The organism is Xanthomonas sp. BRIP62409, assembly GCF_003992965.1.
GTDB classification, from domain to species: domain Bacteria; phylum Pseudomonadota; class Gammaproteobacteria; order Xanthomonadales; family Xanthomonadaceae; genus Xanthomonas; species Xanthomonas euroxanthea.
Map to the genome: position 1 here is coordinate 1 of NZ_QEZJ01000032.1, position 57,671 is coordinate 57,671.

Below are 57,671 nucleotides of genomic sequence, written 5' to 3' on the forward strand. Positions count from 1 at the left end.
CCCTTCACCCCAGCCCATACCGCTTCAACACCCGCCGCAAGCCGCGCGCATCGCGCACCGTGTCCGCATGCAGGCCGGCGGCACGCGCGCCGCGCACGTTGACGAACAGGTCGTCGATAAACAACGTGCGTGACGCGGCCGCATCGAGCCGGGCGAGCGCGCGCTGATACACCGGCAGCTCCGGCTTGCGGCCGCCGAGGGCGCCGCTGCACAGCACGCGGTCCTGCAATAGCGGAAACAGCGCTGGCACGATCCGCTCGATCGCTTCCGCCATCAACGGCCCGTTGTTGGTGAGCACCGCCACCGCGGTCGTTGCCGACACCGCCAGTACCTGCGCCACTACCGCCGGCTCGGCGCGGCATGCCGCCACGCGCGCATCGATCCAGGTGGCGCGATCGATCACGCAGCCAAGCCCCTCGCCGAGCTGCGCCAGATAGGCCGACGTGTCGATCACGCCGGCATCGTAGGCGCGCTCCAGGCCCTGCTCGAACAAGACCTGTTGCACACGTTGCGGCGTGCATCCCGCCGCACTGGCAAGCGCAGCCAGACGACGCGGCCGCGAATAGCTGGCCAGCACGCCGTCGAAATCGAGCAGTAACAGGGACGGTGCGGCAGGCGGCATGGGTGGACTCGGGATGCGGCTGCGCAGCGTTGTCGATTCGGCGCGGCATGGCAAGTGCGCAAGACCTGGTATGTCCGGATGCCGGCAGGTGGGTGGGGACAGTCCCTATTCAGATCGTTGAATCCGGCAGCTACCTACCCACCCGCGCCGCCCCTACCCTCCGCGCGGCGCGTGCAGCGGAACTGTGCTGGGTATGGTCGATGCATGCCGCATCCGCGGTGTCAGCCGGTCTTGGGGAGCGGGCCCGGTCACTCAGCACGTCACACCATCCAGGGGGTCGATTGCATGCGCAAGCGCTTGAACACCGATCAACTGGCGGCGTCGGTTGCCGCCATTCTCACCACCGCCACGCGTGGTCGCACGCTGGCTTCGATGACCTTGGTGCTGGCTGGCGCCCACAGCCTGCCGGTCCTGGCACAGGAAGCACGCACGCTGGACGCGGTCAGCGTAGTCGGCACCGGCTCCACGCGCACCACCGCCTCCATCTCCGTCGACGACATCCAGGCACAGGTGCCCGGCGTGGCACCGCAGCAGCTGCTGGCGAGCCTGCCGGGCGTGAATGTCCAGACCACCGATCCGTTCGGGCTGTACGAGTTCGGCGACTCGATGACCATCCGCGGCTTTTCCGCCAACCAGATTGGCGTGACCCTGGACGGCATCCCGATCGAAACCTTCGACACCCGCGAAGGCGGCCCGATCACCCGTTACGTGTCCAGCGAGAACCTGCTCGACGTCACCGTGTCGGCCGGCTCCGGCGATGTCACCCAGCCGTCGTACCACGCATTGGGCGGCGCGATCCGTTACACCAGCCTGCCACCGAAGGGCGGCGACAGCTGGAGCGGCAACCTCACCCAGACCATCGGCTCGGACGATCTGGTGCGCAGCTTCGTGCGCCTGGATACGCCGGATTGGTGGGACGGCGGCCCCAGCGCGTATCTGTCTGCCTCGCGCACGCAGGGCGGGGTGTGGGACATGGAGCCGGCCACGCAGAAGAGCGATCACTTCGAAGCCAAGATCCGCCAGGCCTGGGACGTGGGCAGCCTGACCCTGGGCTGGATCTACAACAACCGCAAGGACTACGACGTGCAGTCGTACAACTCCGACGGGTCGGTGTCGTGGGATCTGCATGAACGCATCACCGGCAATCCGGAAGTGGATGCCGAGCATTACAGCGAATGGCAGAACGGCCGCCGCGATTCGCTGCTCAGCCTGCACGGCGATTTCCTGCTCAACGATGCGATCGGTGTCACCTTCACCGGCTACTACGAAAACAAGCATGGTTATGGCGTCGGCGGCACGCCACCGAGCACGGCCACCGGCCTGTACAACGACGCCATCGCCGGCACGCCGGGTCGCACCGATATCGCCATCAACGACCCGCAGATCGTCGATGCCAACGGCAATGTCATCCGCGTCGGTGCGATGACCCGGCGCGAGGAAATCATGGGCGGCGATCGCTACGGCGTAACCAGTGCAGTGTCATGGGAGACCGAGCACAACAAGCTCGAAGTCGGCGCGTGGTACGAAAACTACGACTTCGATCAGGTGCGCCCGCTGTACAACCTGGACCCGGCCACCGGCGCGCTGCTGAAGGGCTCGCTGCCGATCGTGGTTTATTACGACAATCACTTCTCCACCGAGGTGAAGCAGCTTTACATCAAGGACACGCTGCGCCTGCTCGATGACCGGCTCACCATGGAATTCGGCGCCAAGGGGCTGGATGTCAAACGCGATTACAACGGCATCGCCAATCTCGATGACTTCAATGTCGGCGTGCGCCGCGACGTCACCATCAAGAACAGCGACTGGTTCCAGCCCCAGGTCGGCGCCAGCTTCCAGCTTGCCGAGGGCGTGCAGGTGTTCGCCAACTACGCTGAAAACTTCAGCTCGGCGCCACGGCTGGCGCTGACCTCGGGGGCGTTCAATCCGGATATCGCGCCGGAGGAATCCACCAATATCGATATCGGCATCCGCGCCGAATCCAGCCAGTGGAGCGGCTACATCGCCGCCTACAAGATCGATTACGAGAACCGCATCATCGCGCTGACCGATCCGGACCCGCTGGTGGTTGCGCCCACCGTCTACGCCAACGTCGGCGACGTGCAGACCTACGGGGCGGAAGTGTCCGGCATGTGGAAGCCGGCACCGGGCTGGCGATTGGGGGCATCGCTGACCTGGAACAAGTCCGAGTTCCAGGACAACTATTTCGGCCCGGTCAGCGGCAGCCTGGTGCAGGTGGAAGGCAACGACGTGCCGGACTCGCCCAAGGTGATGTTCAGCCTCAACGGCGGTTGGGAAGGCGAGCATTTCTTCGCCAACCTCGACACCAAATACACCGGCAAGCGCTACGGCGACACGCTCAATACCGACCAGGTCGATGCCACCTTCATCGTCAACGGCAGCGTCGGCTATCAGGGCGAGGATGCCGGGTTTCTGGCCGGTGGGCGGCTGCAGTTGTCGGTCTACAACCTGTTCGACAAGGACGATGCGATCGGCGCGGTGTTCCCGAACGAGAGTTCCGGTTCGTACCAGTTGATCGCACCGCGCCAGCTGTTCGCCAGCCTGGCCTACAAATTCTGAGGCAGTGATGCGGCCGGCAGCGTTGCCGGCCGCGCCATCGGTGGTGTCCGTCGGACTCGATCCATGACATGCAAGGACTATGCGTTGATGCAAGGCAATCACTCTGGGGCGATGACACGGCGGCAACTGCTGGCGCGCATCGGCATGACCGCTGGCGGTGCGATGATGTATCAGGCGATGAGCAGCCTGGGCATGGCGGCCGAATCCGATTTCAAGGGACCGTTGCAGCTGGATGGCGACCCGAAAGGCGCCTCGGTGCTGATCCTGGGGGCGGGGCTGGCCGGCATGGCGGCGGCCTTCGAACTGCGCAAGGCGGGGTACCGCGTGCAGTTGCTGGAATACAACGACCGCCCCGGCGGGCGTAACTGGACGCTGCGCGGCGGCGACCGCTACACCGAACTCGGCGGGGCGATGCAACATTGCCAGTTCGACGACGGGCTGTACCTCAACCCCGGGCCGTGGCGCATCCCGCATCACCACAAGGCGGTGCTGGGTTACTGCAAACAATTCGGTGTGGCCCTGGAGGCGTTCAACCAGGTCAACTACAACGCGCTGTTGCACAGCCAGCATGCCTTCGGCGGCAAACCGCAGCGCTTTCGCGCCATCGATGCCGATTACAAGGGGCACGTGTCCGAGTTGCTGGCCAAGTGCACCCAGCAGCAGGCGCTGGACACCACCGTGAGCCGCGAAGACCAGGAAGTGCTGCTGGAATCCCTGCGCACCTGGGGCGCGCTCGACCAGAAGTTCGGCTACGTCAAGGGCAAGGACAGCAGCGAGCGGCGCGGTTTTGCGCGTTATCCCGGCGGCGGCCTGTCGGGCAAGCCCGAGTTCTCCGATCCCTTCAGCGTGCAGGACGTGTTGCACTCGCGTCTGTGGACCACGCTGGCGGCCGGCAACAACTACGAAATGCAGACCACCATGTTCCAGCCGGTGGGCGGCATGGACCAGATCGGCAAGGCATTCGCGTCCCGGCTCGGCGATGCCATCACCTACAACGCCAAGGTCACCAGGATCGATCAGGATGGCAACGGTGTGCGCGTGTCCTGGCAGGACGCCGCGCACGGCGGCGAAGAACGCATCGCGAGCGCCGATTGGTGCATCTGCACGATTCCGTTGTCGGTGCTCAGCCGCATTCCGGTCACCGCCAGTGACGCGATGACCACCGCGATCGGCCAGGTGCCGTATGCGGCATCGGTGAAAGTGGGCCTGCAATTCAAGCGCCGCTTCTGGGAAGAGGACGAAGCCATCTACGGCGGCATCAGCTACACCGATCTGCCGATCACCTTGATCAGCTATCCCAGCACCAACTATCACAGCCCCGGCAAGGGCGTGCTGCTCGGTGCGTATGTGTGGGGACTGGATGCTTACCAGTTCACCTCGATGTCCCCGGAGCAGCGCGTGCGCAAGACGGTCGAATACGGCACGCAGCTGCATCCGCAGTATCCGCGCGAGTTCGAGAACGGCATTTCGGTCGGCTGGCACCGCGTGCCGTTCACGCACGGCTGCTTCGGCATGTGGAGCGAGCAGGCGCGTGCCGAACACTACACGCCGCTGTGCCAGATCGACGGGCGCCTGGCGCTGGCCGGTGAACACGTCTCCTATATCCCGGCCTGGCAGGAAGGCGCGATTTTGTCCGCGCACGACGTCGTGGGCCGTCTGCATCGCAAAGTGCTGGCCGGAGGAGGTCGCGCATGAGCCTGTTATCACGGTTGGCCGCGGCCAGCTTTGTCGTTGCGATGGCTGCGTTGCTGGTGCCGCCAGGCACATACGACGCGCGGGCGCAGAGCTCCGATGCCACCCAGCTGTTTCCGCAGCAGGGCTTTGCCAAGGCATCCGGCCAGGACGTCTACCAGGCGATCTGCCAGGGCTGCCACATGCCGGGCGGGCGCGGTGCGCAGGGCGCGGGCGAATATCCCGCGCTTGCCGGCAACCCGAAGCTGGCCGCCGGCCCCTACGTCACCATGATGGTGCTCGACGGCCATGCGGGCATGCCCGGCTTCGGCGCCATGCTCAACGACCGCCAGGTGGCCGAGGTGGTGAGTTATGTGCGCACGCACTTCGGCAACGATCACGCCGAGCGCGTCACCGTCGACGACGTCAAATTGCTGCGCCACTGATTCTCCCTTTCTTTCTCATGCAAGGAGTTGCCATGTTCCGTCCAGTGACCACCGTTCTCACTGCTGCCCTGCTGTGGTCTGCAGGCCTCGCCGCTGCGCATGCGGCCGACGTGGTCCGCCACAAGATACCCAACAGCGATTTCCCCATTGCTGCCGCCGTGGAGATTCCCGCCGGCAAGGCCACCGTCTACGTCAGTGGCAAGGTGCCGGCGGTGGTGGATGCCAGTGCGCCCAAGGACTCGATCGCCGCCTATGGCGACACCAAGGCGCAGACGGTGAGCGTGTTGAACCAGATCAAGCAGCAACTCGCGGCGCTCGGCCTGGGCATGGGCGATGTGGTGAAGATGCAGGTGTTTCTGGTCGGTGATCCGGCCATGGGCGGCAAGATGGATTTCAACGGTTTCATGGACGGTTACCGCCAGTTCTTCGGCACCAAGGAGCAGCCCAATCTGCCGGCGCGCTCGGCCTTCCAGATCGCCGCGCTCGGCAATCCGTTGTATCGGGTGGAAATCGAAGTGGTCGCCGTTCGTCCTTGAATCCGTGCTGTCGTCCTGCTGGAGGTTGTCATGAAAACTGCTCTTTCGCGTCGCATGTTTCTCCGCGACTCCGCGCTGTTTGCCGGCGCCGCCGGTGCGAGTGCGCTGCCGCTGCTGGCCGGTGCCGCCGAACGCTCCGCCGCGATCGCGCCGACAGCGGCCGGTGCGTTGTCGCCGGTGATGATCGGCTCCAACGAGTTTCCCGATGGCCCGTCGGCTGCTGCGGTCAAGGCCATCGCGCAGATCGCGCCGCAAGGTGGACGCTACCTGCGCGATGTGCAGATGGAATTGATGGATACCCTGGCCGCCGAGCTCAAGCTGCCGGTCAACCACCTGATGGCCTATGCCGGCTCCACCGAGCCGCTGGACTACACGATGCTGGCGTTCACCTCGCCCAGCGCCGCGCTCGTCACTGCCGATCCCACCTACGAATCCGGTTGGCGCGCCGCCAGCCGCAATGGCGCAAAACTGATCAAGGTGCCGTTGCGCAAGGACTTCTCGCACGATGTGCAGGCGATGTGCGCCGCCGACGCCAGCCCCGGCGTGATCTACATCTGCAATCCCAACAACCCCACCGGCTCGGTCACCGCGCGCAAGGACCTGGACTATGCACTGGCGCACAAGCCCAAGGGCAGCGTGCTGGTGGTCGACGAGGCCTATATCCACTTTGCGCAGAGCACCAGCAGCGTGGTCGACATGGTTGCCGCGGGCGAAGACGTGGTGGTGCTGCGCACCTTCTCCAAACTCTACGGCATGGCCGGCATCCGCCTGGGCTACGCGGCCGCACGCCCGGACCTGCTGGCCAAGCTGATGTTCTACAGCGTCAACAGCCTGCCGGTGACCGCGGCTGCCGCAGGCCTGGCCAGCCTGCGCGATCCCGCACTGGTGCCGCAGCGGCGCGCACGCACCGCGGCCACACGCAAGGACGTGATGGCGTTTCTCGCCAAGCAGGGCTATGCCTGCACCACCTCCGAGAGCAACTGCTTCATGGTCGACGTGAAGCGGCCGGCCGCCGGCTTCAAGGACGACATGGCCACCCATGGCGTGTTCATCGGACGCAGCTGGCCGGTGTGGCCGACCTGGTCGCGGATCACCGTCGGCACCGATGCGGAGATGGCGCGCTTCAAGCAGGCCTTCGTGCAGGTGATTGCCGGCAAGCGCGGCCCGCTGCCGCTGCCGGAGGCCACGGCCGATGTGCATGATCCGATGGATGCTTTTTTCCGCTACGCATGAGGCGTTACTCTGGCAACATCGGCGCATGCAGATGCGCTGGTGTGACCAGGCGCGCTGCGCGTCGCGCATCCCTTATTGCAGGAGTGTTCCTTTGAAAGTGTTTTCGACAGTTGCCGTGATTGGATTGGTGCTGCTGGCGCCGTCGGCATGGGCGCGCACCTGCGCGGTGACCATCACCGGCAACGACCAGATGAAGTTCGACCAGAGCGCGATCAAGCTGGCACCCGACTGCACGCAGGTGAACCTGACGCTCAAGCACTCCGGCAAGATGGCCGCCACGGTGATGGGCCACAACTGGGTGCTGACCAAGTCCGCCGACTTCCAGGCAGTGGCCAATGCCGGCGTACGCTCCACCATCGCCGACAGTTATCTGCCCAAGTCCGACGCGCGCGTGATCGCACACACCAAGGTCATCGGCGGCGGCGAGAGCACCACGGTGAGCTTTGCCACCAGCAAGTTGAGCAAGGGCGGCGACTACACCTTCTTCTGCTCGTTCCCCGGCCACTGGGCGATGATGAAGGGCACGCTGAGTTTCGGGTGAGGTATCAGCTGCCGCAGGCGCGTGGCCGCGGCAGGAGCGATAGGCGAGGGAGCTGGCACGCGGTCACGCCGCGTGCTCCAAGCAATTGTGAGCGGAGCGGACGGCAGCGCCAGCGACCGTCGTAGACGGTGCGCGGAGAACTGCGCGTAAAGGAAGGCGCGCTGTTGTGGCAGGCTCCATGTGTTGTCGTGACCGGACCGCTTCTGGATGCCGAGATAGACCAGCTTGCCGCCGCGTGCAGGTGTCATCACCGCCTCCGGCCGCCCGGAGTGGCGTCTTGCCGCGCGTCAGCGCCGTCGCTGGCGCCCGCCACTGGAGGTCAGCCCGGCACCGTTTCCGAATTGCCTGGTGGATCGGCTGCGCGCAACAACCCGCGTTGCAAGGCCTGCGCCAACGCGCTTTCGCGGCTGCGTGCATCCAGCTTGCGATAGAGATTCTTCAAATGGAACTTGACGGTGTTTTCCGACAGATGCAAACAACGTGCGATCTGCTTGTTGGAATACCCGCGTGCCAGTTGCGCGAGCACTTCCAGCTCGCGCTCGCTGAAGATGTCGCCGGCCGGGTCCTCGTCGCCGCTGAGGCGTTCGAGCAGGGCCTGGATGGTGAGTGCGCGGGTGGTGCCGCCGACGGTATGCGGGTCGTGCTGGCGCAGCGAGCGCAGCATCGCCTTGGCCGGCAGTCCGAGTTCGACGATCGCCTGCCAGCTTTGCGTCAGTGCCACATGGTCGAGCGCGCTATACAGGTGCGGTAGCGCGGCGACCAGTTCGCCGCGTTGCTGCAGCACCAGGGCGATGCGCGCGCGGGTGCGCGCGAGGTGGCACAGGTTGTCGTTGGCCAGGCAGGCCTGTTCGATCTGGCCCAGGATGGTCAGCGCGGCGCTGCTGCGTCCGGCCAGCCGATGCCAGCGTGCCAGCGCAAAGCCCATCGCCGCGCGATCGCGCCAGCGGTGGGGCGAGCGCAGCGTATGCGCCAATCCGGATTCGCCGCCGGTGCGTGCGATCAGCACATCGATGGCGGCATTGCCCGGATGCTCCAGCAACAGCATCAAACGCCATGCTGCAGCCAGTTCCGACAGGCGCGTCAGCTTGCGCCCGTGCGCGATCTGCTCGACGTGTTCGAGCAGCGCCAAGGCACTACGCCCGCTGTGGTCGCGCACACGCTCCAATCCCAGCGCGGTGTCGTAGGCGGCGGCCAGCACGTCCATGCCGCCGTCGTGCTGTTCCAGCAATTCCAGTGCCGGATGCAGCAGGTCGGCCGCATCGTCGTGGTGGCCGCGTTCGTAATGCAGTTGTGCGAGCAGGCACTGGCCGGCGGCCTCCAGCACGCGATCCAGCTGCGGGGAGCGGGCGCACCAGTGCAGGGCCTGCCGGTAACAGGCTTCGGCGTCACCGAGCTGTCCGCGATAGAAAAAACTCTGGCCCAGCGCCAGCAGCGCCTGGCCCGCGCCTGGTTCGCTGCCGCCGCGCTGCATCGCATCGCGTGCGTTCAGTGCGTAGCGTTCGGCAGTTGCAAAGGCACCCTGCGCAATGGCGGTGGTAGCACAGATGCACAGCAGCATGCCGCGGCCCAGGTGGTCGTCCTCGTCCAGCGCGGAGGCTTGCGCGGCGATCTGGGTCAGACCATGCGGATTGCCGCAGATCTCGTCGAGGCGATCACGCAACAGCGCCACCACCACCGTGTAGTCGCGTTGCAAGGGCTCGCGCAGCGCAGCCGGAAAGTCGCGGAAGCGTTCCAGCAGCAGGCGTGCATGGCTGAACTCGCCGAGCTTCGCGTGCAGGTGTGCCTGGGTGAGATTCAGCGCCGGGGTGTCGCGGATGGTGCGGTGTTCGAAATGCCGCAGCAGTGCGCGTACCGCGTGCGTGCCGTGGGTCAGCACTAGTTGCCAGGTACCGGCGCGCGCGATGTAGCTGGCGGCCAGGTCGCCGCAATCGGCACGCGATGCGTGCCGCACCGCGTCGGCCAGGTACCGATGATCGCCAAACCAGCGTGCGGCCCGTTGATGCAGTTGCGCCGCCTGTCCGGGGTGTTCGCGATCGAGCAGTTGCTGCAGGAAGTCGGCAAACAAGGGGTGATAGCGGAACCACTCGCGCTCGCCATCCATGGGTACCAGCAGGCCGTGGAAATGTTCCAGCCGCGCCAGCAACCGGCCGCTGTCGTCGCACTGACGCACCGCATCGGCCAGCGCTGCGTTGACGCGCTCCAGGGGGCTGGTCCGCAACAGCAGGTCGCGCGTGTCGGCATCCAGGTCGTTGACCACCTGTTCGGCCAGATACGCGGCAATCTGCGCGCTGCGGCCGGAGAAGCGCGCGGCCACCTCCTGTTGACGCTGCGCGCCGCCTTCCAGCCACAAGCGCGCCAGATGCAGCGCCACCGGCCAGCCTTCGGTGTAGCGCAGCAATTCGTCCACGACCGGCGCCGGCACCTGGGGACCCAGCAACGCCTGCGCTTCGGGCTCATCCAGTGCCAGCTGCGCGCTGCCGAGACGGCTGAGCTGCGCCTGCAGGTCCAGTCGCGCCAGCGGCAGTGCCGGTACGCGCCGGGTCGCCAGCAACAGGTGCAGGCGTCCGCCGCCGTGTTCGACCAGGCGCAGCACCAGCTCGTCGACGATGCCGCTGCCGAGCCGGTCGTAATCGTCGAGGATCATGCTGATGCGCCGGGTCGCAGTGCGTAGCGCGCGGAGCAGCACCGTCACCGCCTCGCGCGGATCCTGGTCGCGGTTGTGCAGCACCGCCGCACACAGTGCCGGATCGGCGCCTGCGTGCTGGAGCGCCAACGCCAGGTGGCCAAGGAAGCGCGTGGCATCGGTGTCCTCTTCGTCCAGCGACAGCCAGGCCACGGCGTGGTCGCTCGCGCGCAGCTGCGCATGCCACTGCGCCAGCAGTGTGGTCTTGCCGAATCCGGGCGGCGCCAGCAGCAGGGTGAGCGGCCGGGCTTGCGCCTGATCCAGCGCCGCCAGCAAGGTGCTGCGCACCACCGCACCGGGACGCGGCAGCGGCGGCTCCAGCTTGCTGGCGAGCAGCCAATCGGGAACAGCGGAATCGCGCGGCGGTGAGGGGCGCGGCGTGAGCAACGCAACAGGCTTGAGCATGAGGCGAGGGCGGCCCTGGCAAGCGTCGGCAGCGCGCCGGCTCGACACGCTGCAGATCGTGATGAAACAGCGGCGATGCACAGGCGTCACCGTGACCGGCGACAACGTCCATCGGCTGCTTCGAGGGTCCCCACCCATGCCCGTCCATGGACACCTTTCAGAAAGGTATGACAGCCACAAGACAAAAGCAAAGCCTGTCGCTACGCCGCCGCCTGAATGGAGCCTGCGGTGGCGCAGGGTGTGCGCCATTGCTAGGAACGGCCGGGCCCGTCTGGACGCCATCGAGCCGGTTGCAGCGCCGGCGCCGCGCCTGTTCAGCGTCGGCGCGGGCCTAAGAGGCGTCTCAGGCCCGCACCGATGCCGGGCGTCCTGCGCGGCCAGCGTCACCAGCGGCCACCGCGACGCAGGCGATGACACCTCGCCTTCAACGCACCACAAAGGTCAGCGTTGCCGGGCCCATCGCCGGCAACGCCACGCCTGGATGCGCCTCAGTGCGCCACTTCCGCAAACGCCTCGCGCGCGGCGGCCAGCGTGGCATCGATCACCGCCGCATCGTGCGCGCTGGACATGAAGCCGGCCTCGTACGCCGACGGCGCCAGATACACGCCCCGCTGCAGCATCGCGTGGAAGAAACGGTTGAAGGTGGTGATGTCGCAGGCGGTGGCTTGCGCGTAGCTCTCCACGATGTCGTCGGTGAAGAACAAGCCGAACATGCCGCCGACCTGGTTGGTGGTGACGGCAACGCCGGCGGCGCGCGCGGCATCTTCCAGTCCCTCGCACAACACGCTGGTGGCCTCGCTCAGGCGGGCGTGGAAGCCCGGCTCCTGCACCAGCTCCAGCATTGCCAGGCCGGCCGCCATCGCCACCGGGTTACCCGACAAGGTGCCGGCCTGGTAGATCGGGCCGGCCGGCGCGATCTGCTCCATCAAGTCGCGCCGGCCACCGTAGGCGCCCACCGGCATGCCGCCGCCGATGATCTTGCCGAAGGTGCTCAGGTCCGGGGTCACTCCGTAGTGCGCCTGCGCACCGCCCAGCGCGACGCGGAAACCGGTCATCACCTCGTCGAAGATCAGCAGCGCGCCGTGCCGCGTGCACAGCGTGCGCAGGTGCTGCAGGTAACCGGCCTGCGGCGGAATGCAGTTGGCGTTGCCGACCACCGGCTCGATGATCACCGCGGCCACGTCGGCGCCGATCTCGTCGAACATGGCGGTGGCGCCTTCGAAGTCGTTGAAGGAGAGGGTGGCGGTCAGCTCGCTCAGGCCGGGCGGCACGCCCGGCGAGGTCGGTACGCCCAGGGTCAGCATGCCGCTGCCGGCCTTGACCAGGAACGAGTCGCCATGGCCGTGATAACAGCCCTCGAACTTGATGATGCGGCTGCGCCCGGTGGCGCCGCGCGCCAGGCGCACCGCCGACAGCGTGGCTTCGGTGCCGGAATTGACCATGCGCACCATCTCGCAGGACGGCACCAGCCGATGGATCGTCTCGGCCATGGTGACCTCGGCCGCACACGGCGCGCCGAACGACAGGCCATCGCGGATCGCGCGCTCCACCGCTTCGCGTACCGCGGGGTGATTGTGGCCGGCAATCATCGGCCCCCACGAGCCCACGTAGTCGATGTAGCGGTTGTCGTCCACGTCATACAGATACGGGCCATCGGCGCGTGCCACGAAGAACGGCTCGCCGCCGACCGACTTGAATGCACGCACCGGTGAGTTGACGCCGCCGGGCAGCAGCGTCTGCGCCTGGGCGAACAGGGCGTGGGAGCGGGTGTGGTTCATGCGCGCAGATCCTTGAGTGGTACCGATTGGGGGCGGCGCTGCCCGACTGCGGGCGGCGCATCCGCCATTGTCAGGCTTGCGGCCCCCGTCCGCCTACCCACCAGATGCCTGCCTACCCGTCGGAGCGCACGGGTAGGGCGATCCGGCTGCCTATGATCGAACGCAAGGGTATCGACGGTTTGGCATGAGCAAATGACCGGTGGTCATTGGTCTGCTGCGGCAGATGTTCAGAGAGTGTGATTCCGGTAGCCATTGGCGCCGTTCATTTTTGTCGCGTTGCCGACAGTTCCAGACTTGGGGAGAAAACATGAACCGTAGTATCCAGAAGCGTGCCTTGGCGTTGGCGCTGGTCGTGGCCATGGGGAGCGTCCACGCGCAGTCCACCAGCGGCAGCATCGTCGGCAGCGTGGGACAGAGCAGCGGCACCAGCGTGCTGGTGGAAAACAACAGCGGTTTCAGCCGCGAAGTGCCGGTGGATGCACGCGGCCGGTACACCGCCGGCAATCTGCCGCTGGGCACCTACAAGGTCACGGTCAAGCGCGATGGCGCGGTGGTGGAAACCCGCGAAAACGTCGCGATCACCGTCGGCGCCAACACCGACGTCTCGTTCGCTGCCGCTTCGGGGAGCGGCATGCAGACCCTGGACAGCGTCACCGTCACCGCCGCGGGCCTGACCACCATCGACGTCAGCAGCGTGGACACCCGCACCGTGGTCACCGCCGAGCAGCTGCAGCAGCTGCCGCTGGGCCGCACCGCCGAGGCGATCGCTTTGCTCGCACCGGGCGTGGTGGTCAACAGCGGCGGCTTCGATAATGGCCCGCTCGGTGGCTCGCTGCCCAGCTTCGGCGGCTCGGCCGCCAGCGAAAACGCCTATTACCTCAATGGTTTCAACACCACCACCATCAGCAACAACCTGGGTGGTCTGACCCTGCCGTACGGCGCCATCGACCAGCAGGAAATCTTCACCGGCGGCTATGGCGCGCAGTACGGCCGCGCCAATGGCGGCGTGATCAACCAGATCGGCAAGCGCGGCACCAACGAGTGGAAGTTCGGCGCCGCCGTCATCTGGGAACCCAATGGCCTGCGTGCCAACCAGCGCGATATCTACTGGCGCCCGGACAGCCAGGGCAGCACGATCAACAACGCCGCCTATCGCTATGCGCGCGCGGCCAATGGCCTGTACCAGCCGGCCAGCGAGGCCGAAGCCAACCAGACCACCTACAGCGCCTATGTCGGCGGACCGATCATCCAGGACAAGCTGTTCTTCTTCCTGGCTGCCGAGCAGGTGGATTCGGACGGCGTACGCGTCGGCACCAATCGTGACACCGACAACGGACGCACCGGCGGCCTCACCGATTACGACTACAAGCAGAAACGCTGGTACGCCAAGGTGGACTGGAACATCACCGACAACCACCTGATCGAGGTGACCGGCGCCAGCGACGAGGCGGAGACCAACGGGTCGATCTACCGCTACGACTACCTGGCGCGTGAGCGTGGCAGCTATATCACCAACGATGCGACCTGGAAGACCGGCCCGACGCTGTTCACCGGCAAGTACACCGGCTACCTCAGCGACAACCTCACCGTGACCGCACTGTACGGCAAGATGAAAACGCCTGATGAGCTGACTCAGTACAACTACAACGCTGAGGATGGCCCGTTCATCGACAGCACCGCATTGCAAAATCCCGCTTACACGGGCGGTACGCCGATAGAAGGACGGCAGCCGGTAAATACCGCGATCACTTCGCCTGACCGTGCCTACAAGAAGGACAATCAGCGTCTGAACCTTGAGTGGCGGATTGGCCACCACACGCTCAACTTCGGTATCGACAACCAGAAATCCGAAGGCATCGACGTTGGCTCGCAATTACGCGGTCCCGGGTATTCGTGGACATATGGTCAGACGAACGATCCCTATGGCCTAGAGAATGGTGGATTGATTAGCCAGTCGGCCAACGAAGCCGGCGGCATCGGCGCGCCGAGCCCGGGCCTGGTCGATCCGGTCAATGGGTCCAGCGGCTACTACGTGGTGCGCAACATCAACACCAGCCTGTACTCCTACGAGGCCAAGCAGCGCGCCTACTACATCGAAGACAAGTGGCAGGTCACCGACAACCTGTTGTTGAGCATCGGCCTGCGCAAGGACGAGTTCACCAACTACACCCCGTTTGGCGACCCGTACATCGAAGTGGATAACGCCTGGGCGCCGCGCCTGGGCTTCAGCTGGGACGTCAACGGCGATTCCAGCCTGAAGGTGTTCGGCAACGTCGGCCGTTATTACCTTGGCCTGCCGCTGTCGGCAGTGAGCCTGTTCACCCCGGCCACCACCACCGATACCTACTTCACCTATAGCGGCATCAATGCCGATGGCACGCCGGTCCTGGCGCAGCAGCTGGGGTCGGCGGTGTCGGCCAACTCGCGCTTCGGCCGCATCGCCGATGTGCGCACTGCAGTGGTCAAGGACATCGAGGGCGAGAACCAGGACGAAGTCATCCTCGGTTTCACCAAGCAGCTGGAGACCGGCTGGGTGCTGGGCGTGCGCGGCACGCATCGCCGCCTCAATGCGGGTATCGACGATCAGAACTACGACGTCTCCAATACCGCATTGATCGCCGCCGCCGCAGCGCAGGGCGTGACCATCGATTTCTCGCAGGTTGCCGGCGCATCGCTGATCAACCCCGGCCAGACCAATACCTGGGGCGTGATCGGTACCGATGGCCAGTTCCATGAGGTATCGGTGAGCCGCGAAGCGGCGGGTTTCCCGAAGTTCAAGCGCAACTACTCGGCAGTCGAGTTCAATTTGGAACGTCCGTTTGACGGCAAGTGGTACGCCAAGGTCAACTACGTCTGGTCGCATAGCTACGGCACCACCGAAGGCCAGGTGCGTTCTGATCTGTGGCGCACCGGCGGCGCCTTGGGCAGCTATCAGGGCCAGGCCTCGGTCTCCACCACGCAGAGCTGGGACCACGCGGCGCTGATGGAACACTTCAACGGCGATCAATCCAACGATCACCGCCATCAGCTCAAGTTGTTCGGCTTCTACCAGTTCACTCCGCAATGGGGGGCGTCGGCCAACTTCAGCCTGATCTCGGGCGCACCACATAATTGCCTGGGCAACTACTACGGCGACAACTACACCGGCACCGATCCGGCCGGCTACGGTGGCAGCGCGATCACCGGCGGTCCTTACCACTACTGCTACAACCCGGAAACCGGCACCGGCGTGGCATCGCCTCCCGGCTCGCAGGGACGGCTGGGCTGGATCGCGCAGCTCGACATGGGCGTGACCTACAAGCCGGCATTCGCCGCCGGCAAGCTGGCACTGCGTTTCGACGTGTTCAACATCACCAACGAGCAGACCGCAACCAACATCTATCCGTTCTCGCAGTTGCCCGACAACACCACCAACCCGCTCTGGGACCAGGTCGTGGCCTATCAGGCGCCGCGCTCGGGCCGGGTGACATTGAGCTACGACTTCTGATCGAGGCAGGTAATAAGGTTAGCGCCGGCAGCGACGCGTGATGGCACGCGTCGCTGCCTTGTTTTTGGCGTTTGGGTGCTGGCGCTCAAGCCGCTTCAGTCATCTGACGTACGACGCGCGGCAGGTGTAGAGCGGTTGATCTGCGGCTTGGCTGCAGGGCCCTTGCCCGCCCACCGTCGCGGGACACGCCGCAAGTACGTCCCTGTAAGCTCTTACGCGGCATCCATGCCGCGTAAGGTCCCGCGACGGTGGGCGGGCAAGGGCCTGTCGAGATGGTCGGTGTGCGTGGTCAAGAGCGGAGCATGACGTGCGCTGGTCGTATCACGTTGCCTCAGGAAATCCCGCATCGCAGTTCCAGCGGCACGCAGGCTTTCCACAAGCGCACTCCGAGTTTCTCACTCAACGCAGGTCTCGCAACACCCAGGGTTTGCCTGATCACCGACCAATTGCCTGGTGCGGTGTCCTCACCGATTGCGGGACTCCTGGCGGCCTGGATGCCGCCACGCAGCCTCCAGGGACGGATGCACGGCGCGTCCCGCGAGCGGTGAGGGCACCGCGAACACGACGCTGCGAGTTGGCTGCACGGCCCTTGCCCGCCCACCATCGCGGGAAGCGCCGCAAGTACGTCCATGTAGGCTCCGGCGCGGCATCCATGCCGCTCAGGGTCCCGCGACGGTGAGCGGGCAAGGACCAATCGAGATGGTCGGTGTGCACGGTAAGAGCGGTGCTGGATGCGCCTCGTTGGATCGTGGAGCAACGGCTTCACGTCTTAATGCATACCGCACGAGAGAAAGCTTTTTACAAGAGCGCCGACCGACTGTCTGGTGCGGTGTCCTCACCGATTGCGGGACTCGTGGCGGCATGGATGCCGCCACGGAGCCTCCAGGGGCGGATGCACGGCGTGTCCCGCGAGCGGTGAGGGCGCCGCGCACTCGACGCACTCGGCTTGTGACTGCATCTGATAAACGACGCTTCGACTCGAATCCCGGTTTCTTGTGTCTTCGCGTGCGCGTGTCGCCGGTAACTTCTGTTATCTGTTATCTGTTGTCTGTTACCTGCCAGCCACGCTACCGTGCAAACCCGGCCCGATAGGCCTGCACTGCCGCGAGCGGATCCGGCGCGGCATAGACGCCGCTGACCACCGCAATCAACTCGGCGCCCGCAGCCACCAACGCGGGCACCTGCGCAGCCGCGATGCCGCCAATCGCCACCCGTGGTACTCCCAGCGCTCCAGCTTGCTGTAGCAACGCAGGCGTTGCGCGACGTGTGGTCACCTTGGTGGTGGTGGGGAAGAACGCACCGAAGGCCACGTAGCTGGCACCGGCCGCGACCGCTGCGTACGCACGTGCGATCTCGTCGTAGCACGACACTCCGATGATGGCCTGCTCGCCCAACAGCGCACGCGCCGCCGCCACCTCGCCATCGTCTTCGCCCAGGTGCACGCCCTGCGCGCCCACCTGCAATGCCAGCTGCGCATCGTCGTTGATGATCAACGGCACGGCGTGCGCGGCGCAGGCCTCGTGCAGCGCACTGGCCTGCTCCAGGCGCAGCGCCGCGCTGGCCTGCTTGTTGCGGTACTGCAGCCAGGCGACAGCGGGCAGCAGCGGCAAGGTGCGCGCGATCAGGCGCGCGGTGTCGGGCTCGTCGGGTGTGATGAGGTAGACGCCGCGGGCGTTGTGCAGGTCGGGCATGGCAGCGCTTCCGGAAGCGGTGGGTGGGATGGGACAATGCAGTCCCACCGTTGCATGACCGCGATTATCCGATGAGCGAGACATCCACGACCACCTACCGCACCTGGATGTGCGTCGTCTGCGGGTTTCTCTACCACGAGGCCGACGGCATCCCCGAAGAAGGCATCGCCCCGGGCACCGCCTGGCAGGACGTTCCCGACACCTGGACCTGCCCCGATTGCGGCGTGACCAAGGACGATTTCGAGATGGTCGAGATCGACTGAGGCGCTGCCCGTTCGGCTGGATTGGTGCGTTTTGCGCGCCACAACATCGCCTGCTTCCATTCGGGCGGGCGCTGATGACGACGCGGCAAGCTGTGGTTTCAGTGCGCGCGCGCGCGCTGACTGCTCAGTTCGACCAGGTGCTCATGCAGATTGGTCGCATCCTGCGCGCCGGGATTGAGCTGCAGGTAGCGCGACAGATCGTGGCGTGCGCCGTTGCGGTGGCCCAGATGCAGATAGGCCATGCCGCGATCGCGTAACGCCTCGGGCTGGTCCGGCACCAGCTTTAGGATGCGGTCGGCGCTGCGCGCGGCGCGGTCCCAGTGCTCGGCATCGGCGTAGACGCCGTGCAGATTGCGCAGGATGCGGATCAGGATCGCACGGTGCGGCGCGGGGTCGAGGATCTGCGCCAGGGCGCGGTCATCGGGAATCTCGCCCCCCAGATGTGGGCGCGCACGCTCGCGCAGCTCGTCCACGCCCAGCGGGCGGCCGCCGTTGAACGGGTCCATGACCAGCACGCCGTCGTCCACCGGCAAACGCACCAGGAAATGCCCGGGAAACGACACGCCCGCCAGCGGAATGCCCAACCGGCGCGCGACTTCGATCTGCACCATCGCCAGCGAGATCGGGTTGCCCAGGCGGCGCTCGAAGACCTGGTTGAGGTAGCTGTTGCGCGGGTCGTAGTACTCGTCGTGATTGCCCGAATAGCCCAGCTCGTCGAACAGATAACGATTGACCGCGGCCATCTTCAGCGGCCACAGGTCGATCGCCTCCACCTCGCGGCGCAGATGCTCGACATGGCTTTGCACCAGCGTGTCGTACAGCTCGGCGTCCAGCTGCGGATACTCGTCGCGCGCGATCAGCAGCGCGGTGGACATCAACGGCACGGCGTCGTCGTCCAGGCTGGCGAGTGCGGTCCAATGGGGAAGTGGGAGCATGTCGACCATGCTGCCAAGAGTGTCGGCAACTGGCGCGTGGTTCAAGTCCGGTACTTCCTGACAGCAAGGGCCTGCGGTGTGAGATTTACTTGAGCTTTGGGATGTCCGGGCTCAGGGTCAATGTGGCGCCGTCCTGCAGGTTGATCCTGGCGGCCTGGCCGGCGTTGAGTTCCAGCACGTAACGGGCCGGGCGCTTGCTGGGGTAGGGCGGGCAGGCGTCGCCGGCCGAGCAGGGCGGCACGTCGCGCTGCTGCGAGACCAGCCGGCGCTCATCGTCGAAATACAGGATGTCCAGCGCGATCTTGGTGTTCTTCATCCAGTACGCCAGCGGTTCTTGGCGGTCGTGGACGAACAGCATGCCGTGATCGTCCGCCATCGCATCGCGAAACATCAGGCCCTTGGCGCGATCGGCATCGTTCTGCGCCAGCTCCACCTGGTAGCGGGTACCGGCCAATTCCACCCAGCTGCCGCCGCTGCTGGCGCAGCCGCCGAGCAGGATCAAGGACGCAAGGGCGAGGAGGCGAAGACGGCGCATACGGCATACCAGCGGGCGGGGATGCCGCACCATCTGCCAAGCGGCCGCGTGCGTCAAGCGGCTGTGGCGCGTTGAGCGGATCATTGCGTGCGATCAGGGCCCGCTCGCCATTACTTCGCAATGCGGGCTGGAAATGCGTGTGCGCGTGGCCGTGTGCGATCGCTCAGATCACCCGTGGCGGCTCGCCGCCGACGATCACCACATCGGCCGGGCGACGCGCGAACAGGCCCACGCAGACCACGCCGGGGATCTGGTTCACGCTGCGCTCCAGCGCCACCGGGTCGGTGATCTGCAGGTTGTGCACGTCCAGCACCACGTTGCCGTTATCGGTGACCACGCCATCGCGCCATACCGGCTGGCCGCCGGTGAGCGCCAGGATCTGCCGGGCCACCAGGCTGCGCGCCATCGGAATCACTTCCACCGGCAGCGGGAACTTGCCCAGCACCGGCACCTGCTTGCTCGGGTCGACGATGCAGATAAAGCGTTCGCTGGCCTCGGCGATGATCTTCTCGCGCGTCAACGCCGCGCCGCCGCCCTTGATCAGGCAGCGGTTGGGGTCGCACTCGTCGGCGCCATCCACATACAGCGACAGATTGCCGGTGTGGTTGAGGTCCAGCACCTCGATGCCATGGCGCCGGAGTTGCGCGCTGCTCTGCTCGGAGCTGGACACCGCGCCCTTGATGCGATGGCTGATGCGGCCCAGGGCATCGATGAAGTAGGCCACCGTCGAGCCGGTACCGACGCCGACGATCATGCCGTCTTCCACGTAATCGATCGCTTTTTCGGCGGCCAGGCGTTTTGCTTCGGACATGGGTAAGAGCTCGGGATTAGTGATTGGGGATTCGGGATTCGTCAAAGCGGTGCAACGCGGGCGGGCAGTGGGCCAATCCCCAATCCCCAATCCCGGCTATTCCATCGCCAGCAGCAATTTCCACTGCGCGGCGGTCACCGGCAGGATCGACAGGCGGTTGCCGCGGGCGATCAGCGGGAAGCCTTCACCCAGCGCATCGGCCTGCCGCTTGATCTCGTCCAGTGCGATCGTGCGCTTGAGTTTGCGTTCGAAGGCCACGTCCACCAGCATCCAGCGCGGATCTTCGCGGGTGGCCTTGGGGTCGTGGTAGTCGGACTTGGGATCGAACTGGGTCTCGTCCGGATACGCGTCGCTGGCGACCTTGGCGATGCCCACGATGCCCGGCACCTTGCAGTTGGAGTGGTAGAAGAACACTCCGTCGCCGACATGCATGCCGTCGCGCATGAAGTTGCGTGCCTGGTAATTGCGCACGCCGTTCCACGGCTCGGTGCCGACACGCTCCAGATCATCGATGGAAAACGTGTCCGGCTCGGACTTCATCAACCAGTAGCGCTTGCGGGCAGTCATACGGAAACGGCGTCGTCCTTCAGGAAGGTGGCGTGTTCGGTGCAGATCGCATCCACTGCCACGTCCCAGGATTCGGTGGGCAAGGTGGGCAACTGCTGCGCGGCGAAGCCGGCGCCGACCAGCCAGGGCGGCGGCGTCTGGCGATGCCGGAACGCGAAGCTGCGATCATACCAGCCGCCCCCCATGCCCAGCCGCCTGCACTGCGCATCGAAACCGGTCAACGGCGTGACCACCAGCGCCATTTCCTCGGCTGCCAGCAGGTCGGCGCGTTCCACGTCCGGTTCGGGGATGCCGTAGCGATTGCTGACCAGGCCCTGGCCCGGCCGCCACGGCGCAAAGCGCAACACGCGCCCGTCCAGCACCGGCAGGCAGTAACGCACGCCGGCCGGCAGACTCAGTTGCCAACGGTGCAGCGCGATTTCGCCATCCATCGCCCAGTACCCGGCCACCGCACCGGTCTGCGGCGCAAACGGCAGCGCCAGCAGGCGCTCGGCCAGCGCATCGGCGGCTGCCAGTCGCTGCGTCGCCGGCAGGCTGCGGCGCAGCGCGCGCAACTGCTGGCGCAAGGCGTCTCGGTCGTCGGTCATGGTGTCTCGCAGCGATAGGCGGGCCGGTATTGTCGATGGCGTGGATGCGCCTGCCTAGTGCGTGTGTATCGGCGGATTTCCAGCTCCTGCACGGCTCTGGCCTGTCGCTGGGCGCATGCGCGTGAAGCGGTGGCCGGGTTGCGCGTCGCGCATGCGCGCATCATGTCCGGGCGCAGTGATCGCAGCAGTGGCGCGGCCACGCTGCGTGCACATGCCGGATGTTTCAGGCACACAAAAAGAAACGGCACCCGAAGGCGCCGTTTCAGATTTGCATTCTCCGCCGTGAACGATGCGGGCGAAACGACCTTGAACCCGGGGTTCAAGTGGGGACGTTGTGAGGCCATCGGGCTTCCCGCTACAAGGCGGACTTGCACTCCCGGCTTCGTCGCGCCCCCGTGGTCGTAATTAAGGGACAAGGCGAATGTTTTGCACGCTGTCGTTTACAGCAGAGAACGCAGGTGAAGTATAGACCTCTGCTGCGCGATGGCTAGCCCATTCGTCGGCTGGCGCAATTGAAAGTTCATATTTGCGACGACAGTGCGAACCGCACCTCAACGCGGTGTGTCGGAGACGCTGTCCAGGCGGCGATTCAAGCTGTCCAGCGTATTGGCCAATTCACGGTCGTAGAGCGCTTGCTGATCGCGCAGCTGTTGCAATTCGTGCGCCAGATTGAGTGCGGCCAATACCGCCACACGATCTACCGCCGCCATGCGATTGCTGCCGCGAATCTCGCGCATGCGCAGATCCAGCAGGCGCGCGGCGGCGGTGAGGCTCTCGCGTTCCTCGGCAGTGACGCCAACCGTGTATTCACGATCCAGGATGCGCACGCTGACCGGCTCGTTGGTGCTCACGTGTGCTGCTCCAGGGATTTCAGGCGGACGATCATCGCTTCCACGCGCGAGCGCGCCTGCTCGTTCTTGGTCAGCAGCTGCGCGCGCTCGCCGATCAGCTGTTCCTGCTGATGGCGCAGGCTGCGGTTCTCGTCGGTCAACCGCTGGCTACGCTCGACCAGGGCCTCCACACGGGCGGCAAGTGCGCGGATCTGGGCGAGGGCAGCGGCGTTGTCCATCTGCTCACGATAGGGGCGCGCGCGCGCGCCGGTCAAGCGCCCGGTTGCCGCCCGCTCACCTGCCGTCGGGCAATCCCGACAAGGCCTGCCACGGGCCTCGCCCCAGCCGGCGTCATGTGCGTGGAACGCTGCATGGAACGTACCGCTGGCGGCCGATGCAGGGCGCCTTGATACACTGGGGAGTCACATCGCCGGCGCCCGTGCCGGTACCTTCCGTTCTCAGCCTGGATGACCCGATGGATCTGCCCGATGTAACCGCCGTGCAAAACGAAAGTCGCCAGCTGGAGCTGGCTTCCTCCGCAGCGGAGTTGCATGGTGGATTGTGCGGGTGGCTTTCCGGCGGGGGTGCCGACAGCGGCGACTGGCTGGCGCGCATCCTGGCCGACACCGCGCAGGTGGCGCCCAGGCAGGGCGGGGCGCTGGACCAGATGCGTCAGGCCACGGTGGCGCAGCTGGAAGACCGCGATTTCGCCTTCGAGCTGCTGTTGATCGACGACGGTGCACCGCTGGCGGCGCGCACCGATGCCTTGTTCGACTGGTGTCGCGCCTTTCTGGGCGGCTTCGGCCTGGCGGCGCAGCAGCGCCCGGCACTGACCGAAGAGGGCGAGGAGGCGCTGCAGGACCTGGCGCGGCTGGCGCAGGCGTCCAGCGACGATTTCGATGCGGCCGATGAGGACGACACCGCCCTGGCCGAGATCGAAGAGTTCGTGCGCGTGGCGGTGCTGTTGCTGCATGGCGACTGCGTGATGGGGCCGCGCTTCCGCCAACGGTTGAACTAACCGCGTCTGCGCCATGAAGAAGCTCACCGGGATCGGCGCGGCCGAGTACGCGCGTCGGCGCAAGCAACTGATGCAGATGGCCGGCGATCAGGCCATCCTGATCCTGCCGGCCGCACCCGAGCGGGTGCGCAGCCACGACACCCACTACCCGTACCGGCAGGATTCGGATTTCTGGTACCTGAGCGGCTTTCCCGAGCCGGAAGCAGTGCTGGTGCTGGTGCCGGGCCGCAAGCATGGCGAGGCGATCCTGTTCTGCCGCGAGCGTGATGCCGAGCGCGAAGCCTGGGATGGCCCGCGCGAGGGCCAGGAAGGCGCGGTGGAGCGCTACGGCATGGACGATGCGTATCCCATCGACGATGTCGACGAGATCCTGCCGGGCCTGCTGGAGGGGCGCAGCCGCGTCTATTACCACTTCGGGCGCGACGTGGATTTCGATCTCAAGCTGATCGGCTGGCTCAAGCGCGTGCGCGAGCAGGTGCGCCACGGCGCGCAGCCGCCGCACGAATTCCTCGAGCTCGGGCATCTGCTGCACGAGCAGCGGCTGTTCAAGTCGCGCGACGAGATCGCGTTGATGCAGCACGCCGCCGACATCAGCGTGCGCGCCCATCGCGCCGCCATGCGGATGGCGCGGCCGGGCATGCATGAGTACGAACTGCAGGCCGAGGTGGAGCGCGCGTTTCGCGCCGCCGATGCGTGGCCGGCGTACGGCAGCATCGTCGGCACCGGCAGCAATGCCTGCGTGCTGCACTACCGCGCCAACAATGCGCGCAGCCGCGATGGCGAGCTGGTGCTGATCGATGCCGGTGCCGAATACCGCGGCTACGCGGCCGATATCACCCGCACCTTCCCGGTCAACGGCCGTTTCACCCCCGCGCAACGCGCGCTGCATGATCTGGTCGGCGCGGCGCAGGCTGCCGCACTTGCACAGGCGCGCCCCGGCGTGGCCTACGAAGCCGGGCATCTGGCTGCGGTGCAGACCCTGACCGAAGGGCTGCTGCAGCTGGGCCTGCTCAAGGGCAAGCTGGAGCGCAACATCGCCGATGGCCATTACAAACGCTTCTATCGCCACAAGACCGGCCACTGGCTGGGGCTGGATGTGCACGATGTGGGTGACTACCGGCTGGCCGGCGACTCGCGTCTGCTCGAGCCCGGCATGGTGTTCACCATCGAGCCGGGGCTCTACATCTCCGCCGACGACACCACGGTGGAGGCCAGGTGGCGCGGCATCGGCATCCGCACCGAAGACAATGTGCTGATCACCGCCGAGGGCCATCGGGTGCTGACCGATGCCTTGGCACGCAGCGTCGAGGAGATCGAAGCGGAGATGGCGGATCGCGACGCGTTGGGCGCAGGGCGCGGCAACGCCGATGGTGAGCGGACCTGACGCGGATCGTTGCATTGCGCTGCAATGCAACGCGCGCGCTGCAGGTGGTGTTCCGATTGCCCGGCGCGTGCGATTGCGCCGGCGTTGTTACTCAAGCCACGCTCTGCCCGGCGCCGCACAGGCGTGCTGCGCCGGGCCGTCTGTTACGAGGCCGTGCTATTGACTGAGCTGCGGCGTCTGGGTGCGCTCGGGCTGCTGGACCTGCTCGCTCGATGCGGAAAGCTGCTGCGCGCGCGCGAACGACTGTTCTTCCGGCGTGCGCAATGCCTGCTCGGTCTTCATGTGCGCGCGCAGATGCGCCGGGTTGGCCGGATCGCCCTGCACCACGAACACGTTTTCGCCGTCGTGCACGCCGCGATGGTTGGCCTCGCTCATCAGCACGTGGTCCACGCGCGACAGGCCGCCTTCCTTGGCCAGTGGCAGCAGCGCTGCGCTGAGCCGATCACTGGTTTGGTCGGGTGCGCGTCCATGTGCCGCATCGATTGCATGCACGCCGCGCTGGATCTGCTGGTACATCGGATGGTCGGGATGCGAGGGTTGACGTGGATCGTGCATGGCAATGCTCCGTGCTGTGCAAAATGACTCAGGGGGCGGCAAACACCGGGCGGGTCAGGTTTTCAGGGGCGCCATCGGTGCATACCACCTCGTCTTCGATGCGGATGCCGCCGTAGGGTGTGAACTGCGCAACGCGTGCCCAGTCGACGCTGGCGGCGTGGCCGTTCTTCTTCACTTCGTCCAGCAGCATGTCGATGAAGTACACGCCCGGTTCGATGGTGACCACCATGCCCGGTTCCAGCACGCGGGTCAGGCGCAGATACGGGTGGCCGTCCGGGCGTTCGATGCGCCCGCCGCGGTCACTGGCCGCAAAACCGGCCACGTCATGCACCTGCAGGCCGATCAGATGGCCCAGGCCGTGCGGGAAGAACGCGGCGCTGACGCCGGTGGCGAGCGCAGCTTCCGGCGACACGGTGAGGATGCCGAAGTCCTTGAGGATGCCCATCAAAGCCAGGTGCGCATCCACATGCAGTTGCTTGTAATCCACCCCGGCGCGCACGTTCTGGCCCATACGGATCTGCGCGGCATCGACCGCATCGATCAGCGCCTGGAATTCGCTGCCGGGGTCGGCGGCATAGGTGCGGGTGATGTCGCTGGCATAGCCGTAGGCCGACGCGCCGGCATCGATCAGGAAGCTGCGCAGCGGCTGCGGCGGCTGCTGGCCGAGCTCGGTGTAGTGCAGCACTGCACCGTGTTCGTTGAGCGCGATGATGTTGCCGTACGGCAGCTCGGTGGCGTCCTGGCCGACGGCGGCGCAATAGGCCATGTGGATGCCGAATTCGCTTTGGCCGGCGCGGAAGGCCGCTTCGGCCGCGCGATGGCCGCGTACCGCCAGTTGCTGGGCGATGCGCAGCAAGGCCAGTTCGTAGGGCGTCTTGAAGGCGCGCTGATACTCCAGGTAATCGAGCACCGGCTGCGGATTGTTCGGCACATAGGCACCGAGCGCGCTCTGCGCCTCGCCCAGGATGGCGCAACGTTCGATCTGCCTGGGCAGCAGCGCCACTGCCTGGTCCGGGGTGCGGATGATGTCGATGTCGCAGTGTTCGACCCACCAGCCACTGGGGGCGTCGGGCACCACATGCCAATAGTCCAATGGCTGGCAGAAGATCAGCGTCGGGCGCTTGCCCGGGGTGTAGACCAGCCAGCTGTCGGGCACCCGCGTCAGCGGCACCCAGGCCTTGAACTGCGGATTGACCGCGTACGGGTAATCGCGGTCGTCGAACACCTGGTAATGCAGGCTGCCGCTGGGCACGACCAGGTGGTCGAAGCCGCCGCGTTGCAGCGCCTCGTCGGCGCGCGCGGTCAGCGTGCGCAGGTGGTCGGAATACAGGTGGCTCAAGGACGGCTGGGGCATGCGGGACTCGATCGGCAATGCAAAGACAGGGCGCGATTTTGCCGTAATCGTGGTGATGCTGTCCTTCAGCCCAGCATGTGTTCTTCGGCGATCCAGGCGCGCAGGCGTTGGCGATGCGGCTCGGACATGGTCAGGAAGCGGAAGCCGGCCCAGGCCTGTCCGGGTGCGTGCGCGGCTTCGGTCCACAACAGATGCACGCCGACGTCGATCTCGGTGGCGCGGCCGATGCGCTCGGGCAGGCTGAAGCGCAACTGATACAGGGCATCGTCCTGCAGCGGAACCGAGGCCAGCAGCAGCATGCCGGTTTCCGAGACATTGCCCACCCGGCCGATCTGCGCCTCGCTGAGCATGTCGGTCACCGGTACCAGGTCCGACGGCTGGCGGCGCGGTGCGCGGCGGGTGTCCTGGATCATCGGGTGGCCTCGGCAGCGGGCGCCTGGCCGGCCAGGCTGCGCAGCGTGCGAACGGTGGCATGCCAGGCGCGGTCGATCAGGCGCGATTTCTCTTCGACCAGCAGGCGTGCCTGGCCACCAGCCATCAGCCGCGACAGGCCATCGAGCGAGTGCTCGCCGACCTTCTGTCCGCGCTGATTGACGAACAACGCGTTGTCGGTCATCGGGCTATACCAGGACAGCCGTTGCCGGCGCAGGTCGCCCTGCTGGTTGATGACGAATTCGAACCAGCTGCCGAACGGCAGGCTGCGCAGGTGCACGTAGCACGCCTCCTCGGCTGGCGAACGCGCGGTGGCGATGTCCCTGCGCGGCGCGCTGTCGCCCTGGTCACCCAGCCGCGTGCGCGTCTTGAGCCTGGCGGTGAGTTCGGTGCGCGAGGTCATCTCGTCCTCGCCACCGGGCGTGGACAGGCGCCGCGCGATCGCCGCCGCTTCATCGTGGTGGTAGCCAACCTGCAGCAGCGCGGTGTCGATCTCGGTGCCGAGCGCGATGTCGGCGGGTTGCCCCTTGCTGCGGCAGGTGACTTCGGCAATGCGGGTGGTCAGCGCCTGACGCTCGTCCCATTCGGGCGACTGCTCGCCCTGGCGCAGCAGCGTCAGCGTCAGCACGTCCGACCAGGCCTGACGCAGCAGCGCCTGCACGAAGCGCGGCGGGGCGCTCTGCTCGCACAGTTGCTCGATGCGCGCCTCGGCCTGCTGCTTGGCCGACTCCAGCCGCTCCTTGCCGCGCGCAGCATCCACATGGCGCCGCTCGGCGACCTCGGCCTTGCGGGCCAGCGTGCGCAGATGCGTCTGGATCTCGTCGTTGGCCGCGGCGAACACGGCCTCGTCGCCCTGATAGTCGGTGACGATCCTGTCCACCGCGCTGCCCAGCTTGTGCAGCAGCTGCGGGTCGACATCGTCCTCGCCCAGCCAGACCGCGCCGGACTCGGCCACGGTGTTGAGCAATTCGCGCACCGGGTGCTGGTCGCGCACGAAGAAATGCGTATCGGCCAACGCCGCGCGCACCACCGGGATCTGCAACTTGGCGAGCAGCGCCTGCGCCGGGGTCTGCGGGCGGACCTCGCGTTGCATCTGCGCGTAGAGCAGGCCGAGCAGATCGAAGGTGTCGGTGTCCTGCGGCGACAGCGCAGCCTCGGGGCCGTGTTGGGCCCGCAGCAACGCCAGCACCTGGCGCTGCACCGCATCAATGCCGGCAGGCTGCGGCGATGCCGCCGCCTGCGCCGCCAGCGCGCCCTGCAGGCTGGCCAGTGCGTCGCCGAGGGCGGCTTTGGGCACGGCCGTGGAGGCACGCTGGGACGATGCTTTCTCAGGTGTTGCCTGCGCGCCTGTCGCAGGCGCTGCGCCGTGCTGTGCAGCCTCTTGAGTCGCCGCTGCGCCGACGTCGCCGGCCGCCTGCGACTGCCGCGCCGACGCCATCAGGCCGCCCAGCGCCAGCACTGCATCGCTCAGTGCAGGTGTCGCCTGCTCACCGTAGGTGGCCGTTGCCAGTGTCATCGGAACAGCGGGCGGATCCAGCAAGGCGCTCTGCCACGGCGTCGGTGCGGACTGCCCGCTCCAGCCGGTTGCAGGTCGCCCGCCGCGCGGCGGCATCGCGCGCCCACTGGTGGCCGCAGCATCCATCGCTGCGGTGGCTGATGCAGGCGTGGCGCGCCGGGCCTGCACCTGGGTGGGTTTGACCAGATACGGGTGATAGATCAGTCCCGGCAGGATGCCTTCCTGCGCGAGTGCGCCGTTGGCACGCTCGTACAGATCGTTCAACCGTTCGATCACCTGACGCTCGAACACGCGGTAGAGCGTCAGCTGCCCATCCAGGCTCAATCCCAACGTTTGGCCGCACTGGCGCAGCACGCGGCACACGGCGTACGGGCCCAGCGGCACGGCTTCCAGTTCGAATTCGGGCACCGCGCCGATTACTGCCAATCGCTGTGCCAGCAATTGCAGCGCATCGGCGCGGCGGGAGGTCTCGCGGCGGGCAATCTCGCTGAGCACGATATCGCGGTCGATATCGGTGTCTTCCACCAGGGTGAGCATCTGCGGATGCGCTTGCGCTGATGCGTCGGCTGCCGGCGTCAGCGACGGGCGATCGCGCAGCGTGGCCAGGTCCTGCGCCAGCTGCTGCAGGAACGCCTGCGGAAACAGATCGATGTGATCGCGCAGGCCGCGCATCTGCGCATAGGCTTCGGCCTGGATCTGGCTGCTGCGTGCATGCTCGGCCTGATGCAGCAGCTCACGTTCCAGCTCCACGACGGTCAGCCGCAGCGGCCCGCTGAGCGCCTGCACGCAATGGGCGTGCAGCGCGGCAAGCAGGCGCCGCCCGCGCACGGAAACCGGCGCATCGGCGATCGGGCCACTGGGCGTGTGCTGCAGGGAAAAGGCGGGAGTGGACATCCGTGAAGGCGGGCTCGGTGCGAGGCGTGCGTTATGTAGCATGTTTTTCCACCGGTCAGCGACCGCGCGGCCGCGAGACGTGCCCGGCAAGATCCGGTCGCCACTCTGACGCGGACGGCGCGCATGGCACGACTCGCTGGATCTGCGCGCCAGTGCCGTCGCGTGGGCTACCGATCATGGCGCGGCGTGCTGGCTGCCGTGCCGCGCCGCGATCGCCGCGATTAGGCAAGAAACAGCTCGACCACGTCATTGGTGAAGCGGCGGCCCAGCTCGGTCGGCACCACGCGTCCGTCCTGCGCGGTCATCCAGCCTTGCGCAATCGCGCGCGCCAGCGGCAGCTCGATGACCGACGCCGCCAGCCCGGTGGAGACTTCGAAGTCGCGCAGCGCGAAGCCCTCGTGCAGGCGCAGCAGGTTGAGCATGTATTCGAACGGCAGCCGCTCGCGCGGCACGATCTCGTCGCCGCCAATCGATGCCGTGCTGCCGGCGCTGACCAGGTAACTCTGCGGGTGCTTGTGCTTCCAGCGTCGCAACACATGCTGTTCGGCGCCGGAGCTGATCTTGCCGTGCGCGCCGGCGCCGATGCCCAGATAATCGCCGAAGCGCCAGTAATTGAGGTTGTGCGCGCACTGCCGCCCGGGCCTGGCGTAGGCGCTCACCTCGTACTGCGCGTAGCCGGCCTCGGCCAGCAGGCGCTGGCAATGTTCCTGGATATCCCAGGCCGCATCGTCGTCGGGAATGCCCTTGGGCGGCCGCGCGAAGAACACCGTGTTCGGCTCCAGCGTGAGCTGGTAATGCGACAGATGGGTGGGCTGCAACGCGAACGCGCGTTCGAGATCGTGCTCGGCCTGCGCCAGGGTCTGCTCGGGCAGCGCGTACATCAGGTCGATATTGAAATTGTCGTAGCCGGCATCCTGTGCCAGCGTGATTGCACGCTCGGCCTGGGCACTGTCGTGGATGCGACCGAGCCGCTGCAGCGCCACATCGTCGAAGGTCTGCACACCGAAGCTCAGGCGGTTCACCCCGGCGGCGCGATAGCCATCGAAGCGGCCATGCTCGGCGGTGCCTGGATTGGTTTCCAGGGTGATTTCCAGATTCGGCGCAAAGCGCAGCCGCGCGGCGGCGGCCTGCAGGAAGCGGTCGATCGCCTCGGGCGGGAACAGGCTCGGGGTGCCGCCGCCGAAGAACACCGAATGCACCACGCGCCCCCACACCAGCGGCAGGTCCGCATCCAGGTCGCGGATCAACGCATCCACATAGTCTTCGAACGGCAGCACGCCCTTGGCCGCATGCGAATTGAAGTCGCAGTACGGGCACTTGCGCACGCACCAGGGCAGGTGCACGTACAGCGACAGCGGCGGTGGAATCAGGTCGGGCACTGCATCAGGCCATGGTTCACAGCGACAGGGCGTGCAGCTTGTGCTGCAACGTGGCCAATGCCACCGCACGGTGACTCAGCCGGTTCTTCAACGCGGTATCCATTTCCGCAGCGGTCAGGCCATGCACCGGATCCAGAAACACCGGGTTGTAGCCGAAGCCGCCCGTGCCGCGCGGTTCGGTGGTGATCACCCCTTCCCAGCTGCCTTCGGCGATCAGCGGTTGCGGATCTTCCGGGTGACGCAGCAGCACGATCACCGCGTAGAACCGCGCGCTGCGGCGCTCGGCCGGCACCTCACGCAGGGCATCGAGCAACTTGGCGTTGTTGGCCTGTGCATCGGTCGGGCTGCCGGCGTAGCGCGCGCTGTACAGGCCGGGTGCGCCGCCGAGGGCATCGACGATCAGGCCGGAGTCGTCGGCCAGGGCGGGCAGGCCGGTGACCGCGCTGGCATGGCGCGCCTTGATCAAGGCGTTCTCGACGAAGGTCAGGCCGGTTTCCGGCACGTCCTCCACACCGAGCTCGCCTTGCGCCACGATGCGCAGCGGCAGGTCGGCGAGCATGGCGCGCAGTTCTTCCAGCTTGCCGGCGTTGCCGCTGGCCAGGACCAGGTGTTTCATTGCTTGGGCTCCAGCAGGTCCCACTTGGTACCGTACAGGTCGCGGAACACCACGACCGTGCCGTACGGTTCCTCGCGCGGGGTTTCCAGGAATTGCACGCCGAACGCCTGCATTGCCGCGTGGTCGCGCCAGAAGTCGTCGGTGTAGAGAAAATGATCCACCCGCCCACCGGTCTGGTCGCCGATGCGCGCGCGCTGGGCGTCGTCGCCCGGCTGCGCGAGCAGCAGCGCGGCCTCCTGTGCGCCGCCCGGGCCGATCACCACCCAGCGCTTGCCATCGTCCAGCGGGCGGTCCTGCAACACCTGGAACCCCAGCGCGCCGGTGTACCAGGCGATCGCCGCATCGTAGTCGGCGACCAGCAAGGTGGTCAGGGCAATGCGTCGGCTCATCCGGCCAGCGCAGCGCGTTGCAGGGCGAACAGCTCGCTCATGCCTTGTTCGGCGAGGGCGAGCAGCGCGTTGAGTTCGTCGCGGCGGAAGGCGTGGCCTTCGGCGGTGCCCTGCAGCTCGATGAAGCCGCCGCCGTCGTTCATCACCACATTCATGTCGGTGTCGCAGTCGCTGTCTTCGGGGTAATCCAGATCCAGCACCGGCTCGCCGCGATAGATGCCCACCGACACCGCGGCCACGGCGCCGATCAGCGGATGCTTCTTGATGTCGCCGCGCTTGAGCAGCAGGTTCACCGCATCGGCCAGCGCCACGTAGGCGCCGGTGATCGCGGCGGTGCGGGTGCCGCCATCGGCCTGCAGCACGTCGCAGTCCAGGGTGATGGTGCGTTCGCCCAGGGCATTGCGATCCACGCAGGCGCGCAGTGCGCGGCCGATCAGGCGCTGGATTTCCAGCGTGCGCCCGCCCTGCTTGCCGCGCGCGGCTTCGCGATCGGACCGGGTGTGGGTGGAGCGCGGCAGCATGCCGTATTCGGCGGTCACCCAGCCTTCGCCCTTGCCGCGCAGGAACCCGGGCACGCGGTTTTCCACGCTGGCGGTGCACAGCACGCGGGTGTCGCCGAAGCTGACCAGCACCGAGCCTTCGGCGTGACGGGTGAAGGCGCGTTCGATGCGCACCGGGCGCAGCTGGTCGGCCGTGCGGCCGCTGGGACGGGAAAAGGTCATGCGATGAGTCCGGAAGTCGGGAGGTGGGTCTGGGGCGGCGCGTGGCGGGGCGGTCAGCCAGCGCGGGCCGCTAGGGTACCATTCGCGCTTTGAAGGTACGGGACTGACGATGATTCGAAGCATGACCGCGTTTGCGGGTGGCGAACGCATCACGCCCTGGGGCACGCTCGGTTGCGAGCTGCGCTCGGTCAACCATCGGTTTCTGGAAGTGGGCGTGCGCCTGCCCGAAGAACTGCGTGCGCTGGAGCCGCTGCTGCGCGAGCGCGTGGCGGCGAAAAACAGCCGCGGCAAGCTGGATCTGGCGCTGCGCCTGCGCGCGCCGGACAACGCGCAGACCCTGGCCGTCAACGAATCGCTGCTGCAGGAACTGGGCGCCCTGGCCACCCGCCTTGACGGGATGTTCCCCAAACTGCAGGTGGGTTTCACCGATCTGCTGCAGCTGCCCGGGGTGCTGCAGGTGCAGGACGTGGACGCACCGGCGTTGCAGGCCCAGGCCCTGGCATTGCTGGACGAGGTGGTGGACAGTTTCGTGGCCGCGCGCGAGCGCGAAGGCGGCAAGCTGGCCGACGCGATCAGCGAGCGGGTCGGTGCGATCGAACGCATCGCCGCCGAGGTACGCACGCTGATTCCCGTCATCCGCGAAGGTCAGCGCGCCAAGCTGGCCGCGCGCCTGGCCGATCTGCCGCATCCGGTGGACCCGGGCCGCGCCGAACAGGAACTGGTGCTGTGGCTGCAGAAGCTGGACGTGGACGAAGAGCTCGACCGCCTGTCCAGCCACATCGCCGAGATCCGCCGCGTGCTCCGGCAGCGCGAGCCGGTCGGCCGCCGCCTGGATTTCCTGCTGCAGGAATTCAACCGCGAAGCCAATACGCTCGGCTCCAAGTCGGTGGACAGCCGCACCTCCAACGCCGCCGTGGATCTGAAGGTGCTGATCGACCAGATCCGCGAGCAGGTGCAGAACATCGAATAGCCGGGAGTGGTGATTGGGGATTCGGGATTGGTCGAGGGCCATCCCGGGTTTCAGCGGGGCGCGGCCAATACCGGTAGCATATCGACCCCGGTGGTACCGGTCCGCAGCCTGTTCGCGAATCCCGACTCCCCAAGCCCGAATCCCTGACCCTATGCGCGGCACTCTCTATATCGTTGCGGCCCCTTCCGGCGCCGGCAAGAGCAGCATCGTCAACGCCACCCTGGCGCGTGATCCCAAGATCGCCTTGTCGATCTCGTTCACCTCGCGCGCGCCGCGGCCGGGCGAGCGGCATGCCGAGCACTACCATTTCGTCTCCGCCGACGAGTTCCAGGGCATGATCGAGGCGGGTGACTTCTTCGAGTATGCGCTGGTGCACGGCGACTGGAAGGGCACCGCGCGCCAATCGGTGGAGCCGCAGCTGGCCGCCGGGCACGACGTGCTGCTGGAGATCGACTGGCAGGGCGCGCGCCAGGTGCGCCAGAAGGTGCCCGACGCGGTCAGCGTGTTCATCCTGCCGCCGTCGCGCCAGGCGCTGGACGAGCGCATGCGCAAGCGCGGCCAGGACAGCGAGGACGTGATGGCGCAGCGCCTGGCTGCCGCCCGCGAAGAGATGCTGCACTTCGAGGAATTCGATTACGTCATCATCAACGAGACGTTCGAGACGGCTGTCTCGGAGATGTGTGCGATCTTCACCGCCAGCCGGCTGCGCCGGCAGGCGCAACAGCAGCGGCATGCGGAGCTGATCCGGGCCCTGCTGGAGTGAGCGGCTCAAACCCCTGATTCCAAAGGAAACTGAATAGGCCCAGGTTGCCGTGACGGCGGCCGGGGCGTACACTCCGCCCCCTTTCCCTCATTCGATGCGCGGCCGTTGCTGGTCGCCGGGAGCCCGCATGGCCCGCATTACCGTAGAAGATTGCCTGGAAGTCGTGAACAACCGTTTCGAGCTGGTCATGATGGCGTCCAAGCGCGCCCGTCAGCTCGCCAACGGCGTGCAGCCGTTGATTGAAAATGCCGACGCCAGCGACAAGCCCACCGTGATGGCACTGCGCGAAATCGCCGCACGCCGGATCGACAACGCACTGATCGACGAGGTCGAGAAGGCCGAGCGCGAGCGTGCCGAGCGCGAAGCGCTGGAATGGGCCGCTGCCGAAGTCGTCGCCGACGAAGATATGTCCAAGAACGACGATTGATCGTCCGCATCGCTGTGATCGATCTGAACAGCCCGCCACGTGCGGGCTGTTTCCGTTTCAGGCCCGCGTTGCTGTGTACAGCGTGCAAACGTTTGCCGTGACTGCGTTGCTGGCATAGTCTTCCGGCATGAACCCAGGCCCCACTGCCCAGGCGACCGTCGTGACGTCTCCGTCTTCCGACCAGGCCATCCCCGACTACGTCCTGCACCTCGAACGCGCGGCCAGCTACCTTCCCAAGGAGCAGCTGCCGATCCTGCGCCGTGCCTGGGAAGTGGGCGCCAGCGCGCATGCCGGCCAGACCCGCAAGTCGGGCGAGCCCTATATCACCCATCCGGTTGCGGTGGCCGGCGTGCTCGCCGAGCTCGGCCTGGACATGGAATCGCTGATCGCCGCGATCCTGCACGACACCATCGAAGACACCCCGCTGACCCGCGAAGAGCTGGCCTCGGAATTCGGCGAGGCGGTGGCCGAGCTGGTCGATGGCGTCACCAAGCTGGACAAGCTCAAGTTCCGCGACCGGCAGGAAGCGGCGGCGGAAAGCTTCCGCAAGATGCTGCTGGCGATGTCGCGCGACCTGCGCGTGATCATGATCAAGCTGGCCGACCGCCTGCACAACATGCGCACCCTGGGCGCGCAGAGCAGCGAAGCGCGCGGCCGCATCGCGCGCGAAACGCTGGAGATCTACGCGCCGATCGCCCAGCGCCTGGGCATGAGCCTGATCAAGTCCGAGCTGCAGAACCTGGGCTTCCGCGCGCTGTATCCGTGGCGTCACGCCATCATCGAAAAACATATCCGCAGCCAGCCGGTGGTGCGGCGCGAATCGATGGCGCAGGTGGAGGTGCAGCTGTCGCAGCGGCTGGCCAAGGAAGGGCTGGAACATCGCCTGGTCAGCCGCATCAAGACGCCCTGGAGCATCTATTCGAAGATGCACGAAGAGAACAAGTCCTTCGACCAGGTGATGGATGTGTTCGGCTTCCGCCTGGTGGTGCGCTCGGTGGCCGACTGCTATCATGCGCTGGGCGCAGTGCATGCCACCTTCAAGCCGCTGGACGGGCGCTTCCGCGATTTCATCGCCATTCCCAAGGCCAACGGCTATCAGTCGCTGCACACCGTGTTGTTCGGCCCGTACGGCTCGCCGATCGAGGTGCAGATCCGCACCGAGGAGATGGACCTGATCGCCGAACGCGGCGTGGCCGCGCACTGGACCTACAAGGTCGGCTCGGCCTCGCCCAACAGCGCGCAGAGCCGTGCGCACGACTGGATCGTGGAGCTGATCGATTCGCAGCGCGCCGCAGGCTCGTCGCTGGAGTTCCTGGATAACGTCAAGGTCGACCTGTTCCCGGACGAGGTCTACCTGTTCACGCCCAAGGGCAAGATCCTGGCGTTGCCGCGCAACTCCACCGCGCTGGATTTCGCCTATGCGGTGCACACCGACGTGGGCAACCGCGCGGTCGCCTCGCGGGTGGACAAGAAACTGGTGCCGCTGCGTACCAAGTTGGTCAGCGGCCAGGCGGTGGAGATCATCACCGCGCGCTCGGCCACGCCCAAGCCGCAGTGGCTGGAGTTCGTGGTCAGCAGCAAGGCGCGTACCGCGATCCGCCACCAGCTCAAGCAGCTCGAACACGAAGATGCCGTGCAGCTCGGCCACCGCATGCTCGATCGCGCGCTGGAAGCGATGGACAGCTCGCTGGAACGCTTGCCCAAGGGGCGCCTGGATGCCTTCCTCACCGAGCATCGCTATCCACGCCTGGAAGCGCTGCTGGCCGATGTGGCGCTGGGCAACTGGATGCCGACCCAGGCCGCGCAGGCGCTGATGGCCTACGCCGAATTGCGCGGTGGCGGCCACTCCAAGCATTCGCACGAAAAGATCCTGATCGACGGCAGCGAGCGTGGCGTGATCAGCTTCGCCAACTGTTGCCAGCCGATTCCCGGCGACGAAATCATGGGCTACCACACCGCCGGCAAGGGCATCGTGGTGCACCGCCTGGATTGCCCGAACCTGGCCGAGCTGCGCAAGTCGCCCGAACGCTGGGTGCCGATCGACTGGGATTCCAGCGTCAGTGGCGACTACGACACCGCCCTGATCGTCGAGGTGGAAAACCGCACCGGCGTGCTGGCCCAGCTGGCCGCGGCGATCGCGCAAAGCCAGTCCAATATCGAGCGGGTGGATTACCTGGACCGCGACTTCAACGCCGCGGTGCTGCGCTTCAACATCCAGGTGCGCGACCGCCGCCATCTGGCCGAGGTGATGCGCCGGCTGCGGCGGCTGCATGTGGTGCAGAGCGTGGGGCGGCAGTAGGCGTCCAGGGGCGTGCCCGGGGACCGGCCTCCCGGATCGGTTCGCGGCGAAGGCGCTGCGCTTTTCTCTCTGCGGCGTAGCGCCCTGCAGGGCGGGTGAAACGGTTGATGCAGCGCAGTGCTGGCATCGTGAGTTGTACTGCAGGCGCCGCGGCGGAAGCGCTGCTTGTTCGCGACGGCGGGGACTGTGTGTGCCTGGCGGTTGTTCGATGCGATGTCTGCGCTCGGCATGTCATGCCCGCTGTTACGGCGCTGCGCGGTGTTCGTTGGACGTGGATGGCATGCACCGCACCCGCCCTCAGGACACTCCGGCGTGCGCGTGTCGGCCAACCTCGACGCCGAAGCTCTTGGAGCAGGTGTCGCTGTGTGACTGCGGCGAGCAGTCCTGCTTGAATCGCGCAGGCGCAGGTTCGCCGTGCTCAGGCAATCAATCGGCGCAGCGCCGGATTGTCGTTGTCCTGCTTCCATACCAGATGCAATTCCACCGGCGTGGCAGGCGCCTCATCGCGCAGCGGCAGGTAAACGATGCCGGCATAGCGCAGGCCGCTGGCCCCCTCGGGTACCAGCGCCATGCCCATGCCGCCGCGCACCAGCGCCAGCACCGAGTGGATCTGGCTGACGTATTGCACCGAGCGTGGCGCGATGCCGCGGCTGCCGAACAGCTGCGCCAGCAGGTCGTAGAAGTAGCGCGCCTCGTCCGGGGCGTAGTTGACCAGCGGCTGCCCATCGAAGTCCTGCAGGCACAAGCTGCTCCGCTGTGCCAGCGGCGAGTCCTCGGGCAGCGCGGCGATCAACGGCTCGCGCGCCACGCAACGACTGTGCAGGCCGGGGCGCTGGATCGGCGGGCGTAGCAGGCCGATGTCCAGCCGCCCCGCGTCCAGTGCATCCAGCTGCGCCAGGCTGACCATTTCCTTGAGCTGCAGGTCCACATCCGGTGCCTGCCTGCGCCAGCGCGCGATGGCTTCGGGCAGGAAGCGGTAGCTGGCGCCGGCGGTGAAGCCCACCGATACGCTGCCGGCATCGCCGGTACCGATCCGGCGCGCGCGCAGGCCGGCGTTCTCGGCCATGTGCAAGATCGCGCGCGCTTCTGCCAGCAGGCTGCGCCCTGCCTGGGTGAGCCGCACATGCCGGCTGTTGCGCTCCAGCAATGCGGTACCGACGCTGTGCTCCAGCAGCTGGATCTGGCGGCTCAATGGCGGCTGGGTCATGTTCAGGCGCTCGGCCGCGCGACGGAAGTGCAGTTCGTCGGCCACCGCGACGAAGCAGCGCAACTGGGGCAGGTCGAACATGGTGGCAGTCCCTTTGGGTGGGGAGTGGGGGCGAATTCGATGCTGCACGTGCAACATCGCGACGCGCGGGGCCGGGATGAATACGGCACAGGCGCCGCAGGCGGCTGCAACGAACGCGAGCATCCGCCGCGATGACGGCTACGAAAAATCGTTGCAAAGCAGCGATTTGCAGCACTTTCGCACCATCCATGCGGTGATTGATTCAATTTCAATATCAAACAATACGTAATTTGGTTTGGACCAGCAATGATCTGCGTTCCTAGGATCAGCCCATCCCCCGCCTAGGAGCGTTTGTCCGATGAGCAGCAGATATACCCCGTCCGAAATGGCCCAGGCGCTTGGCGCCGGGTTGCTGTCGTTTCCGGTCACCCATTTCGATGCCGATCTGGCGTTTGACGAGCCGGCCTATCGCGCCAACCTGGACTGGCTGTCCTCCCACCCGGCGGCCGGCTTGTTCGCCGCAGGCGGGACCGGCGAGCTGTTTTCGCTGACCCTGGACGAGGTGAACCGCGCCGTGCGTGCCGCGGTGACCCAGACCGCCGGGCGCATGCCGGTGATCGCGCCGGCCGGCTACGGCACCGCGATCGCGATCGAAATGGCGCAGGCGGCCGAACGCAGCGACGCCGACGGCATCCTGCTGTTTCCGCCATACCTGACCGAGTGCGATGCCGACGGCGTGGCCGAGCATGTCGAACGCGTCTGCAAGGCGACCTCACTGGGCGTGATCGTCTACGGCCGCGCCAACGCCAGGCTCGACGATGTGACCCTGGCGCGCGTGGCCGAACGCTGCCCCAACCTGGTGGGCTACAAGGACGGCATCGGCGACGTGGATCGCATGACCCGCATCTACGCACGGCTGGGCGACCGGCTGCTGTACGTGGGCGGCCTGCCCACCGCCGAAACCTTTGCAATGCCGTATCTGGAAATGGGCGTCACCACCTATTCGTCGGCCATCTTCAACTTCCTCCCCGAATGGGCGCTGGCGTTCTATGCCGCAGTGCGCGCCCGCGACCACGCCACCATCTACCGCGAGCTCAACGACTTCGTACTGCCGTACACGGTGTTGCGCAACCGGCGCGCCGGCTATGCGGTGTCCATCGTCAAGGCCGGCATGCGTGCGGTGGGCCGCCCGGCCGGGCCGGTGCGCTCGCCCTTGGCCGACCTGACCGAGGCCGAATTTGCGCACCTCAAGCAACTGATCGGAGGGCTCCGCTAATGCATGCCATCCAGGGTGAATCGCTGATCGGGCAGCGCTGTGTGCAAGGCACCGGTGCGCCATTCCATGGCGTGGATGCGGCCAGCGGCGCGTCGTTGCAGCCAGCGTTCGGCTCGGCGAGCGTGCAGGATCTGGAACAGGCCTGTGCGCTGGCGCACGCGGCCTTCGATATCTATCGCGACACACCGCTGGAAGCGCGCGCCGGCTTTCTGGAGACCATCGCCGAGCAGATCCTGGCGCTGGGCGATACGCTGATCGAACGCGCGATGCGCGAAAGCGGCTTGCCACGGGCACGCCTGGAAGGTGAACGCGGACGCACCGTGGGGCAGTTGCGGTTATTTGCCAACGTGGTGCGCGAAGGCAGCTGGCTGCAGGCCCGCATCGACCCCGCCATGCCGCAGCGCACGCCGTTGCCGCGCGCGGACCTGCGCCAGCGCCATATCGCGCTGGGGCCGGTGGCGGTGTTCGGCGCCAGCAACTTTCCGCTGGCGTTCTCGGTGGCCGGCGGCGATACCGCTTCGGCCCTGGCGGCCGGCTGCCCGGTGGTGGTCAAGGCGCATGGCGCGCATCCAGGCACTTCCGAACTGGTCGGCCGCGCGATCCAGGCCGCGGTGACGCAGTGCGGCTTGCCGGAAGGGGTGTTCTCGCTGCTGTTCGATGCGGGGATCGAGATTGGCGCGCAGCTGGTGGCCGATGCGCGCATCAAGGCGGTGGGCTTCACCGGCTCGCGTGCCGGCGGCATGGCGCTGGTGCAGATCGCCACCGCACGTCGCGAACCGATTCCGGTCTATGCGGAGATGAGCGCGATCAACCCGGTATACCTGTTGCCGCGGGCGTTACAGGCGCGCGCAGCGGCCCTGGGTAAGGCCTTCGTCGGCTCGCTCACCCTGGGTGCGGGACAGTTCTGCACCAACCCCGGCCTGCTGCTGGCAATCGATTCGCCGGCGCTGGATGCCTTCATCGCCTCCGCAACGCAAACGCTGCAGGAAGTCTCACCGGCGCCGATGCTCACCGCAGGCATCGGCCAGGCGTACGCGCAAGGCGTGCAACGGTTGGGTGCGCATCCGCGAGTGGCCACGCTGGCGCGTGGCGCGGCGGCGGACACGGGGCGTTGCCCGGCGGCGTTGTTCGGTACCGATGCCGATGCCTTCCTGGCCAACGAAGCGCTGCAAGCCGAGGTGTTCGGCGCCTCGTCGCTGCTGGTGCGCTGCAAGGACATCACCCAGTTGCGCGCATTGAGCGAACAGCTGGAGGGCCAGCTCACCGCCACCTTGCACATGGACGACGGCGATACCGAGCTGGCGGCCGCGCTGCTGCCGGTGCTGGAGCGCAAGGCCGGACGCATCCTGGTCAACGACTGGCCCACCGGCGTGGAGGTCTGCCACGCGATGGTGCATGGCGGCCCGTTCCCGGCCACGTCCGACAGCCGCAGCACCTCGGTGGGCACGCTGGCGATCGACCGCTTCCTGCGGCCGGTCTGCTACCAGGATTTGCCGGCGGCGCTGTTGCCGGCGGCCGTGGCGCACGGCAATCCGCTGGGCCTGTGGCGGCGCGTGGACGGCGCACTGGGCCACGACTGACCGCCCCGCTCGCAACGTTGCCTGAGGCGTGCCGGAGGAGGGTCCGGCACGCCAATCGCAGGCCCACTCGAAGTACCGAAGCGCAGTGCGCTTCCATCGTCATAGGTGAGGAACGATGATGGCTATCGATTCAAAAACGGTCGGTTCAACGGCAATCGGCGCAGCGGCGGTTCCGCGCAGGCGTTACCTGATCCTGCTGATGTTGTTCGTGGTGACCACGATCAACTATGCCGATCGCGCCACCCTGTCCATTGCCGGTTCCGCGGTCCAGGATGCACTGGGTATCGACGCGCTGCAGATGGGTTTCATCTTTTCCGCGTTCGGCTGGGCGTATGTGGCCGGGCAGATTCCCGGCGGCTGGTTGCTCGATCGCTTCGGCTCGCGCCGCGTGTACGGGCTGTCGCTGCTGGTCTGGTCATTGTTTACCGCGCTGCAGGGCTTCATCGGCTGGGTGCCGATGGCCTGGGCGGTGACCACGCTGTTCGTGCTGCGCTTTCTGGTGGGCATAGCCGAAGCACCCTCGTTTCCCGGCAACAGCCGCATCGTCGCGGCCTGGTTTCCCACCGCCGAGCGCGGCCTGGCCGCGTCCATCTTCAACTCCGCGCAGTACTTCGCCACGGTGGCGTTTGCGCCGCTGATGGGCTGGCTGGTGCATGCCTGGGGGTGGGAGCATGTCTTCCTGGTGATGGGCGGCGTGGGTGTGCTGCTGGCGCTGCTGTGGCGCAAGACCATCTATGCGCCACGCGAACACCCGCGCCTGTCTACGCAGGAGCTGGACTACATCCAGCGCAATGGCGCGCTGGTGGACATGGAGCAGGGCAACAGGCCAGGCAGCCAGCCCAGGGGCGCGCAATGGCATTACGCCAAGCAGCTGCTGTGCAACCGCATGCTGCTGGGGGTGTATATCGGCCAGTACTGCATCACCACGCTGACCTATTTCTTCCTGACCTGGTTCCCGGTGTACCTGGTGAAGGAACGCGGCATGTCGATCCTGGAAGCCGGCTTCGTGGCCTCGTTGCCGGCGGTATGCGGCTTCGCCGGCGGCGTGCTCGGCGGTTATGTCTCCGACCGCATGGTGCGGCGTGGGTATTCGCTCACCGTCTCGCGCAAGACGCCGATCGTGGTCGGCATGCTGATGTCGGTGACGATGATCGGCTGCAACTATGTGCAGGCCGAATGGATGGTGGTGGGGCTGATGGCGCTGGCCTTCTTCGGCAAGGGCATCGGCGCTCTGGGCTGGGCGGTGGTCGCCGATACCTCGCCCAAGGAAATCGCCGGCCTGTCCGGCGGCCTGTTCAACACCTTCGGCAACATCGCCGGCATCACCACGCCGATCGTCATCGGCTACATCGTCTCCACCACCGGCAGCTTCGAGTGGGCGCTGGTCTTCGTCGGGCTCAATGCCTTGCTGGCGGTGGTGTCCTATCTGGCCGTGGTTGGCGAGATCAAGCGCGTCGAACTGAAGGCGCCTCCGGGTGGCCCGGCCGCGCCTGTCACCGCACCGCGTTGATCGTCTTCGGAGACTCCTGATGACCATTCATACCTCAGCTGCAAACATCGGCACCACGCCGCGCATCACCGACATCCGCGTGGTGCCGGTCGCCGGCCAGGACAGCATGCTGCTCAATCTCAGTGGCGCGCATGCGCCGTACTTCACCCGCAACGTGCTGGTGTTGCGCGATTCGTCCGGACGCACCGGCGTGGGCGAGGTGCCTGGCGGCGCTGCCATCGCCGGTTTGTTGAACGAGGCGGCTGCGCTGATCCGCAACCGCTCCATCGCCGACTACCAGCGCATCCTCAACCAGGTGCGCACCGCCTTTGCCGACCGCGACAGCGCCGGGCGTGGCCTGCAGACCTTCGATCTGCGCATCACCATCCATGCGGTGACCGCCATCGAGGCGGCGCTGCTGGATCTGCTGGGGCAGTTCCTGGACCAGCCGGTCGCCGCGCTGCTCGGCGAAGGCCAGCAGCGCGATGCGGTGGACGTGCTGGGCTATCTGTTCTTCATCGGCGACCGCCGCAAGACCGGCCTGAGTTACCGCGACGGCAGCGCTGCACGCAACGAGTGGGAAGCATTGCGCGACGAAGAAGCGTTGACGCCTGTGGCGGTGGTGCAGCTGGCCGAAGCGGCCTATGCGAAGTACGGCTTCCGCGATTTCAAGCTCAAGGGCGGCGTGCTGCGCGGCGAGGACGAGATCGAGGCGATCCACGCGTTGCACGCGCGCTTTCCGCAGGCGCGCATCACCCTCGATCCCAATGGGGCGTGGTCGCTGCAGCAGGCCGTCGCGCTGTGCCGCGACATGCATGGCGTGCTGGCCTATGCCGAGGACCCCTGCGGTGCCGAGCAGGGCTATTCCGGCCGCGAGGTCATGGCCGAATTCCGTCGTGCCACCGGCCTGCCCACCGCTACCAACATGATCGCCACCGACTGGCGCCAGATGGGCCATGCCATCCAGTTGCAGTCGGTGGACATCCCGCTGGCCGATCCGCATTTCTGGACCTTGCAGGGCTCGGTGCGGGTGGCGCAACTGTGCCGCGACTGGGGCCTGACCTGGGGCTCGCATTCCAACAACCACTTCGACATTTCACTGGCCATGTTCACCCATGTGGCCGCCGCCGCGCCCGGGCGCATCACCGCCATCGATACGCACTGGATCTGGCAGGACGGCCAGCGCCTCACCCGCGCTCCGTTGCAGATTGCCGGCGGCCAGATCCAGGTGCCGGCCAGGCCAGGGCTGGGCGTGGAGCTGGACATGGACGCGCTGGAGGCCGCGCATCGCACCTACCAGAGCCTGGGCCTGGGCGTGCGCGACGATGCGGCCGCCATGCAGGCGCTGATTCCCAACTGGACCTTCGACAACAAGCGGCCGTGCCTGGTGCGCTGAGGCGTCCCGATGCCTGCTGCCGGAGTGCCGGCCGCAGCGCATGGCGGCGCGTTCACCGCAGGTGGAGAACCGAGCAATGAAACGCATGATGGCACTCAGCGGCGCCGCGCTGCTGGCGGTCGGCGCGGCCGGGCGCGCGCGCGCGCAACACCCCGACGAGGGGTTCTGGCAGGGCGCCACCGCCGAGGTCACCGCGCTGAACTTCTACTACAACCGCGACTTCCGCAGTGGCGAAGGGCAGGGCAAGCGGGCCGAATGGGCGCAGGGCTTCGTGGTCGATGCCAGAAGCGGCTACACCCGCGGTCCGATCGGCGCGGGCATGGACCTGCTGGGCATCGGCGATTTCAAGCTCGATGGCGTACGCGCCGAAGGCGGCACCGGCCTGCTGCCCAACGACGACGACGGCACCGCCCGGCATGCGCTGGTCCGGGTGGCGCCCACGCTCAAGCTGCGCGCCTCGCAGACCGAATTGAAATGGGGCAGCTTCATTCCCAACGAGCCGCTGGTGCGTGCCAGCATCACCCGCATCATGCCCGAGACGTTTCAGGGCGTGACGCTGGAATCCAAGGACATCCCGAAGCTCGACCTGCTGCTGGCCCGCTTCACCAGCGCCTGGTACCGCGACGGCGATTCGCGCGTGCCGATCACCCTGACCAACAAGAACCGCCGCTTCCTCGGTACCCCGGATTCGGATGCGTTCAATCTGGTGTCGGCCACCTACACGCTGGCCCCCGCTACCCAGCTGCGTTATCAAGGCGGGTTGATGGAGGACATCTACCGCCAGCAGCTCTACAACCTGATCCAGACCCATATGTTCGGCAAGGACCGCCTGCGCGTGGATCTGCGCTATTTCCGCACCGACGCTGTCGGCCAGTCGCGCGCCGGCCCGATCGACAACCGCATGTTCAGCAGCATGCTGTCCTGGCGCAGCGGCGGCCATGAATTCGGCGCCGGCTATCAGAAGCTGTCCGGGCCCAGCGCGATGCCCTGGCCGGGAGGTACCGATGGCAACGTCTTCAACTGGACCTTCATCAACGACTTTCTCGAACGCGGCGAGCGCAGCTGGCAGCTGCGCTACAGCATCGATGGCGACAGCATCGGCATCCCCGGCCTCAGCGTCATGGCGCGTTACATCAGCGGCGACGATGCACGGCCGGCCACCTATGCCGGCGAAGGCCGCGAGTGGGCGCGCGACGTGCTGACCACCTATCAATTCCAGGGCGAGCGCTTCAGGCACCTCAGCATCATCTGGTTCAACGGCACCTTTCGCTCCAACTACCAGCGCAATGTCGATGAAAACCGGTTGATCCTGCAGTACCGGCGCCAGTTCGACAGCCCCGACCGCTAATGCACTCCACCCCCAATGTCCTGCAAGGTAGCCCCCTGATGTCCGCAACCCAGCACGCCATGCCCTGGCTCAGCATCCGCGCCCATGCGCGCGACAATGTCGCCATTGTCGTCAACGATGGCGGCGCGCCCGCCGGCGCCACCTTCGCCGACGGTCTCACCGCCATCGAGCATATTCCGCAGGGCCACAAGATCGCCCTGGTGGACCTGCGCAAAGGCGCGGCAGTGATCCGCCTGGGCGCGGTCATCGGTACTGCCAACGCCGACATCCTGCGCGGCGCATGGGTGAGCGAGCAGTTGCTGGACATGCCGCAGGCCCCCGAGCTGACCACGCTGGATCTGTCGCTGCATCCGGCGCCGGAGCCCGAGCCACTGGAGGGCTACACCTTCCAGGGCTACCGTAATCGCGATGGCAGCGTGGGCACTCGCAACATCCTGGGCATCATGACCAGCGTGCAGTGCGTGGTCGGCGTGCTTGAGCATGCGGTCGAGCGCATCCGCGCCGAGGTGCTGCCCAGGTATCCCCATGTCGACGATGTCGTGGCGGTCAATCACGTCTACGGCTGTGGCGTGGCGATCACCGCGCCGGAGGCCATCATTCCCATCCGCACGCTGCGCAATATTGCGCGCAGCCCCAACTTCGGCGGGCAGGCGCTGATCGTGGGCTTAGGTTGCGAGAAGCTCGCACCCGAGCGTCTGCTGCCCGACGACGCCACCGAGGACGACAGTGGCGTGTATCGCCTGCAGGAAGCCAGCCTGGGCTTTGCCGACATGGTGAGTTCGATCATGGCCATGGCCGAGGAACGGCTGCGCCATCTGGACCTGCGCCGCCGCGAAGCCGTGCCGGCCAGCGAACTGGTGGTGGGCATGCAATGCGGCGGCAGCGACGCGTTTTCCGGCGTCACCGCCAACCCAGGCCTGGGCGTGGCCGCCGACCTGCTGGTGCGTGCCGGCGCCACGGTGATGTTCTCGGAAAACACCGAAGTGCGCGATGGCATCCATCTGTTGGTACCGCGCGCCGCCAATGCGGACGTGGCCAGTGCGCTGGTGCGCGAAATGGCCTGGTACGACGGCTATCTGGCACGCGGCCAGGCCGACCGCAGCGCCAATACCACGCCGGGCAACAAGAAGGGCGGGCTGGCCAACATCGTGGAGAAGGCGATGGGCTCGATCGCCAAGTCCGGCTCGTCGGCGATCAACGGCGTGGTGCCGCCCGGTGAGCGGGTCAAGGGGCGTGGATTGCAGTACTGCGCCACGCCCGCCAGCGATTTTGTCTGCGGCACGCTGCAGGTGGCCGCCGGCATGAACCTGCATGTGTTCACGACCGGGCGCGGCACCCCGTACGGCCTTGGGATGGTACCGGTGATCAAGGTCGCCACCCGCAGCGAGCTGGCGCAGCGCTGGTCCGACCTGATGGATATCGACGCTGGCGGCGTGGCCACCGGGGCCAAGACGCTGGAGCAGCTGGGCTGGGAGCTGTTCCAGCGCTATTTGGACGTGGCCAGCGGCCAACGCACCTGGACCGAGCAGCATCGCCTGCACAATGACCTGGCCCTGTTCAACCCGGCGCCGATCACCTAGGGCCATTCCGTACCCTCACCCCAACCCTCGTGCCACGCCACGGCCCGGCCCGCGATGCGGGGCGCTCCCGGGCAGGCGCACCGGCGGCGTGCAATCCGTGCCTTCTCGCCCCGCGGCTTGGGGGCTTTCAACCCACCGGCTCGCGTCAGGTGCCGGCACCTGAGTCACCAAGCCGGTCCTGCGCCTTCACCAGTCGCTCCCCTGCCGCATGCGCCGATACAATGCGCGCTTGTTTTCAGTGTTGACGGAGTTCCCATGTCCCAGATCATCCATACCGATCAGGCGCCTGCCGCCATCGGTCCGTATTCCCAGGCCGTGCGCGCCGGCAACACCGTGTATTTCTCCGGGCAGATCCCGCTGGACCCGGCCACCGGCGAGATCGTGCCCGGCGACATCGGCGCGCAGGCACGCCGCGCGTTCGACAACCTCAAGGCAGTTGCGGAAGCGGCCGGCGGCTCGCTCGACAGGATCGTGCGACTGGGCCTGTACCTCACCGATCTGGGTCAGTTCGCCGCCGTCAATGCGGTGATGCAGGAGTATTTCCAGGCGCCGTTCCCCGCGCGTTCGACCATCGAGGTCTCCGGCCTGCCCAAGGGCGCCGGCTTCGAGGTCGATGCGGTGATGGTGCTCGACTGATCCAGCTCGGCTGATCCGAGCGCCCTGTCGTGCCGCGCGCAGCGACCCTCACCCCGCGCCTGGCCGTCGCAGGCCAGGCCTCGCTTGCCAGCCTGCCCGGCGTCGGCCCGAAAGTGGCCGGGAAATTTGCTGCGCGCGGCATCTTGACGCTGCAGGATCTGTGGCTGCATCTGCCCTTGCGCTACGAGGACCGCACGCGGCTGACCACGATCGCGCAGTTGCAGAGCGGTGTGCCGGCGCAGATCGAGGGGCGCGTGGACGCGGTGGAGCGCGGCTTCCGCTTTCGCCCGGTGTTGCGCGTGGCGGTCTCGGACGAGTCGCACGGCAGCGTGGTGCTGCGCTTCTTCCATTTCCGCGCCGCGCAGGTGGCGCAGTTCGCACCGGGCACGCGGTTGCGGGTGTTCGGCACGCCCAAGCCGGGACAGAATGGCTGGGAAATCGTGCATCCCAGCTACCGTGTGCTGGCACCTGGCGAGGATGCCGTGCTGGGTGACAGCCTGGACCCGGTCTATCCGGTCCTGGAAGGCGTGGGCCCGGCCACGCTGCGCAAGCTCATCGGCCAGGCGCTGGAGCGGTTGCCGGAAGAGGCCGCGCTGGAACTGCTGCCGCCGCACTGGTTGCAGGACCAACAACTGCCCTCGCTGCGCGCCGCGCTGCTGACCATGCATCGCCCGCCGGTGAACACCGACCCGCAGCAGTTGCTCGCCGGTGGGCATCCGGCCCAGCAGCGTCTGGCGATCGAAGAACTGCTGGCGCATCAGCTCAGCCTGCGCCGCCAGCGCATCGCCCTGCAGCGATTCCGCGCGCCGCTGCTGCCGGGCAACGGCACCCTGGTGCAGCAACTGCGTGCGGCATTGCCGTTCCAGCTCACCGGCGCGCAGCAGCGCGTGTTCGCACAGATTGCCCGCGACCTGGCCAAGCCGTCGCCGATGCTGCGGCTGGTGCAGGGCGATGTCGGCAGCGGCAAGACCGTGGTTGCGGCATTGGCGGCGATGCTGGCGGTGGAGCAGGGCAAGCAGGTCGCACTGGCCGCGCCGACCGAGCTGCTGGCCGAGCAGCACCTCACCAATCTGCGTGGCTGGCTGGAACCGCTGGGCGTGCGCATCGTCTGGCTGGCCGGCAAGGTCACCGGCAAGGCGCGCGCCGCGGCGATGGCCGAGGTGGCCTCCGGCCAGGCGCAGGTGGTGGTCGGCACGCATGCCTTGATGCAGGACGCGGTGGTCTTCCACGATCTGGCGCTGGCCATCATCGACGAGCAGCACCGCTTCGGCGTGCATCAGCGCCTGGCCTTGCGCGACAAGGGGGCCGCTGCCGGCAGCGTGCCGCATCAGTTGGTGATGACCGCCACGCCGATTCCGCGCACCCTGGCGATGTCCACCTATGCGGACCTGGATGTCTCGGCGATCGACGAACTCCCGCCCGGGCGCACCCCGGTGCAGACCATCGTGCTCAGTGCCGAGCGTCGGCCGGAGCTGGTCGAGCGCATCCGCGCCGCCTGTGCCGAAGGGCGTCAGGCCTACTGGGTCTGCACCCTGATCGAAGAAAGCGAGGAGCCCGGCAAGGACGCGCCCAGCGGCCCGCCAAGGATCGAAGCGCAGGCGGCGGAGGTCACCTTCCAAGCCCTGTCCGCGCAATTGCCCGGGGTGCGTGTGGCACTGGTGCACGGGCGCATGAAAGCGGCCGAAAAACAGAAAGCCATGCTGGATTTCAAGCAGGGCCGCACCGACCTGCTGGTCGCCACCACGGTGATCGAGGTCGGCGTGGACGTGCCCAACGCCTCGCTGATGATCATCGAAAACGCCGAGCGCCTGGGCCTGGCGCAGTTGCACCAGTTGCGCGGCCGGGTCGGGCGCGGCGCGGCCGCGTCCAGTTGCGTGCTGCTGTATCAGGCGCCGCTATCGATGATGGCGCGGCAACGCCTGGAAACCATGCGCCAGACCAACGACGGCTTCGTGATCGCGGAAAAGGATCTGGAGCTGCGCGGCCCCGGCGAATTGCTGGGCACCCGCCAGACCGGCCTGGCCAGCTTCCGCATCGCCGATCTCACCCGCGATGCCGGGTTGCTGCCGCGCGTGCAGGTGCTTGCCGAGCGGCTGCTGGCCGACGCGCCGGAGATTGCCGACCGTGTGGTCGCGCGCTGGATCGGCAGCGCGGTGCGTTACGCCGCGGCTTGAGTGGCGGGGATTGGGGAATCGGGAATCGGGAATCGTAAAAGCAAGGCTGCTGCGTCCTGGGCGTCCCGCTGATTCGCTTGGCCGGCTGATCCTTGCGAAGATGCGGCGACGAATCCCGAATCCCGAATCTCCAATCCCATGACCAAAAAGATACCGCTGCTGATCGACACCGACCCGGGCGTGGACGACGCGCTGGCCTTGCTGATGGCCTTCAACGACCCCCGGCATGAGGTCGTTGGCCTGACCATCGCCGCCGGCAACGTCGGCCTGGAGCACACCGTGCGCAATGCCTTGAAGGTCTGCGAGATTGCCGGGCGTGAGGATGTGCCGGTCTACGCGGGCTGCCCGCAGCCGCTGCTGCATCCGTCGGTGGACGCGGCGCATGTGCATGGCATCGACGGTTTCGGCGATGTCGGCCTGGCGCCGGCCAGGCGTACTGCCGAGACCGAGCATGCTGCACTGGCCATCCTGCGCCTGTCGCACGAATACGCCGGTGAACTGCTGCTGGTGGCGCTCGGTCCGCTGACCAATTTGGCGCTGGCGCTGACGCTGGATCCGACCCTGCCGCAGCGGGTGGCGCGGCTGGTGGTGATGGGCGGGGCGCTGACCGGGCATGGCAACATCACCGCGGCGGCCGAATTCAACATCGGCTTCGACCCGGAAGCGGCGCACATCGTATTCCGCGGCTTTCCGCAGTTCGACGTGGCCGACTGGGAAGCCACCATCGCCCACGGCCTGCTGCATCGCGATGTCGAGCAATGGCTGGCGGCCGACTCGGCGCAGGCGCGGTTCTACGAGGAAATCTCGCGCAAGACCCGCCTGTGGTCCGAAGACAGCCGCGGCGAGTACTGGTACGCCGCCGATGCACTGGCGATGGCGTTCGCGCTGCACCCGGAAGGTGCCCAGCGGCTGGAGCAGCGTCCGGTCCATATCGAGTTGACCGGTACGCATACCCGCGGGATGACCCTGGTGGACTGGAACCGGCAGGGTGGCGCGCCCGACAATGCCAACCTGTTGCTGGAGTACGACCGCCGGCAGTTCTACGGTCTGGTCGGGGCGGCGCTGGCGGCGGGTTAGGGTGATCTTGCGCCGGGCGTCTGGAGGCCGCTATAATGCCCGGCTTATCCAGGCAGCCCGGCGCCAAGTCCATGAAAGATAACGTTCATCCCAGCTACAACGACGTCGTCTTCCACGACGTGACGTCCGATTTCAAGATTCTGACCCGTTCCACCATGAGCTCGAAAGAGACCGTGAAGTGGGAAGACGGCCAGGAATACCCGCTGATCAAGGTGGATATCTCCTCGGCATCGCACCCGTTCTATACCGGCAAGCACAAGGTGATCGACACCGGCGGCCGGATCGACAAGTTCCAGAAGCGCTACGCGCGCTGAGCTTGCAGGACGGGCTGTACCGGCAGCGGCCGCGCATTGCGCGGCCGTTGTTTTTTGGGGCCTTGGCAACTTCGTTTTCACGCCTTCGATAGGGGCGTCTACGACTTCTGTCCAAGCGACGGCCAAAATGCTGCTGTGCGATAATGACGTGATCCGGGGCGATGCCCTGGACTTCCATCACGTGCCTGCCCATCCGGTGACAGGCGCCTTCCACTGAAGGAGCGTACACAGTGTCCGATCTTGATCAGGTCACGCTCAACGCCGGCGACAAGTCGGTCGTTCTGCCGGTTCTCAAGCCCACGCTTGGCAATGATTGCGTCGATATCTCAAAGCTGACCAAAGAAACCGGTCTGTTCACCTACGACTCGGGCTTCACCGCCACCGCCAGCTGCAAGTCGGCCATCACCTACATCGATGGCGACAACGGCGTGTTGCTGTATCGCGGCTACCCGATCGAACAGTTGGCCGAGAAGTCCAGCTTCCTCGAAGTCTCGTACCTGCTGATGAACGGCGAGCTGCCGACCGCGGACGAGTTCAAGAAGTTCGACCACGAAGTGACGCATCACACGATGATGCACGAGTCGCTGAAGAACTTCCTCGGTGGTTTCCGCCATGACGCCCATCCGATGGCCATGCTGGCCGGTTCGGTCGCCTCGCTGTCGGCGTTCTATCACGACACCCTGGACCTCAACGATCCGGAGCAGCGCCGTCAGGCCGCCATCCGTCTGATCGCCAAGGTGCCGACCCTGGCTGCTGCCGCGTACCGCTATTCGATCGGCTGGCCGATCCGCTACCCGCGCAACAACCTCAACTACGTCGACCGCTTCCTGCACATGATGTTCGAAGTGCCGAGCGAGCCGCTGGAGATCAATCCGGTGGTGGCCAAGGCGCTGGATCTGCTGTTCATCCTGCATGCCGATCACGAGCAGAACGCCTCGACCTCGACCGTGCGTCTGGTCGGTTCGACCGGTGCCAATCCGTACGCATCGGTCGCAGCGGGCATCACCGCGCTGTGGGGCCCGGCACACGGCGGCGCCAACGAAGCCGTGCTGAAGATGCTGGAAGAGATCGGCACCGCCGACAACGTCGAGTCCGCCGTGGCCAAGGCCAAGGACAAGAACTCCTCGTTCCGCCTGATGGGCTTCGGTCACCGCGTCTACAAGAACTTCGACCCACGCGCCAAGATCATCCGCGAGATGACCCACAAGGTGCTGGGCGAGCTGGGCGTCAACGATCCGCTGCTGGAAGTGGCGTTGAAGCTGGAAGAAGCCGCGCTGAAGGACGACTATTTCGTGCAGCGCAAGCTGTACCCGAACGTCGACTTCTATTCCGGCCTGATCTACAAGGCGCTGAATATTCCGGTGGAGATGTTCACCGTGATGTTCGCCATTGCACGCACCGCCGGCTGGGTGTCGCATTGGCTGGAGCAGCAGGTCGACCCGGAAATGAAGATCGGCCGTCCGCGCCAGATCTACACCGGCTACGACAAGCGCGACTACACCGACAGCGCCAAGCGCTAAACGCCCGCGGTTGCCTGCTTGAACGAACGCCCCGCATTGCGGGGCGTTTGCTTTTGCGGGTTGGCGTTGTGGTCAGTGGTCACGCGTCATGGCGCGCTGCGATCAGCGCGTGCGCGGCAGGGCATCGCCACCGTCCTCTTCTGCCAACAACTGACGCAGCTGGGCGGCCGAGGCGCGCTGCATCGGCTTTTCGTCCAGCTGCGACAACGGCGCCTGGCGTAGGGCGTCGTACGGCAGCACCGTCAGGTCGAAGGTCAGTTCCTCGGCACTGAACAACCAGACCGGAAACTCGCCAGTCCGCTCGCGGTCCAGGCGCAGCCGGCGCGTCCGCAATTCGGCAGGAATGCGGTGTTCTTCCAGAAACCGCTGCACGGCATCGGCATCGTCGCTGTGCAGCTGCAACTGCACCGGCGCATTGGCGTCGGCCGTGCCATCGAGCACCGGGCCGGCCAGGCGCGGCTGGAACGGGCCGAGAAACTCAAGCGCGCGCAACGCCGCTTCGCGGCGCTGGCGCAAGCGCAGCCCGTGCGCCGGTCCGGCGAACAGGCGTTGGTGCTCGCGCAGGGCGTCTTCGATCTCGCGATTGCGCGGCAGCGATGCGTCGTCGTGGATGCCCAGCCGGCTGGCCGCCTTGAGCTTGGCCTGATGAAAATCGCGGATGCCGCCTTCGGCCATCAACCGGGCTGCTTCGTGCGCCAGGCGGTGGCGCCGTTCTCGGGTTCGCGTATCGGCGTGTTCGCGCGCGTGATGCATGACCGGGCTCCCCTCATGAACCTGGTTCGACTCTACAACAGCGGCATGACGGTGTGGCGAAGGTCACAGGGCGCAGGCCCGATGGACCGTGCTCGATGACCGCAAGCACGCGCAGGCATGCGTTGCACCATCGCTGCCGCTACGTGCCGAGCCCAGGGAATCGGCCGGCCTGCGCCGTTCCGATTCCCCATTCCCGATTCCCGAATCCCGGCACTCAGAAAATATCGAACGCCTTCTCGTCCTGCTGCTCCTGCAGGCCGTAGTCGTAATCCTGCAGGCGATCCAGGTCCTCGTTCTTCACCCATTCCACCGCGCCATTGATGGTGGCCTGGGTCATGCCGTCGGGCGGGTCGTTGGCGGCGATCGGCTTGTCCTTCAGGGCCACGCGCATGTACTCGATCCAGATCGGCAATGCGGCCTTGCCGCCGTATTCGCGATAGCCGAGCGAGCGGAAGTCGTCGCGGCCCACCCACACCGTGGTGGCATAGGGACCGCCGAAGCCGGAGAACCAGGCGTCACGGTGATCGTTGGTCGAGCCGGTCTTGCCGCCGACGTCCTCGCGCCCCAGTACCTTGGCCGCGGTACCGGTGCCGCGCTGGACCACGTCGCGCATCATCGACACCAGCTGGTAGGCAGTGCGCTCGTCGATGGCGCGCGGTGCGATCTTGGTTTCGGCAGTGGCTGCCGGGGCGGTCTCCGCCGGCGTGGCCGTGGTCGGCTCGATCGACTTGGGCAGCGCCGGGGCGCCGAAGTTGAAACCGTCCACCACCTGGCTCACCGGTGCGACATTGCCGCCCTGCAGTGCGCAGGTACGGCAGGCCACTGCCGGCACTTCCTTGAAGACGACATTGCCGTCGCGGTCCTTGACCTCGTCCACGATCCAGGTGTCCACGCGCGAGCCGCCGTTGGCGAACACCGCATAGCCGCGCGCGACCGACAATGGCGTCAGCGATGCGGTACCCAGTGACATCGACAGGTTGGGCGGCAGCTCGGCCTCCTGGAAGCCGAACTGGCTGATGTATTTACGTGCGAAATCGACGCTGATCGCGTCCAGCAGGCGTACCGACACCAGGTTGCGCGATTGCACCAATGCCTCGCGCAGCCGCATCGGGCCGCGGAAGCCGCCGCCGTCGTTCTGCGGCGACCAGGTCTTGCCGCGGCGGTCGCGGAACACCACCGGGGCATCGAGCACGATCGAGGCGGGGTTGAAGCCCTTTTCGAACGCAGCCGCATACACGAACGGCTTGAAGCTGGAGCCCGGCTGGCGGCGTGCCTGGGTGGCACGGTTGAACTTGTTGCCGGCGAAGCTGAAACCGCCGACCAGCGCGCGCAGCGCGCCGCTGTTGGCATCCAGCGACACCAGCGCGGCCTGGCCGCGCGGCAATTGGTCGATGATCCATTCGCCGTCTTTTTCGCCGGCGCGGATGCGGGTCAGGTCGCCGCGCGTCAGCAACTTGGCCGGGGTCTTGTTGGTCCAGCGGCTGGCGCTGGCCGGCAGGGTCAGCTCGGTCTTGTCACTCTGCACGACAGTCACGCCGCCGTCGGCATTGGTGCGCGCCACGATCACCGCGCGCAGGCCGCCCTGGGTGAACACGCCGGACAGATGCTTGGCCAGTGCCGCTGCATCCGCGTCGGCGGGGACATCGAAATGCTGTTCGACGCCATGCCAGCCATGCCGGTGGTCGTACAGGCGCAGGCCGTCGGCAACCGCTGCATCCGCGCCGGTCTGCAGTTTGGCATCGATGGTGGTGGTGACGTGGTAACCCTTGTTGAGCACATCGCCGCCGTACTTGGCGATCATTTCCTGGCGCACCAGCTCGGCCACATACGGGGCGTAGACCTCGACCGGCGGCTCATGCGGCTTGGCGTGCATCGGCACCGCCTTGGCCGCATCGGCTTCGGCCTGGCTGACAAAGCCCAGGTCGGCCATGCGTTGCAGCACGTAGTAATCGCGACGTTCCTGGGCACGCTCCGGATTGCTGATCGGGTTGCCGCTGGACGGGAACTTGGGGATGCCGGCCAGCGAGGCCATCTCGTCCAGGCTCAGTTCGCTCATCTTCTTGCCGTAGTAGTACTCGGCCGCAGCACCCACGCCGTAGGCGCGGTTGCCGAAGAAGCTCTTGTTGAGATACAGCTCGAAGATCTCGTCCTTGCTCAGCTCACTTTCGATCTTGCGTGCCAGCAGGATCTCGGCCAGCTTGCGGGTGTAGCTGTACTCGGAACTGAGGAAGAACTGCCGCGCCACCTGCTGGGTGATGGTCGAACCACCCGGCACCCGCTTGGCGTCGGTGCTGGCCAGCAGCCACACCGCGCGGGCAATGCCCTTGTAATCCACACCGCCGTGCTCGTAGAAGCGCGCATCCTCGGTGGCCAGGAAGGCCTGCTTCAGGCGCAGCGGCACGTCCTTCATCTGGATGGGATAGCGCCGGGTCTCGCCATAGACGGCCATCAGGCGGCCATCGCTGGAGTAGACATACATCGGCTCCTGCAGTTCGACCTGCTTGAGCGACTGCACGTCCGGCAGCTTGGAGGAAACAGCGTAATACAGGCCGCCGGCAGCAATAGCGCCAAGCAGGGCGAGCACCACGAACGCGGCCAGGATCCAGCCCAGCCAACGACGAATACGGGGCATGTTGAGAGAGATTCCGATTGCAGATTTCTTGGTCACAGAGTATAGATGACGCCGGGTTTGGCTGGGGCCGAACTCTGGGGATCGCAGCAGACAGCACTGGGGTCACGGTCGCGGGGCCATTGCCTCGCGCGTGAAGGGCTTGTCTACTGTTAAAATTTGATTATTAATACGAGGGCGCAGACTGCGTCCAAGTGCCCATCGGCAGGGGAGTTTCCGTGGGGCTTCTACCCAAGAGTCAGTCGCCACTTATTGGTGTCGATATCAGTTCCACTGCGGTCAAGCTCCTGCAGCTGTCGCGCAGCGGGAATCGTTTCCGCGTGGAACATTACGCTGTAGAGCCGTTGCCGCCGAATGCGGTCGTGGAAAAGAACATCGTCGAAGTCGAGGCGGTGGGCGAGGCCATCCGCCGCGCCATCAACCGTTCCGGCAGCAAGGCCAAGAATGCCGCAGCCGCGGTGGCCGGGTCGGCGGTGATCACCAAGCTGATCCCGATGCCGGCCGATCTGGACGACAGCGATCTGGAAGCGCAGGTCGAACTGGAAGCCACCAATTACATCCCGTACCCGATCGAGGAAGTGAATCTCGACTTCGAGGTGCTCGGCCCGATGCCCAACAGCCCGGACATGGTCCAGGTGCTGCTGGCGGCCTCGCGTTCGGAAAATGTGGAACTGCGCCAGTCTGCGCTGGAACTGGGTGGCCTGACCGCCAAGGTCATGGACGTGGAGGCCTTCGCGGTCGAGAACGCCTTTGCCCTGGTCGCCAGCGAGCTGCCGGTGGCTGCCGATGCGGTGGTGGCGCTGGTGGACATCGGCGCGACCATGACCACGTTGAGCGTGCTACGCGCCGGTCGCAGCCTGTATAGCCGCGAGCAGGTGTTCGGCGGCAAGCAGCTCACCGACGAGGTGATGCGCCGGTACGGGCTGACCTACGAAGAGGCCGGCCTGGCCAAGCGTCAGGGCGGTTTGCCGGAAAGCTACGAGGTCGAAGTGCTGGAGCCGTTCAAGGAGGCGACAGTGCAGCAGATCAGCCGTTTGCTGCAGTTCTTCTACGCAGGCAGCGAATTCAATCGCGTCGACTGCATCGTGCTGGCCGGTGGTTGCGCGGCGCTGTCGCGCCTGCCGGAAATGGTGGAAGAGCAGCTCGGCGTGACCACCGTGGTCGCCAACCCGCTTGCGCAGATGACGCTGGGCCCGAAGGTCCAGGCCCATGCGCTGGCGCTGGATGCACCTGCATTGATGATTGCCACCGGCCTGGCCCTGAGGAGCTTTGACTGATGGCAAGAATCAATCTATTGCCCTGGCGCGCCGAGCGCCGGAAGGCGCGCGAGCGCGAGTTCTATTCGATGCTGGGCTTCGCCGCGCTGGGCGGAGTGCTGCTGTCTGCACTGATCTGGTTCTACTACGACGCGCAGATCAGCGGCCAGACCGAGCGCAATGCGTTCCTGACCACCGAAATCGACAAGGTCAAGGCGCAGAACGAAGAGATCAAGGAGCTCGACAAGAAAAAGGACCGTCTGCTCGCCCGCAAGAAGGTGATCGAGGAACTACAGGCCAATCGCTCGCAGATGGTGCACCTGTTCGACTCGCTGGTGCGCACCATTCCCGATGGCGTGGCCTTGACCAACATCAAGCAGGACGGCGACATCCTGACCCTGGAAGGTCGCTCGCAGTCCAATGCGCGCGTCAGTGCCTACATGCGCAACCTGGAAGGCTCGGGCTGGATGACCAATCCGGACCTGTCGATCATCGA

At 66.5% G+C, this 57,671-nt stretch carries 50 protein-coding genes and 1 other RNA gene (1 of these 51 running past the window's edge); 28 read left to right on the plus strand and 23 right to left on the minus strand.

Annotated elements, in window-relative coordinates:
- Positions 1-4 precede the first annotated feature (4 nt).
- Complete coding sequence (locus tag EO170_RS19240; protein ID WP_126947473.1) at positions 5-622, minus strand: HAD-IA family hydrolase; 618 nt, start codon at positions 620-622, stop codon at positions 5-7.
- 297 nt (positions 623-919) lie between these two features.
- Between EO170_RS19240 and EO170_RS19245 the strand changes: the two genes are divergently transcribed.
- From EO170_RS19245 to azu, 6 genes are all read left to right on the plus strand, one after another.
- Complete coding sequence (locus tag EO170_RS19245; RefSeq protein WP_206514039.1) at positions 920-3,202, plus strand: TonB-dependent receptor; 2,283 nt, start codon at positions 920-922, stop codon at positions 3,200-3,202.
- An 87-nt stretch (positions 3,203-3,289) separates the two neighbouring features.
- The gene (locus tag EO170_RS19250; protein WP_164741112.1) at positions 3,290-4,897 is read left to right on the plus strand and encodes a flavin monoamine oxidase family protein; all 1,608 of its coding nucleotides are present in this window, start codon (positions 3,290-3,292) and stop codon (positions 4,895-4,897) included.
- Positions 4,894-5,319, plus strand: coding sequence for a cytochrome c (locus EO170_RS19255; RefSeq protein ID WP_104584058.1), 426 nt, complete (start codon positions 4,894-4,896; stop codon positions 5,317-5,319). The genes EO170_RS19250 and EO170_RS19255 overlap by 4 nt, the downstream gene beginning before the upstream one ends.
- A 32-nt stretch (positions 5,320-5,351) precedes the next feature.
- On the plus strand, positions 5,352-5,855 hold the full coding sequence (locus EO170_RS19260; protein WP_119131001.1) for a RidA family protein: 504 nt from the start codon (positions 5,352-5,354) through the stop codon (positions 5,853-5,855).
- A gap of 30 nt (positions 5,856-5,885) precedes the next feature.
- Positions 5,886-7,088, plus strand: coding sequence for a pyridoxal phosphate-dependent aminotransferase (locus EO170_RS19265; protein WP_126947479.1), 1,203 nt, complete (start codon positions 5,886-5,888; stop codon positions 7,086-7,088).
- A 91-nt stretch (positions 7,089-7,179) separates the two neighbouring features.
- Positions 7,180-7,629 carry an azurin gene (gene azu / locus EO170_RS19270; RefSeq protein WP_126947482.1) on the plus strand — a complete coding sequence of 150 codons (450 nt, stop codon included), beginning with the start codon at positions 7,180-7,182 and terminating at the stop codon, positions 7,627-7,629.
- 319 nt (positions 7,630-7,948) lie between these two features.
- Here the strand turns inward: azu and EO170_RS19275 are convergent, their stop codons facing one another.
- Positions 7,949-10,717 (minus strand): LuxR C-terminal-related transcriptional regulator, encoded by a 2,769-nt coding sequence (locus tag EO170_RS19275; protein ID WP_126947485.1) that lies wholly within the window; start codon positions 10,715-10,717, stop codon positions 7,949-7,951.
- Between the two features lie 488 nt (positions 10,718-11,205).
- Positions 11,206-12,495 carry a glutamate-1-semialdehyde 2,1-aminomutase gene (gene hemL, locus EO170_RS19280; RefSeq protein WP_104584063.1) on the minus strand — a complete coding sequence of 430 codons (1,290 nt, stop codon included), beginning with the start codon at positions 12,493-12,495 and terminating at the stop codon, positions 11,206-11,208.
- A gap of 307 nt (positions 12,496-12,802) precedes the next feature.
- Between hemL and EO170_RS21555 the strand changes: the two genes are divergently transcribed.
- Complete coding sequence (locus EO170_RS21555) at positions 12,803-15,982, plus strand: TonB-dependent receptor (RefSeq protein WP_164741104.1); 3,180 nt, start codon at positions 12,803-12,805, stop codon at positions 15,980-15,982.
- Between the two features lie 1,067 nt (positions 15,983-17,049).
- Here the strand turns inward: EO170_RS21555 and thiE are convergent.
- Positions 17,050-17,673, minus strand: coding sequence for a thiamine phosphate synthase (gene thiE / locus EO170_RS19310; RefSeq protein WP_126947491.1), 624 nt, complete (start codon positions 17,671-17,673; stop codon positions 17,050-17,052).
- Between the two features lie 23 nt (positions 17,674-17,696).
- Here thiE and EO170_RS19315 point away from each other — a divergent pair, with 23 nt between their 5' ends.
- Complete coding sequence (locus EO170_RS19315; protein WP_164741105.1) at positions 17,697-17,936, plus strand: rubredoxin; 240 nt, start codon at positions 17,697-17,699, stop codon at positions 17,934-17,936.
- A 98-nt stretch (positions 17,937-18,034) separates the two neighbouring features.
- Here the strand turns inward: EO170_RS19315 and EO170_RS19320 are convergent, their stop codons facing one another.
- The 8 genes from EO170_RS19320 to EO170_RS19355 all read right to left on the minus strand — a co-directional run bounded on the left by EO170_RS19320 (position 18,035) and on the right by EO170_RS19355 (position 22,440).
- The gene (locus tag EO170_RS19320; protein ID WP_104584728.1) at positions 18,035-18,916 is read right to left on the minus strand and encodes a SirB1 family protein; all 882 of its coding nucleotides are present in this window, start codon (positions 18,914-18,916) and stop codon (positions 18,035-18,037) included.
- Positions 18,917-18,956: 40 nt separating this feature from the next.
- Positions 18,957-19,406, minus strand: a complete 450-nt coding sequence (locus EO170_RS19325; RefSeq protein WP_026064588.1) for a DUF192 domain-containing protein — start codon at positions 19,404-19,406, stop codon at positions 18,957-18,959.
- 163 nt (positions 19,407-19,569) lie between these two features.
- Complete coding sequence (gene rpiA, locus EO170_RS19330) at positions 19,570-20,217, minus strand: ribose-5-phosphate isomerase RpiA (protein WP_104648848.1); 648 nt, start codon at positions 20,215-20,217, stop codon at positions 19,570-19,572.
- Positions 20,218-20,313: 96 nt separating this feature from the next.
- Positions 20,314-20,784 (minus strand): EVE domain-containing protein, encoded by a 471-nt coding sequence (locus EO170_RS19335; RefSeq protein ID WP_164741106.1) that lies wholly within the window; start codon positions 20,782-20,784, stop codon positions 20,314-20,316.
- Positions 20,781-21,371 carry a 5-formyltetrahydrofolate cyclo-ligase gene (locus EO170_RS19340; RefSeq protein ID WP_104648849.1) on the minus strand — a complete coding sequence of 197 codons (591 nt, stop codon included), beginning with the start codon at positions 21,369-21,371 and terminating at the stop codon, positions 20,781-20,783. The genes EO170_RS19335 and EO170_RS19340 overlap by 4 nt, the downstream gene beginning before the upstream one ends.
- A gap of 270 nt (positions 21,372-21,641) precedes the next feature.
- Positions 21,642-21,826: non-coding RNA, 6S RNA (gene ssrS, locus EO170_RS19345), on the minus strand.
- A gap of 96 nt (positions 21,827-21,922) precedes the next feature.
- Entirely contained in the window at positions 21,923-22,222 is a 300-nt protein-coding gene (locus EO170_RS19350) for a cell division protein ZapA (RefSeq protein WP_115677338.1), read from the minus strand.
- On the minus strand, positions 22,219-22,440 hold the full coding sequence (locus EO170_RS19355; protein WP_024938110.1) for a TIGR02449 family protein: 222 nt from the start codon (positions 22,438-22,440) through the stop codon (positions 22,219-22,221). The genes EO170_RS19350 and EO170_RS19355 overlap by 4 nt, the downstream gene beginning before the upstream one ends.
- Positions 22,441-22,676: 236 nt before the next feature.
- Between EO170_RS19355 and EO170_RS19360 the strand changes: the two genes are divergently transcribed.
- Positions 22,677-23,219, plus strand: a complete 543-nt coding sequence (locus EO170_RS19360; RefSeq protein ID WP_024938111.1) for a YecA family protein — start codon at positions 22,677-22,679, stop codon at positions 23,217-23,219.
- 13 nt (positions 23,220-23,232) lie between these two features.
- Positions 23,233-24,603: an aminopeptidase P N-terminal domain-containing protein gene (locus tag EO170_RS19365; protein ID WP_126947494.1), complete on the plus strand. Its 1,371-nt coding sequence runs from the start codon at positions 23,233-23,235 to the stop codon at positions 24,601-24,603.
- A gap of 156 nt (positions 24,604-24,759) precedes the next feature.
- On the opposite strand, the gene EO170_RS19370 is transcribed toward EO170_RS19365, so the two are convergent.
- The 8 genes from EO170_RS19370 to rph form a co-directional block, all read right to left on the minus strand.
- Positions 24,760-25,158 carry an XVIPCD domain-containing protein gene (locus EO170_RS19370; protein ID WP_126947497.1) on the minus strand — a complete coding sequence of 133 codons (399 nt, stop codon included), beginning with the start codon at positions 25,156-25,158 and terminating at the stop codon, positions 24,760-24,762.
- Between the two features lie 28 nt (positions 25,159-25,186).
- Positions 25,187-26,512, minus strand: a complete 1,326-nt coding sequence (gene pepQ, locus EO170_RS19375; RefSeq protein WP_126947500.1) for a Xaa-Pro dipeptidase — start codon at positions 26,510-26,512, stop codon at positions 25,187-25,189.
- A 65-nt stretch (positions 26,513-26,577) separates the two neighbouring features.
- Complete coding sequence (locus tag EO170_RS19380) at positions 26,578-26,925, minus strand: PilZ domain-containing protein (protein WP_104584744.1); 348 nt, start codon at positions 26,923-26,925, stop codon at positions 26,578-26,580.
- Positions 26,922-29,354, minus strand: a complete 2,433-nt coding sequence (locus EO170_RS19385; protein ID WP_126947503.1) for a DUF1631 domain-containing protein — start codon at positions 29,352-29,354, stop codon at positions 26,922-26,924. The genes EO170_RS19380 and EO170_RS19385 overlap by 4 nt, the downstream gene beginning before the upstream one ends.
- 221 nt (positions 29,355-29,575) lie before the next feature.
- The gene (gene hemW / locus EO170_RS19390; RefSeq protein ID WP_126947506.1) at positions 29,576-30,733 is read right to left on the minus strand and encodes a radical SAM family heme chaperone HemW; all 1,158 of its coding nucleotides are present in this window, start codon (positions 30,731-30,733) and stop codon (positions 29,576-29,578) included.
- Positions 30,734-30,749: 16 nt separating this feature from the next.
- Positions 30,750-31,349 carry an RdgB/HAM1 family non-canonical purine NTP pyrophosphatase gene (gene rdgB, locus EO170_RS19395; protein WP_164739757.1) on the minus strand — a complete coding sequence of 200 codons (600 nt, stop codon included), beginning with the start codon at positions 31,347-31,349 and terminating at the stop codon, positions 30,750-30,752.
- Positions 31,346-31,738 carry a VOC family protein gene (locus tag EO170_RS19400; RefSeq protein WP_119131012.1) on the minus strand — a complete coding sequence of 131 codons (393 nt, stop codon included), beginning with the start codon at positions 31,736-31,738 and terminating at the stop codon, positions 31,346-31,348. Before EO170_RS19400 ends, rdgB begins: the two co-directional genes overlap by 4 nt.
- Positions 31,735-32,460, minus strand: coding sequence for a ribonuclease PH (gene rph, locus EO170_RS19405; protein WP_024938119.1), 726 nt, complete (start codon positions 32,458-32,460; stop codon positions 31,735-31,737). The genes EO170_RS19400 and rph overlap by 4 nt, the downstream gene beginning before the upstream one ends.
- 109 nt (positions 32,461-32,569) lie before the next feature.
- Here rph and EO170_RS19410 point away from each other — a divergent pair, with 109 nt between their 5' ends.
- The 4 genes from EO170_RS19410 (at position 32,570) to EO170_RS19425 (ending at position 36,919) form a co-directional block, all read left to right on the plus strand.
- Positions 32,570-33,430: a YicC/YloC family endoribonuclease gene (locus EO170_RS19410; RefSeq protein WP_126947509.1), complete on the plus strand. Its 861-nt coding sequence runs from the start codon at positions 32,570-32,572 to the stop codon at positions 33,428-33,430.
- A gap of 151 nt (positions 33,431-33,581) precedes the next feature.
- A complete protein-coding gene (gmk, locus tag EO170_RS19415) occupies positions 33,582-34,193 on the plus strand; it encodes a guanylate kinase (RefSeq protein ID WP_126947512.1) in 612 nt (203 codons plus the stop codon).
- Positions 34,194-34,320: 127 nt separating this feature from the next.
- Positions 34,321-34,620 (plus strand): DNA-directed RNA polymerase subunit omega, encoded by a 300-nt coding sequence (gene rpoZ, locus EO170_RS19420; RefSeq protein WP_002812428.1) that lies wholly within the window; start codon positions 34,321-34,323, stop codon positions 34,618-34,620.
- A 127-nt stretch (positions 34,621-34,747) separates the two neighbouring features.
- Positions 34,748-36,919 carry a bifunctional (p)ppGpp synthetase/guanosine-3',5'-bis(diphosphate) 3'-pyrophosphohydrolase gene (locus EO170_RS19425; RefSeq protein ID WP_104584756.1) on the plus strand — a complete coding sequence of 724 codons (2,172 nt, stop codon included), beginning with the start codon at positions 34,748-34,750 and terminating at the stop codon, positions 36,917-36,919.
- Between the two features lie 418 nt (positions 36,920-37,337).
- On the opposite strand, the gene EO170_RS19430 is transcribed toward EO170_RS19425, so the two are convergent.
- On the minus strand, positions 37,338-38,207 hold the full coding sequence (locus EO170_RS19430) for a LysR family transcriptional regulator (protein ID WP_126947515.1): 870 nt from the start codon (positions 38,205-38,207) through the stop codon (positions 37,338-37,340).
- A gap of 76 nt (positions 38,208-38,283) precedes the next feature.
- Between EO170_RS19430 and EO170_RS21560 the strand changes: the two genes are divergently transcribed.
- From EO170_RS21560 to EO170_RS19485, 12 genes are all read left to right on the plus strand, one after another.
- Positions 38,284-38,436, plus strand: a complete 153-nt coding sequence (locus tag EO170_RS21560; protein WP_164741107.1) for a hypothetical protein — start codon at positions 38,284-38,286, stop codon at positions 38,434-38,436.
- A gap of 69 nt (positions 38,437-38,505) precedes the next feature.
- Positions 38,506-39,423: a 5-dehydro-4-deoxyglucarate dehydratase gene (gene kdgD / locus EO170_RS19435; RefSeq protein ID WP_126947518.1), complete on the plus strand. Its 918-nt coding sequence runs from the start codon at positions 38,506-38,508 to the stop codon at positions 39,421-39,423.
- On the plus strand, positions 39,423-41,003 hold the full coding sequence (locus EO170_RS19440; RefSeq protein ID WP_126947521.1) for an aldehyde dehydrogenase (NADP(+)): 1,581 nt from the start codon (positions 39,423-39,425) through the stop codon (positions 41,001-41,003). Before kdgD ends, EO170_RS19440 begins: the two co-directional genes overlap by 1 nt.
- 115 nt (positions 41,004-41,118) lie before the next feature.
- The gene (locus EO170_RS19445) at positions 41,119-42,513 is read left to right on the plus strand and encodes an MFS transporter (protein ID WP_277601096.1); all 1,395 of its coding nucleotides are present in this window, start codon (positions 41,119-41,121) and stop codon (positions 42,511-42,513) included.
- A 19-nt stretch (positions 42,514-42,532) separates the two neighbouring features.
- Positions 42,533-43,888 carry a glucarate dehydratase gene (gudD, locus tag EO170_RS19450; RefSeq protein WP_126947524.1) on the plus strand — a complete coding sequence of 452 codons (1,356 nt, stop codon included), beginning with the start codon at positions 42,533-42,535 and terminating at the stop codon, positions 43,886-43,888.
- Positions 43,889-43,964: 76 nt separating this feature from the next.
- A complete protein-coding gene (locus EO170_RS19455; RefSeq protein ID WP_126947527.1) occupies positions 43,965-45,236 on the plus strand; it encodes an OprD family porin in 1,272 nt (423 codons plus the stop codon).
- Between the two features lie 38 nt (positions 45,237-45,274).
- Positions 45,275-46,816 carry a galactarate dehydratase gene (garD, locus tag EO170_RS19460; RefSeq protein WP_126947530.1) on the plus strand — a complete coding sequence of 514 codons (1,542 nt, stop codon included), beginning with the start codon at positions 45,275-45,277 and terminating at the stop codon, positions 46,814-46,816.
- Between the two features lie 255 nt (positions 46,817-47,071).
- Positions 47,072-47,452: a RidA family protein gene (locus EO170_RS19465; RefSeq protein ID WP_042597620.1), complete on the plus strand. Its 381-nt coding sequence runs from the start codon at positions 47,072-47,074 to the stop codon at positions 47,450-47,452.
- 29 nt (positions 47,453-47,481) lie between these two features.
- Positions 47,482-49,626, plus strand: coding sequence for an ATP-dependent DNA helicase RecG (gene recG / locus EO170_RS19470; protein ID WP_126947533.1), 2,145 nt, complete (start codon positions 47,482-47,484; stop codon positions 49,624-49,626).
- Positions 49,627-49,764: 138 nt separating this feature from the next.
- The gene (locus EO170_RS19475) at positions 49,765-50,703 is read left to right on the plus strand and encodes a nucleoside hydrolase (protein WP_115677324.1); all 939 of its coding nucleotides are present in this window, start codon (positions 49,765-49,767) and stop codon (positions 50,701-50,703) included.
- A gap of 71 nt (positions 50,704-50,774) precedes the next feature.
- The gene (locus EO170_RS19480; protein ID WP_024938126.1) at positions 50,775-51,017 is read left to right on the plus strand and encodes a type B 50S ribosomal protein L31; all 243 of its coding nucleotides are present in this window, start codon (positions 50,775-50,777) and stop codon (positions 51,015-51,017) included.
- Between the two features lie 230 nt (positions 51,018-51,247).
- Positions 51,248-52,537, plus strand: a complete 1,290-nt coding sequence (locus tag EO170_RS19485; RefSeq protein ID WP_039409911.1) for a citrate synthase — start codon at positions 51,248-51,250, stop codon at positions 52,535-52,537.
- Between the two features lie 102 nt (positions 52,538-52,639).
- On the opposite strand, the gene EO170_RS19490 is transcribed toward EO170_RS19485, so the two are convergent.
- A complete protein-coding gene (locus EO170_RS19490) occupies positions 52,640-53,290 on the minus strand; it encodes a hypothetical protein (protein ID WP_126947536.1) in 651 nt (216 codons plus the stop codon).
- A gap of 214 nt (positions 53,291-53,504) precedes the next feature.
- Positions 53,505-55,922 (minus strand): penicillin-binding protein 1A, encoded by a 2,418-nt coding sequence (locus tag EO170_RS19495; RefSeq protein WP_104584765.1) that lies wholly within the window; start codon positions 55,920-55,922, stop codon positions 53,505-53,507.
- A gap of 215 nt (positions 55,923-56,137) precedes the next feature.
- Between EO170_RS19495 and EO170_RS19500 the strand changes: the two genes are divergently transcribed.
- Positions 56,138-57,196, plus strand: a complete 1,059-nt coding sequence (locus EO170_RS19500; RefSeq protein WP_104584767.1) for a pilus assembly protein PilM — start codon at positions 56,138-56,140, stop codon at positions 57,194-57,196.
- A protein-coding gene (locus EO170_RS19505; RefSeq protein ID WP_104648860.1) for a PilN domain-containing protein crosses the window boundary here: on the plus strand, positions 57,196-57,671 show its 5' portion. 292 nt of this gene lie beyond the right edge of the window; only the first 476 of its 768 coding nucleotides appear in the window; the start codon lies at positions 57,196-57,198; its stop codon lies off the right edge, out of view. Before EO170_RS19500 ends, EO170_RS19505 begins: the two co-directional genes overlap by 1 nt.

Bases quoted from the DNA above. Each gene is read 5' to 3' on its own strand.
- EO170_RS19240 (WP_126947473.1), bottom strand. From the start codon at position 622: ATGCCGCCTGCCGCACCGTCCCTGTTACTGCTCGATTTCGACGGCGTG.
- EO170_RS19250 (WP_164741112.1), top strand. From the start codon at position 3,290: ATGCAAGGCAATCACTCTGGGGCGATGACACGGCGGCAACTGCTGGCG.
- EO170_RS19255 (WP_104584058.1), top strand. From the start codon at position 4,894: ATGAGCCTGTTATCACGGTTGGCCGCGGCCAGCTTTGTCGTTGCGATG.
- EO170_RS19260 (WP_119131001.1), top strand. From the start codon at position 5,352: ATGTTCCGTCCAGTGACCACCGTTCTCACTGCTGCCCTGCTGTGGTCT.
- EO170_RS19265 (WP_126947479.1), top strand. From the start codon at position 5,886: ATGAAAACTGCTCTTTCGCGTCGCATGTTTCTCCGCGACTCCGCGCTG.
- EO170_RS19275 (WP_126947485.1), bottom strand. From the start codon at position 10,717: ATGCTCAAGCCTGTTGCGTTGCTCACGCCGCGCCCCTCACCGCCGCGC.
- hemL (WP_104584063.1), bottom strand. From the start codon at position 12,495: ATGAACCACACCCGCTCCCACGCCCTGTTCGCCCAGGCGCAGACGCTG.
- EO170_RS21555 (WP_164741104.1), top strand. From the start codon at position 12,803: ATGAACCGTAGTATCCAGAAGCGTGCCTTGGCGTTGGCGCTGGTCGTG.
- thiE (WP_126947491.1), bottom strand. From the start codon at position 17,673: ATGCCCGACCTGCACAACGCCCGCGGCGTCTACCTCATCACACCCGAC.
- EO170_RS19325 (WP_026064588.1), bottom strand. From the start codon at position 19,406: ATGCGCCGTCTTCGCCTCCTCGCCCTTGCGTCCTTGATCCTGCTCGGC.
- rpiA (WP_104648848.1), bottom strand. From the start codon at position 20,217: ATGTCCGAAGCAAAACGCCTGGCCGCCGAAAAAGCGATCGATTACGTG.
- EO170_RS19335 (WP_164741106.1), bottom strand. From the start codon at position 20,784: ATGACTGCCCGCAAGCGCTACTGGTTGATGAAGTCCGAGCCGGACACG.
- EO170_RS19340 (WP_104648849.1), bottom strand. From the start codon at position 21,371: ATGACCGACGACCGAGACGCCTTGCGCCAGCAGTTGCGCGCGCTGCGC.
- EO170_RS19355 (WP_024938110.1), bottom strand. From the start codon at position 22,440: ATGGACAACGCCGCTGCCCTCGCCCAGATCCGCGCACTTGCCGCCCGT.
- EO170_RS19360 (WP_024938111.1), top strand. From the start codon at position 22,677: ATGGATCTGCCCGATGTAACCGCCGTGCAAAACGAAAGTCGCCAGCTG.
- EO170_RS19365 (WP_126947494.1), top strand. From the start codon at position 23,233: ATGAAGAAGCTCACCGGGATCGGCGCGGCCGAGTACGCGCGTCGGCGC.
- EO170_RS19370 (WP_126947497.1), bottom strand. From the start codon at position 25,158: ATGCACGATCCACGTCAACCCTCGCATCCCGACCATCCGATGTACCAG.
- pepQ (WP_126947500.1), bottom strand. From the start codon at position 26,512: ATGCCCCAGCCGTCCTTGAGCCACCTGTATTCCGACCACCTGCGCACG.
- EO170_RS19380 (WP_104584744.1), bottom strand. From the start codon at position 26,925: ATGATCCAGGACACCCGCCGCGCACCGCGCCGCCAGCCGTCGGACCTG.
- EO170_RS19385 (WP_126947503.1), bottom strand. From the start codon at position 29,354: ATGTCCACTCCCGCCTTTTCCCTGCAGCACACGCCCAGTGGCCCGATC.
- rdgB (WP_164739757.1), bottom strand. From the start codon at position 31,349: ATGAAACACCTGGTCCTGGCCAGCGGCAACGCCGGCAAGCTGGAAGAA.
- EO170_RS19400 (WP_119131012.1), bottom strand. From the start codon at position 31,738: ATGAGCCGACGCATTGCCCTGACCACCTTGCTGGTCGCCGACTACGAT.
- rph (WP_024938119.1), bottom strand. From the start codon at position 32,460: ATGACCTTTTCCCGTCCCAGCGGCCGCACGGCCGACCAGCTGCGCCCG.
- EO170_RS19410 (WP_126947509.1), top strand. From the start codon at position 32,570: ATGATTCGAAGCATGACCGCGTTTGCGGGTGGCGAACGCATCACGCCC.
- gmk (WP_126947512.1), top strand. From the start codon at position 33,582: ATGCGCGGCACTCTCTATATCGTTGCGGCCCCTTCCGGCGCCGGCAAG.
- rpoZ (WP_002812428.1), top strand. From the start codon at position 34,321: ATGGCCCGCATTACCGTAGAAGATTGCCTGGAAGTCGTGAACAACCGT.
- EO170_RS19425 (WP_104584756.1), top strand. From the start codon at position 34,748: ATGAACCCAGGCCCCACTGCCCAGGCGACCGTCGTGACGTCTCCGTCT.
- EO170_RS19430 (WP_126947515.1), bottom strand. From the start codon at position 38,207: ATGTTCGACCTGCCCCAGTTGCGCTGCTTCGTCGCGGTGGCCGACGAA.
- EO170_RS21560 (WP_164741107.1), top strand. From the start codon at position 38,284: ATGAATACGGCACAGGCGCCGCAGGCGGCTGCAACGAACGCGAGCATC.
- kdgD (WP_126947518.1), top strand. From the start codon at position 38,506: ATGAGCAGCAGATATACCCCGTCCGAAATGGCCCAGGCGCTTGGCGCC.
- EO170_RS19440 (WP_126947521.1), top strand. From the start codon at position 39,423: ATGCATGCCATCCAGGGTGAATCGCTGATCGGGCAGCGCTGTGTGCAA.
- EO170_RS19445 (WP_277601096.1), top strand. From the start codon at position 41,119: ATGATGGCTATCGATTCAAAAACGGTCGGTTCAACGGCAATCGGCGCA.
- gudD (WP_126947524.1), top strand. From the start codon at position 42,533: ATGACCATTCATACCTCAGCTGCAAACATCGGCACCACGCCGCGCATC.
- EO170_RS19455 (WP_126947527.1), top strand. From the start codon at position 43,965: ATGAAACGCATGATGGCACTCAGCGGCGCCGCGCTGCTGGCGGTCGGC.
- garD (WP_126947530.1), top strand. From the start codon at position 45,275: ATGTCCGCAACCCAGCACGCCATGCCCTGGCTCAGCATCCGCGCCCAT.
- EO170_RS19465 (WP_042597620.1), top strand. From the start codon at position 47,072: ATGTCCCAGATCATCCATACCGATCAGGCGCCTGCCGCCATCGGTCCG.
- EO170_RS19475 (WP_115677324.1), top strand. From the start codon at position 49,765: ATGACCAAAAAGATACCGCTGCTGATCGACACCGACCCGGGCGTGGAC.
- EO170_RS19480 (WP_024938126.1), top strand. From the start codon at position 50,775: ATGAAAGATAACGTTCATCCCAGCTACAACGACGTCGTCTTCCACGAC.
- EO170_RS19490 (WP_126947536.1), bottom strand. From the start codon at position 53,290: ATGCATCACGCGCGCGAACACGCCGATACGCGAACCCGAGAACGGCGC.
- EO170_RS19495 (WP_104584765.1), bottom strand. From the start codon at position 55,922: ATGCCCCGTATTCGTCGTTGGCTGGGCTGGATCCTGGCCGCGTTCGTG.